Source organism: Gemmata obscuriglobus, from assembly GCF_008065095.1.
In the GTDB taxonomy this organism is placed as follows: domain Bacteria; phylum Planctomycetota; class Planctomycetia; order Gemmatales; family Gemmataceae; genus Gemmata; species Gemmata obscuriglobus.
This window is the reverse complement of record NZ_CP042911.1, coordinates 225,406-283,076: the sequence shown is the minus strand read 5'-3', so window position 1 is coordinate 283,076 and position 57,671 is coordinate 225,406. Positions and strand designations below refer to the sequence as shown.

Genomic DNA, 57,671 nt, shown 5'->3' with positions numbered 1-57,671 from the left:
GAGGATCTCCCGATCGGCGGGCGCGAACCGGGACAGCGGAACCTCGTAGCCGGCCCCGTTGAACCGCTCGGAGCGGCGGCTCGGCAGTGTGACCGGTGCGAGTTTGTAAAGTGCTTCAGGGATAGCGAACATAAATGGTGCAGTGTGAACGGACGGGAGAGCCGGGCTCGCGACCAAATTGTAGTACATCGGCGCGTCACACTTGTACCATATGGATCACTTTTCTGGCGTGGCGGTGCGCGAGAAGAGATTCAGTGGCGGTCGCTTTTGGGGCTTTGGGCCAAAAGTCTTAAAGTCACAAATCCAGTAGTAATAATGGCCCGTAGCTTTACGACTTGCGGACCTGACACTTCTGGCCCAAAGCCCTCAGTTTCGTGACGGAACCGCCTCCGAAGTCGCCCGCAGGCCTCGCGCGATCGCCTCACGAACCATGTCGGAGAGAACCGCTCAGCACGAAATCAATCATGCGACGGGGCGCAAACAAAACGGGAAACCAGAGGCGAAGCCGAGAAAGCTGGAAAAGACACAGCGCGCGACCGAAAGTGCGGATACGTGCCCCTACTGGTTTTTCCTTCCTGCCCCACGTTCCCATTTTGCTCTTCGTTCTTTTGCCTTCTCTGTGTCCCCCTCGTGCTCTGCGTGCCATTGAGGTGAACCGTTCTTTTCCGGCTCGCACCTTTCGGCACCGCGCGCCGCGATCTTGACACAAATTTCTCCCCGGCGTATTGGCCCGTCTCGCGCCACCGATACCGCTCCGCCGCTGTCCGAGGCCCTCAGGGGAATCCGATGCCCGCCTGTCGTCGTCTCCGTCCGTGGCTCGTAGCCGCCGTGTTCGCGCTCGCGCTGCTCGCGGGCTCGCGCGGGTGGCTGACCGCGGCCGACAACCCGCAGGGGAAAACGATTGCCGAGGTCCAAACCGCCGGAAGCCGCCTCCGCTCGTCCGCCCAGATCCTCAACATGGTCCACAGCCGCGCCGGCAAGCCCTACGACCAGGCGCTCGTTCAAGAGGACGTGCGCCGGCTCCAGAGCACGCGCTGGTTCACGGCCGACGGCGTCCGCGTGCTCACCACCAACGAAGCCGACGGCCGGGTGACGGTCACGTTCGTCGTCACCGAACTGGGCAACACGGTCCAGGAGATCGTGTACCACGGGGCGCAGCACCTCAGCGACGGCGACCTGCGCACGCTCACCGGGCTGCGCAAGGGCGACGCCATGAACCCGATGGCCAACGAGGTCGGCCGCGCCGCGATCCTGCGCCGCTACCAGGACGACGGGCGGTACCACGCGACCGTCGAACTGGTCGAGGGGAACAAACCGACCGACAGCCGCGTCGTGTACAACATCGTCGAAGGGCCGGTCGTGAAGGTGGCGGGCGTCGAGTTCGTCGGCAACGTCGGCGCGATCACCGGGCGGCTCAAGACCCAGATCACCACGAAGACGGCGTTCGCGGGCGCGATCGGCGGCAAGTTCAACCCGATGACGATCGAGATGGACCGCAAGGCGCTCACCGAGTACTACCAGGCGCTCGGCTACCTCGCGGTCAAGATCGAGCCCGAGGTGCGCCGCTCGGCCGACCAGAGCCGCGTCACCATCGTGTACCACATCGTCGAGGGCCAGCAGTACCGCGTCTCCGACAAGATCATCACCGGCAACAAGTCGTTCGAGACCGACAAGCTCATGGCGGTCACCGAGCTGAAGCCCGGGGACCGGTACGACCGCCGCATCGCCCAGCGCGACCAAACGCGGCTCCGCGAGTATTACGGCAGCCGCGGGCACAACGTGCCCATCGATGAGCAGTGGTACGAGGTCGAGCCCGGCGTCGTCCAGGTGCAGTACGTCGTGGGCAACGACCGCGGGGTGCCGGACCGGGTCGGGCGCATCAGAATCCAGGGCAACGACATCACCCGCGACCGCGTCATCTTGAACCAGCTCGACCTGCGGCCGGGACAGATCCTCGAGTACCCGAAGCTCGAGGAGGCCCAGATGCGCCTCTCGCGCCTCGGCCTCTTCGATATGGAGGAGCCGCCGACGGTCCGGGACGTGCCGAACGAGCTGGACACCTCGTTCAAGGACATTGACGTGCGGGTGAAGGAGACCCGCACCGGGCAGGTCATCTTCGGCGGCAGCGTGAACTCGGACGCCGGGCTGACGGGTAACATCTCGCTCAACGAGCGCAACTTCGACATCACCCGCATCCCGACGAGCTGGGACGACTTCCGGTACGGCCGGGCGTTCCGCGGGGCCGGCCAGGAGCTGCGCCTCGAGGCCGCGCCGGGCACCACGTTCCAGCGGTACTCGGCGACGTTCCGGGAGCCGTACCTGTTCGACACCCCGTTCGGGCTGACCACCGCGGCGTACTTCTACAACCGCTCGTTCGCGGAGTACAACGAGGACCGGTACGGCGGGCGCGTCACCATCGACCGGCGGCTGGACTCGATCTGGACCGCGTCGGCCAGCACCCGCGTCGAGGGGGTGAACGTGCGCGACGTGCCCGCGTACGCCCCGTGGTCGATCGCCAAGGACGCGGGGAACCACTTCCTGCTCGGGCTGCGGGCCGGGATCACCCGCGACACCCGCGACTCGTACATCTACCCGACGAAGGGGAGCATGTTCGACGCCGGGTTCGAGCAGGTGCTCGGGGACTACACGTTCCCGGTCGGGACGGCCGAGTTCACCCAGTTCTTCTCCACCAAGTACCTGGCCCGCGAGGACGGGAGCCAGCGCCACGTGCTCGGGTTCCGCACCCAGGTGGCGGTCGCGGGCACCAACGCCCCGGTGTTCGAGCGGTTCTACGCCGGCGGCATCCGGAGCTTCCGCGGGTTCAGCTTCCGCGGGGTCGGGCCGTACGAGAACACGCTGGCGGTCGGCGGCACGTTCTCGCTGCTCAACTCGATCGAGTACCAGATCCCGATTCTGCCGAGCGAGAAGATGTTCTGGGTCGCGTTCGTGGACCACGGGACGGTGGAGAGCAAGTTCGACATCAAGGACTACCGGGTGTCGGTGGGTACGGGCATCCGGCTGTCGGTGCCGGCGCTGGGGCCGCTCCCGCTGGCGTTCGACCTCGCGTTCCCGGTGGTGAAGGGGCCGTACGACCACCGCCAACTGTTCAGCTTCTCGATGGGTCTGTTCGGCAGCCAGGGCCGGCAATAAGTTCGGTGGGCGAGTGCCGCCGCGTCGCCGGACCGTCCGGCGGCGCAGTTCGCCTTTGGCACCTCATTCACGGTCCGGTTGCCTGATACACGTACCCGGTAATATTGCCGCGTTCTTGACGAGCCGCGACCGCCCGGGAGCGGTGCCACGTACCCCGCTCCCGGGCGGTCGCGGCTCGTCAAGAACGCGACACCGCAGGCGGGTTCATGTATGAGGTCGGTTTTGGTCTGTGCCACGGAAACAGGCACCACCAGCCGCATGATGAATAAGGGCTTCGAGTCAAAAATCGTCAGACCAGCAAGTCATAAAGCCACAAGCCATTGTTGTTGCTGGATTTGGGACTTTTGGACTTTTGACCTGAAGCCCCAAGAACCCGAATACGCCCCGCCCCACGTCTGCGTGCAGCGGTTCGGAACTCACGTTGCACCGGCTTCGCTTACACAAGCACCCGTTCGGTCCGGCCCGATTAAGGACCGCGGAAACACGCCCTCATACCGCATGCGGTACGAGTTGGCGGCCGTATGCTGTCACGGGACTCGGGTGATGTGGTACAATCGGCGCGAGCGCTGGCACGGAGGAAACGTCATGAACACGACTGCGACACCGGCCACCCCCGAGGCACGCGACGTACTCGACCGGGCGCTGAAGCTCTCCGCGCCCGAGCGCGAGGTGATTGCGCGGCGGCTGATGGACAGCGTCGCCCCGCCGCCGGGCGTGTACGAGTCGGAAGACGCACTGCGGGCGGAGCTTTTGCGCCGCATCGAGGACATCGAGAGCGGGCGAGTCAAACCCATTACGCCCGAGGAAATGTTCGCCAATGTGCGCAAAGCACTGGACGAGGCGAGAAACACATGAGCGCCGTTGTCTCGCCCGCGGCCCAGGCGGATACGATGGCAATCGCGCTGTGGTACGACCAGCAACCGGGCCGGTACGGCACCGCGTTTAACGAAGCGGTGCGTAGCGCGATTCGCGCCATCAGCGACGCACCGCGACAGTTCCCGCCCGCAGAAGACGCTCCGACCGGCCGAGAGTTCCGAGAGTATTTTATCGAGCGGTTCCAGCGGCGCGTCATTTACCAAGTGCGCGGCGAAGACGTGCTCGTGGTCGCGGTGATTCACTCGTCGCGCCGGCCCGGTGCGTGGCACCGCAACTTGCCGGCCGATCCGCCATCGGAGACGACCTGAGATGCTCCCCTTCTCTCCCGCCGAACGACAGCAACTTCTCAACCGCCGGTGGTTCCTGCGCGAGTGCGGCGTCGGGTTGGGCGCGATGGCGCTCGCGGACCTCGCGCGCCACGAGGCGCGGGGGGCCGATGCCCCCCGCGCGCTCAAGACGCACCACGAGCCGAAGGCGAAGCGCGTCATTTACCTGTTCATGGGCGGCGCGCCCAGCCACTTGGAGCTGTTCGACAACAAGCCGCAGCTCGCGAAGTTCGACGGCACCCTCCCGCCCCCGGAGCTGCTCAAGAACTACCGGGCCGCGTTCATCAACCCCAACTCCAAGCTGCTCGGCCCGAAGTTCAAGTTCAAGAAGTTCGGTCAGAGCGGCACCGAACTCGGCGAACTGCTCCCGCACCTCGGCGCCGTTGTGGACGACATCGCCGTCGTGAAGTCGATGCACACGGACGCGTTCAACCACGCCCCGGCGCAGATCCTGGCCCTGACCGGGCACCAGCAGTTCGGCCGCCCGAGCGCCGGCGCGTGGGTCAGCTACGGCCTCGGGAGCGAGTCGAAGGACCTGCCCGGGTTCGTCGTGTTTTCGAGCGGCAGCAAGGGGCCGAGCGGCGGGAACTCGTGCTGGGGCAGCGGGTTCCTGCCGTCCAGCCACGCGGGCACGCTGTTCCGCTCCGCCGGCGACCCCGTGCTGTTCCTCGGCAACCCCGCCGGCATCGACCCGGGGCTCCAGCGGGACTCGCTCGACGCCCTCAACGCGCTCAACAAGCGGCGCCTGGACGTGGTGGGCGATCCCGAGATCGCCGCGCGCATCTCGGCCTACGAGATGGCGGGCCGGATGCAGTCGAGCGCGCCCGAACTCATGGACCTGAGCAAGGAGACGAAGGAGACGCTCGCGATGTACGGCGCCGAGCCCGGAAAGCCGAGCTTCGCCAACAACTGCCTGCTCGCGCGCCGGCTCGTCGAGCGCGGGGTTCGCTTCGTGCAACTGTTCCACGAGGCGTGGGACCACCACGGCGGCCTCACCAACGGTCTGAAAGCGGAATGCGGCAAAACCGATAAGGCGTGCGCGGCGCTCATTAAGGACCTGAAGCAGCGCGGGCTCTTGAAAGACACGCTGGTGGTTTGGGGCGGCGAGTTCGGGCGCACCCCGATGGTTCAGGGCGGCAACGACGGGCGCGACCACCACCCGAACTGCTACTCGGTGTGGCTCGCGGGCGGCGGGGTGAAGCCCGGGTTGGTGCTCGGCGCGTCCGACGACCTCGGGTTCAACGCGACCGACGACCGCGTCCACGTTCACGACCTGAACGCGACGCTCCTGCACCTGCTGGGGCTCGACCACGAGAAGCTGACGTACCGGCTCCAGGGGCGCGACTTCCGGCTCACCGACGTGCACGGCGTGGTGGTCGAAAAGCTCCTGGCGTAGTGGTTCTGATGGCGGGGCGCCGGGCCGCAGTTCAGCCGCCCCCTCGCGTCCACACTCCCGGACCGGCGAACGGCAGCGGCCCGCCGGTTATCCCACGGGGCACCAGATTGATTCCAGTAGTTTCAAGTTCGCGCGGCTTTGGCAATCGGCCGTCCGATCGGAACACGTCGAGGTTACACCCGCCTGCTGACGCAGCGGTTCGACAAGCCACGGTCGAACCGCCGGCGTCGGCGGGCGGGTGGCGCACACACTTGACGAACTTGAAACTACTGGATTCCGTCCGGAACCGTCGCCACTCGGGCCGCACGCGCGCAGCCCGAGCCCGATGTGATTGCGTTGCGACCGGGGCCGCCGGGTCACGCACCGCGTTCTTTCTTGTTTTTGCTTCTGTTCTTTTGCGATTTTGCAACCGATCCGACTTTTGACTTCCGGCTTCGCGGCTGTTCCGCCCTTCGCTTCCCGCTCCGGATTCGTGCCCTAGAATTCGCGACAGGGAGGCCGATCGCATGCGCGTGCTGGTGATCGCGGACATTCACGGGAACCGGGCCGCGCTGGAAGCCGTTCGCGAGCCGTTCGACCTGTGCCTGTGCGTCGGCGATTTGGTCGATTACGGCCCCGAACCGGCGTGGTGCGTGGACTGGGTGCGCCGCCACGCCGCCCACTGCGTCCGCGGGAACCACGACCACGGGGCGGCGCAGAACGTGGAGATCCAGGGCGCCGGCGGGTTCCGGTTCCTCACCGCCGTCACCCGCCCGCTCTCGGTCGCGGCCCTCTCGCCCGTGCAGCGGCGGTACCTGGCCGAGCTGCCCACGTCGCGGATGTTCACATTAAACGGCAAGCGGTTCCTGATGGTCCACGCGACCCCGCGCGACCCGATGGACGAGTACGCGCCGCCCGACGCGGCGTTCTGGAAGCCCCGGCTCGCGGGGCTGAAGGTCGATTACCTGCTCGCGGGCCACACCCACATCCCGTACACCCTTCGGGTGGGCGCGACGCTGGTCGTGAACCCCGGCAGCGTCGGGATCGGGCGCGACGGCAACCCGCTGGCGTCGTACGCGGTGATCGACGGCGACGAGGTGCAACTGAAGCGCGTCGAGTACCCGGTCGAAGAGACGGTCGCCGCGATGGAGGCGACGGTGCGCGACGACACCGCCCGCCAGATGCTGACGGACGTGTTCCGCACCGGCGGCCTGCCCGCCCGCTGGCTCCGGAACGGGACCAACGGCGCGGGGTGAGGCCGTATTCCGATCTCACGGCCGATTACCAGGGCCGCGCGAACTTGAAACAACTGGATTCGGTTTCAGGACTTGGGGTTCGCGGCTTCGGCCCCGCCGGACTCCCCTTCGACCTCAATGTCGTGCTGGATCTCGCGCACCTCGGCCCGCATCCGCAGGAACACGAGGTAGCCGGTGAGCGCGATGAGCCATTCCACGAGCCGGAGCGAGAGCCGGGCGATGATGCCCCGCGTCTCGGGGCGGTCGGACAGCTTGTAGAGCCACGCGAACACGCCCTCGGCCACGCCCACCCCGCCCGGGGTGATCGGGATCGCCTGCGCGATGAACCCGATCGGCGCGATGACCATGTGCTCGGACGCGCTGGCCAGTTCCGCGGCCGGGTCCGCCGGCGGGAACACCCGGGACGCGCAGTGGAAGGCGAACACCAGCCCGAAGTGCGACACCGCCGACAGCAGCACCCCGACCGCCACCACCTTCAACCGCTTCCGGTACTCCCACACCGCGTACCACATCTCCGCCAGCGCGGTCCCGAGTTTCGGAACCCACTTCAGGCGCCCGGCGAACCGGTCCACGCGGCTGGGCGGCAATAAGCCCAGAAGCAGGAACCCGAGCACGCTCCCGGACGCGATCGCGGCCATGAGCTTCACGATCTTCTGGAGGTCGGGGTTCTGGGAGATGCGCGGGTCACCGGTCGCCCAGGCGACGGAGCCCAGCACGGCGACGAACAGGATGAGCCCGAACAGCCCGAGCGCGCGGTCCGCGATGACCGACGCCACGGCCCGCGACTTGCGCTCCGGGTGGGCGTGCGCGATGAAGTACGCCTTCACGAGATCGCCGCCGACCGAGCCGGGGATGAACGTGTTGTAGAAGATGCCCACGAGGCTGAGCCGGTAGGCGTTCCGCACGCTGAAGGGCAGGTCGAGCGCGCGGACCAGCAGGTACCAGCGGTAGATTTGCAGCGCCGCGGCCCCGACCATGAGGAGGGCGGCACCGGCCAGCCACTCGAACGCGATGGTGCCCTGGATCAGTTCCCCGATGCCCGGCGTGACGAGGACGGTTTCCGCCCCGGTCGTGGGATCGACCTTCACGGTCGTCTTCGGCTCCCAGTACCGCGAAATGACATACGCGAGCAGGGCGAACCCGACGCCGTATTTCAGGAACGGAACGACCCACTTCGCCGCGTGCTTCTTCACCACTCGCCTCCGGACCGCGTCGGGAACTGGGATGATTGTGCGGTTGGGAGGTGTTCGCGTCTAGTTCAACGACTCGCGACGGTGAGGGTTGACACCGGCCTATTCCACCACTACTTTAATTTCAGCCGAGGGGGTGTAGCTCAGTTGGTAGAGCGCTTGAATGGCATTCAAGAGGTCAGGAGTTCAACTCTCCTCACCTCCACCTCGCGAAAGCCCTGGGAAACCAGGGCTTTCTTCGTTTTCCGGGCACAGATCCCAGAACGGGCCGCTGGAGTCTGTGACTCCCCGGGCCTTCCGAGCTTCGCGCGTGGGACGGGCCGCGACACAATCGGGGGCATGCCAAACAAGCCCCGCACGCCGACCCACGACGCGAAAACGCTCACCATTAACGAGTGAGTTAAGCTCACCGGCGCCGAGACGACCCGCAGCGTTTCGTCCCAGAGCCACCGCTGTACCGCGACCCATGCATCGGAGAACGTGGTAACCGCCTCGCCTTGCCGGGCCGCTCCCAGAACCGGGCCACGTCGTGCGTTCCGCGCCCCCGCATCTCCGGCGATCCCGGCCGTGCGATCCGGGAACCGGATCAGCAGGAGCCGCGCGCACACGATGTGGGCCGGGGTGCGGTGGGTTCCGCTTGTGATCGTCGCCCGCCGACCGGTACCGGTCGATGAGTACCTGCACCGCCACGTCCCGAGCAGCGATGCGTCCCCGATCAGCGAGCGGTGTCTGGCGCGGTGCCGGGTTCGGCCGACTTATGCCGTTTGCCAGCCAACCACAGGTCGGCCCCGTCGAGCCACTCCGACAGCCACCCCTCAAGAGATTCAGCTTGGGGGTAGAAGTAGTCCGACTCCGGCGCGCCCTCGACGCCGTAGTCGGGGTCGTCGAACCACACCGGGTATGGTGGGGCGGAGCAATCGACCCACGACCGATACAGGCCCCCCCACGAGATGAGTGGGATGAACCGCCGCGGCCACTCGGGCCGGCGGATCGCCTCGACGTGAGCGACTAACGACCACTCCCCTTCGGCCAGCACCTCCAACCCACGGCCGGGGCCGTACCCACCGTCGCCGACCTGCGTGTACAGCGCTTGGAGTAGCGGCGGGAGCGGAAACCCGAGTCGCCCCTCGGCTGCCGCCAGCGCCTCGGGGGTGAGCGGCGGGCGGGGGCGGATCGGCGGCTCCTGCCAGGTGTAATCAACGGTCGGCTCTCGCCGGATGCGCTCACGGAATCGCGCGACGAGAGATTCCGCCATCCGAAGCCCTCGGGCGGCCGAACGATGAGCGCACCTGCACCGCCCTCACCGGATGAGCGGTGCGTCACATTTTAGCCGGCGGTGTCAGGTGCCGCGCCGGGTTCGGCTTCTGCGGCCCATCAGTCAAGCCGGACCGCCGTGCTCCTGGTGCTGCTGGTACATCTCCCGCAGCCGTGGCGCGGGCCACTTGCGGTCGTACTCGTCGAAGTACATGAGCAACTCCCGCTCAGCGTCGGGACGCCAGCGGGTGATCAAGTCCGGCACCTCGTGCAGAGCCTCCCACAGGTCGTACACCTGCTGCCGCGGCCACCCGTCAGCGTACGTCCAGTTGCGGGTCGTATACGCGGCAACGTGGACCACGTACAGGGCGGCCCGCAGGATCGGCTCAGGGGCCAGCGGCGTCATCAATCGAGCGTCCTCCGGTGCCGAACCAGTATTTAGTGTGCGAGGCTCCGCACGCCAACACGGGACCATTTCGCCGGCTCGCAACGCGCGCGCCGGACAGAACGCATATTGCCACGACAGTTATCGCACAAATCCGCCTTCATAGCATGCGCAATAATAAGATTTCATAATCGTGCAAAACACACAATCCGTAGGTATTAATAATTCCACCGCAATGGATCTTGATATTATTTCATCAACGACATAAATGCCTATATCCCCGATATCCGGTTCGGCCAGGTGCCCTGCGGACGCGGTGCCGGCTCCGCGCCCGCCAGTACCCGGTTTGTCCGGCTCTCGTAACGGGAGAGACGCGGCCCGGTGCGCCACGATTGCCGTCACTTCGGCAGTTCGTGAACCGTGTTGTGGATCGTGCCCGTCACGGTGCGGCCGCCCTTGCCCTTCACACGGTAAGTGATCTCCATACCCCAAGTCGGTGCGAGGTCCGGGAGGTCCAGACGCACCGTCTTGCCGTCGGCCGAAACGGTCGCTTTCTGGACCGCGAGCGGACGCTCGTCGATGTGCTTCGACCCGTAGTTCTGGCTCCGCTTCAGCCCCCACACCTTCACCGCGTAGTTCTTCGGGTCGGCCGCGTCGGTCGCGTCCAGCGGGTCGGTGAACGTCACCTCCACGCCCCCCGCCCGCGCCTTCAGGCCCACCGGCAGGTCGACGGGCTGACCCGTGTACCGCACCCGGTAGAACCCGCCCGCGGCGGTCTGGTTCCCGGCCCACGCGAACATGCCGCACACGTACAACTGCCCGTCGACCGGCCCGAACCGCGGGCGCATGATCCCGGTGGGGAACGTCGGCAGCGGCAGCGCGCACATCCCGCCCTGCGCCTGACCGTTCACCACCTCGTGCGGCACCACGTACAGCTTCCCGTGCCCGTATGAGGTGTTCAGCAGCGCGCCCTTGAGCGGCCCCCAATTGTCGCTCGTCACCCACACCAGCTCCGCCGGCGAGCGGTCGAAGCTGTTGGTGACCCAGCACAGCGGCTGCTTCATCGCCGCGTCGCTCGTGTCGGTCTGGTCGGTGTAGCCCCACATGTTCCCGTAGAACCCGCCCCGCGTGACGAGGTTGATGCGGTTCTTCGGCGTCCAGAACCCCTCCTGGTCCGTCACGAAGAACGTACCGTCCGGGTTCAGGCACACCCCGTTCGCGGCCCGGAACCCGGTGGCCAGGACCTCCGTCGTCGAGCCGTCCTTCGCCACCTTCAGCAGCGTGCCGTGGTGCGGCACCAGCGCCGGGAGCGCGTGCCGGCCGCTCTTGGCGTAGTAGAAGTTCCCGTCCGCGTCGGTCTGGAGCCCCATCGCGAACTCGTGGAAGTGTTCCGTCACCTGGTGGTCGCTGTTGAAGCACTCGTAGAAGTCCGCTTCGCCGTCGCCGTTGAGGTCGCGCAGTTTCACGATCTGGTCGCGGCAGCACACGAAGATCGCCCCGTCGCGCACCTTCAGCCCGAGCGGTTGGAACAGCCCGGACGCGATCCGCTGCCACGCCAGCGCGCCGCCGGGGGCGCCGAGGCCGCTCACCAGCCACACGTCGCCGTCCCAGGAGCACACCGCCATCTGTTGGCCGCCCGGGAGGAAATCGAATCCGGTGAGCCGCAGTTGCGCGTTCCACGAGTTGGGCTCCGGCAGCCCGAACGTGTCCACCGCGAACGGGCCGCTGTCTTTGCCAACCGTTACGGTCGTCTTGAGTACCTCCGGCCACCGCCGCGGCCCGCCCGCCGTGAGCGGCGCGAGGGCGACCGGGGCTGGCGAGGTCTTCGCGTATGCCTGGAGCGCTTCGGCCGTGCCCTTCGCCAGCAGCACCTTCACCCGCCGCGGCTCGCGCCGGGCCGGCACCTTCAGCAGCACGAAGCCGTCCGCCCGCGCGAGTTCCGCGCCCGGTTCGCCCACCAGTTCCACCGCGACGCCGTCCGGCGCCAGCCGCGCGAGCAGGTCGTGCGCGGTCGGGCCGAACTCCAGCGTGCGCGTGAAGACCGCGACGCCCGGCTGTTTCGGGTCGCTCTCCGTGCCGAACAGTTCCAGCACGTCCGCCCGGCCGACGCGGTACGACAGAACGGTGCGGTCGCCGTACTGGTAGGCGCCTTTGAACGCGGCCCACGATTTCGGCAGCGGGCCGTAGGGGCGCTTGTCGCGGCCGAGCGGTCGCGGGTCGCTGAAGCCGCCGGTTTCGGGGTCGGCCCAGCCCGGCCCGACCGGGTTCGCGAACGCCACGTCGCCCGCGAGCTTCGGGTGGATCTGGTGCTGGCCGTTGAAGTGGATGCCCTTCCAGTCGATGAAGCCGTCACCGGTCCACGCCGCCGCGAACCGCATCGTGTCGTGGTCGAACAGCGCCCACCGCTTCCCGCGGGACACGCCGCCGGCGCCCGCGTCGAGGCGCACCGCGACGCCCTTGTACGCGATGTTCGGCCCCGGCCCGCCCACCTCGTAGGTGTTCATCAGGCTCGGGCCGTAGTCCGCCGCGGCCCACGGCTCGACGTTCGCCGGGGCCGGGCCGAACTCGCCCTTCTTGCCCGCGGGCAGCTTGGCCAGGTAGGCGCCGTCGGCCTTCGTGTACCGGCCGGGGTTGTGCGGCTTCAGGTACGTTTCGCGGATGTAGTGGATCACGTCGTACTTCTGCCGCGGCACCATCCACGTCTGCGGGGCCATCAGGCCGTACCCGCGGGTGAGCGTCTGGTACAGGCTGTAGGGGTCGCTCCCGTTCTTGAACGCGTGCGCGGCGAACCGCGGCGACGCGGGCAGCGAGCCGGGCTGGTCTTTCGTGCCGTGGCAGTTCGCGCACACCCGCGCGTAGATCGCCTCGCCGCGCTTGAGCGCCTTGTCGTCGAGGGCGCGAACGAGGCCGGCGTGGTCGAGGTCCTTTTCGTACCCGGGGATCACGAGCGCCGTCACCGGCGGGCGCAGCTCCCGCGCCCGCCCCGGCCCGCCCTCGGCAACCTCGATGAGGTACCGGGCGAGGTCGAGGAACTGCTGCCGGTCGGACAGCAGGTCCGCCAGCCCGTCGGGCATGAGCGACTGTGCGGCGGTCGTGCGCTTCGCCACGTCCGCTTTCGGAACGCTGACCCGGCGGCCGTTCGCCGCAGGGTCGACGAGCGCCAGCGCGTCGGCCGTTTCGCCCGCGAGCAGCCCGGTGATCGTGCGGTCGTCGGTGGTGACGACCGTGACCGTTTCGTAGCCCTTTTTTATCTGCTTCGAGGGGGCGAGGACCGATTCGATCAGGTGCTCGGCGGTCGTCCCCTTGTCCGCGCGCGTCAGATCCGGGCCGAGGGGGACGCCCGCCTCCGCGTCGTGGCACTTGGCGCAGCCGAGGAACGGCTGGAAGAACAGCACCGCGCCGCGGGCGGCGTCGCCCCGGGTCCGCGCGTCCTTCGCGAGCGCCGCGGGCGGTTCCGTCGCGAGCCGCCGCGCGAGTGATTCGGGCTGCGCGCCCAGGTGCGGGGACAGGCACGCCGCCGCAACGAGCGCGAGCGGCACCGGGCGCCAGTGGTGTGTCATAACGGCCTCATCAGGTGTGCCGGAGTCCACCCGGGCTTTCGCCCCGGGCTACAGGACCGGCGCCCTTTCAGGGCTCAAATACAAAGGGTGTCTTTGAGCCCTGAAAGGGCGCCGGCCCTGTAGCCCGGGGCGAAAGCCCCGGGTTTGCTCACGGGTGTGCCAAGCAGTTTCCCCGTTCCGCAAGGTGCTGGCAACCAGATTCGGCCGGGCGGGCGCCCGGTGCTCACTTCCCGGGCCGGGCCGGAACGGGCCACACGAGCGCGGTCGTGTCCGTATGCCCGGTGATTAGCTTCGTGCCGTCGGGCGTGAAGCTCAGGGCGCTGATGTTACCGAAACGAAATTTCTCCCACCCCGCAGGCGGGGCGAGGTGGCGGCCGAGCAGCTTCTGAGTCCCGGCGTCGTAGAACTCGACCGCGTCGCCCACCGCAACCGCCAGCGTGCGCCCGTCCGGCGCGACCGCGATGCGGGCGCGATAGTCTGCGGTCAGCGGAATGGTGCTGACCGCGTGCCACGTCGTCGCGGAAACCAGTACCGCGGAATACTTCTGCGCTCCTCCCGCGCGCTCGGTGGTGACCAGCGCGAGCCACCGCCCGTCGGCGGAGAAGCGGCCGGTCTGCGTGAGGGAGCCGGGGAGTTTGGCGTCGGCGAGCAGGTCGCGGTCCGGTGCGGCCACCGCCACGGCCCGGCTGCCGAGCATGCCCCCCGCGAGGTACTCCCCGTCCGGCGACAGTGCGCTGAACTCGTGCCATTTGCTATCCGACAGTGGGCTCGATTTCAGCCGCTCACCGGTGATCGCGTTCCACACGGTGACGACCGACGGGGCGCCGGCCACGTACGGTCCGGTGTGCGCGACCACCGTCTGCCCGTCTTTCGACACGCGCGCGCTGAACACGCCCGCCTGCTTCGGCCCCTTCGGATCGACCGCGAACGTCAGCAACACCTTGCCGGTCGCGGCGTCGTACTTCGTCACCTCGTCCCACTTCGGGCCGCCGACGACCAGGAACGTGCCGTCCGGGCCGAAGTCGATGTCCGCCACTTTCGTCCGCGCGTCCGGCGCGTGCCACAACCGCTTGCCGGTCGCCGCGTCCCACACGCACAACCGGTTGTCCATACCGCGGGTGGCGATCCGCGTGCCGTCCGGCGACAGGCCGACGGCGGTGACGGTCGCGCCGTGGCCGATGTCCTGCTCCGGGAACAGCGGCTTGCCGGTTTCGGCGTTCCAGCGCAGGAGCACATGCCCGTTGTGCGACACCAGCACCTTCCCGTCCGGGGTGAACCGGGCCGGCACCTCTTGGAGCGCGTGGCCGTGCGCGACGCCCTCGTACCTGCGGACCAGTTTGCCCGCGACCGGGTCCCACCAGCGCACGCCGCCGGGGTCGCCGGCGAGCAGCGTCTTGCCGTCGGCCGCGTAAGTCAGCCAGTAGATGTCACCGTCCGGGCCGGTGAGGCCGTCCTTCTTCTTGCCGGTCTCCGGGTCCGTGAAGCGGAACTCGGTCTTCGGACCCGAGTAGTCGGCCGCGGCCCGCGTGTCGCCGGTGTGGTTCAGCGCGAACGCTCTCGACATCCGTCCGATCGCTTGGTACTTCGTCAACTGTTTGCCGGTTGTCGCGTCCCACAGGATGAAACAGCTAGCGTCCGCGAACGCACCGAGCCGCTTGCCGTCGCCGGAGAACGCGAGGCCCTCGAAATAGCGCACGCCGCCCGTGTCGATCGCCGCGGCGGTTTGCGTCTTGAGGTCGCAGAGGAACGCCCCCGCGGGAACCATGTTCCACGCTTCGGTCACGACGGCGAGGGTCCGGCCATCCGGCGCGAACCGGAACAATCGCGCGCGAGCGAGGTCGAATGTGGCCACCGGCTTCGGCTCGGCTTTCGCGTCGGCTGGCGCTTCCCAAACGAACACCTTGTCCCGCGAACACGCCGCGACGAGTTTCCCGTCCGGCGACACTTGCGGCTCGTTGTTCGTGTTCGCCGGCCCGGCCAGCGGCAGCGCGATGGGTTCGTCGGAGCGGTCGTCGGTCGCGTGCCAGCGGCGCACGTCCGCGCCCGGTCCGACGGTGACGACGGTGCCGTCTTTCTCGATGCCGAACCCGGTGATCGGGGCGCGGGTGCGGAGCGTCCCCAGGCGCATGATCGCGCCCGCGGGGAGCGGGTCGCCGTAGCGGTCGGTCTTTACCGGCGGGTTCGCCGCGGGGCGCCCGGCGCCACCTTCGGGCCTCGCGCCCGACGGGGCGAGTGGCATTGTGGATGCTGTTGCGGTTTCAGGAGTATTCTGGGGCGGGCTCCCGCTTCCGACCGCCGCGCCGCCGACCGCGAGCACCACCAGTGCCACGGCCACGGCCTTCCAGGCCGCGCCGGACGGCGCCGCACCCGCCGCCATCTCCGCCACGCGGGGCGGCACGGTTCCGAGCGTGGGGAGTTCGATCACCCGGGCCAGCAACCGCGGCGGAACCGTCGCGTGAGCCTCGCCGGGGAGGAGGCCGCCCAACCCCGCCGCGAGCGCCAGCCCCCGCTGTGCCAGCCGCACCCGCAACCGCTCCCGGCCGCGTTCCAGTCGTCCCCGCACTGAGGCCGCCGACCACCCCAAGCGCCGCGCGGCCTCGTCCTGCGACAGCCCTTCCAGGCAGCACAGGGTGATCGCGGCCCGGAACCGATCCGGTAGCCGGGCCAGTTCCTCGTCGATCGCCGAGACGAGTTCCCGGCCCGTGATCTCCGCGAGCGGGTCGGGGCCACATTGGGCCGGTGACGGAGCCGGGGGCGTGCGATGCGCGCGGGTGGCCGCGCCCCGCGCCTTGAGGGAAATGCGAACGGCAGCCCCGTGAAGCCACGCCGCCACCGACGCGGTTTTGCGCACCCGACCTGCCCCCCGGACCAGCGCGAGGAACGTGGCCTGGAACGCATCTTCGGCGGTGTGGGCGTCCCAGAGCGTGCGGCGGCAGACGCGGAGCACCATCGGCCCGTGTCGCTCGACGAGTGTTGCGAACGCGGCCCCGTCCCGGGACTGGATGAACCGGGAGAGCAGGTCGGCGTCGGGTACGGGGTCCGCGGTGAGCAGGTTCAACAACCGGGGCGGCACGGCACGGTTCGGCACGGTCATCAGTCATTCCTCGAACTGGCCCCGATCCTAACGATTCGCGCGTTCGTTCGCGAGTCCCGGTCGGCGGGCGGTGTGGAGTGCCGGACGCCGCTGAAACCGCACGGACTTTTTCCAGAATCCCGTCGTTCCCGGTTCCAAGTGGGAACCGACTCGGTACACGCGCCGAACCATTCGCGCGCCGTCGGCTTCACGCGGAGCGCGGAACCGGGAACGAGAAACGACTGGGAATCGGTTCAGGCATATTTACCTGAACCGATTTCGCCCGCGCAAGCGCGCGGGCGTCCCGGGCCGGAGCATCGGCTATGCGACGTAGGCACCGTCTGCGCCGCCGGAGAGCGCATCGAACCGCGTCACGTCGTCCGTGAAGCCCGGCGCCCGGATCACACGCACACCCCGGCCGGCGCCGATCACGAGTTCATCAATCCCGTCCTGGTCGACATCGGCCTCTCCGAGCCGCACGCCGCCGCGGAACGCCGGATCGAACGCGAAGAAGCTCGCCAGAAGAGCGTCGTCCGAGATGCGTCCGCGGGGGTCCGTTCGGGTGACCTTGGTCCCGTTGATCACTTTCACGTGCGGCGCGCCGCCCGACCCGGCGCCGACCACGAGTTCGGCTACACCGTTGGCGACGAAATCCGCGCCCGCGGTCACGTCCACCCCGCCGCGAAACGTCGGGTCGAACGCGAAGAAACTCGCCAGGAGCGCGGGGCCGGCGATCTGCCCGTCGGAGCCCACCCGGAGGAGGCTCGTCGCTTCGATAATCTTCACGTGCGGTGCGGCCCCGGGTCCGGCCCCGACAACGACATCTGCCAGCCCGTCGGCATTGAAATCGCCAGCCGCCACGGTCACGCCGCCCAGGAACGCCGCGTCGAAGGAGAAGAAGCTGGCCAGTTGCGCGCCGGTCCGGCCGTCGTACACCTTCACGTGCCCGCCGGGCGCGCCGGCCCCGGCGCCGACAATGATGTCATCGAACCCGTCGGCGTTGATGTCGCCGCCCGTGACGTCTACCCCGCCCGCGAACCCCGCGAACGCGAAAAAGCTGTAGACCAACTCGCCGGTGGCCCCGTCGAACACCTTCACGTGCCCGCCCGCCGCGCCTGCACCGGTCCCGACGACCAGGTCCGCGGCCCCGTCGCCGGTGACATCGGCGGTCGCGACCTTCACCCCGCCCGCGAACCCTGCGAACGCGGTGATGTCCGCGCGGACCGTACCGTCGCCGTTGATGACCCGCACGACCCCGTTCCCGCCCGGCCCCGGACCGACCACCACCACCGGCTTCGCGGCGAGCGAGTCGGCGACGCCCGCGGTCGGAGCGATGTGCCCGGCGGTCACGACCGGTTCCACCCCCGGAGGGACGAGCGGCGTGTTGACCACCGGCGCCGCCCGAACGACCTGTTCCGGGTCCGCGAGCGGCAGCCGCGACGGGATCGGCGGGGGGAGGAGCGGGGTGAGCCCGGTGCCGAGTACCGCGTTACCGAATTCGGACGTGTCGCCGGACGCCAGATCCGTCGCGGTCGCGGTGGCGTACTGGTCCCGCAAGTCGGCCGGGGCATCAAAGAGGAACGCCGCGACACCGGCGCCGTCGGTGGCGACGGTAACGGCTCCGAGGAACGTTTTGCCCTGACCGAACCCGGACGGGTCGCGAGCCGGGTTGCTGAAGAACTCGAGACGGAAGCTCGCGTTCGGGGCGCCGGCCAGGTGCCCGCTGACCCGGCGGCCCACCACCGAGGCGATGAGCGGGTAGTTCTGAAGGCTGTTCACGCCCGTGTCACTGTCCTGCGCGTCGTTGGCCGTGACCCCGTCGCCGCGAAGGTCGATCCCCAGCGCGCCGTTTGAGAAAATCGCGTTCCCGAGGATGCTGGCGCCGGAACTCAACCCCGTTGCCCCAACGGAGTCGTCGAGCGCGACGCCGGCCCCGCCGTTGAAGGCGATCACGTTACCCGCGCCCGCGGACGTACCGCCGATGGTGTTGTTCACCGCCCCGGCGCTGAGCAGCACCCCTAACCCGTTGGCGACGGCGGCGGTGCCGCTGGGATCGGTGCCGATGTAGTTGCCCGCCACGACGATCCCCGTCACGGTGGCGAGTTGGACGCCGAGCGCGGTGTTCCCGGAGATGACGTTGCCAGAGCCGGCGGTTGTGCCGCCGATGGTGTTGTTCGCGGGGCCAAAGGTAACTACGACGCCGGACGCGTTACCGACCGCGGCGGTGCCCGCGGCATTGGTGCCGATAAAGTTCCCCTGAACGACGTTTCCCGTTGTGCCGGGGCTCTGTATGGAGACGCCGTGGCTGGCGTTTCCGGAGATCACGTTCCGCGCCCCCGCGACGGTCCCGCCGACGGTGTTGTTCGCCGCCCCGTTGATCAGTACCCCGGCCGGATTTGGGACGGCAGTGGTACCGCCGGCATCGATGCCGATGTAATTGCCCGCGATCAGGTTGCCGGTCGTGCCGGCGTCCTGGAGAACCACGCCACCGCTGGTGTTGCCGGAGATGACGTTGCGTGCCCCGGTCGCGGTGCCGCCGATGGTGTTATTCGCTGCCCCGGCCAACACGTACACGCCGGTTGCGTTCCCGAGCGGGGCGGTGCCAGCGGCGTTGGTGCCGATGTGGTTACCCGCGACGACGTTTCCCGACGCGCCCGAGCCCTGGATCACGACGCCCTCGCGAACGTTACCGGAGATGACGTTCCGGTCCGCCGGGACGGTACCACCGACCGTGCCGTTCGCGGCCCCGTCGATCAGCACGCCGGACGCCTCATTGGGTGCCGCCGTGGTCCCGTCGGCCCGCACGCCGATGTAGTTGCCGGCGATCACGACCCCCGAGGCCCCGGGTCCCTGGACCGTAATCCCGTTGTTGGCGCTGCGCACGATCGACAGCCCGCGGATGGTCACATGCTGGCCGTTAACAGCGAACGTCGGGTTGCCGTTCCCGTCCACGGTGACAACCGGGGCGCCCGCGTAACCGGCCCCGGTCGTGCCGTTGATGGTGACCGACACGTCGAGTGGGTCAAGCGCGGCGGCGAGTACGATCGTACCGCTCAGCCCGGTGAAGGTGATGGTGTCGTCGGTGCCGTAAGCGGCTCCCGTCGGCACCACGTCCGTGTTGACGTTCGCCGCGCCGTTGATCGACCGGATCGCTTCGCGCAGCGTGACGGTGCTATCCGGAGCAACGGCATCGCCGAGGCCGGTCACGTTGATGGTGGCGGGCACGCAACGGCCTTCAAGAGCTTCGACGACGAGTCGAGGACGGCACTGATTTAGGCCACCCCGTTGCCAGCGCGCCTTGGGCGTGTTAGTGAACATGTTGAATTAAAAGCTCCGGAAGGGGACGAAACAAGGCGCGTCGTAGCGCTCGGCCGCGTGCGTCGCAGGATCGCCGGCAGGCAGAGCGAGGGCCTGCCGGGGCTGCGGTATTGCAGCCAATCTACCCGATATTCTCCGCGCTGGGGCTGTACCAAAACGCCCGAAATGTACGAACTCCGAGCCACCGTAGCGGTGCCCCTTTCCGCCGTCTAAAGGGTCAGGTTTCTGTGACGCCACCCCTCGACTCTACCGATTTTGGAGCCGTCCGTGGTGAGGTATCATGAGGATTGCACAAGCTCTCGTGGCCCTCCCTCACGAACGGCGGCCGTGGTTGTACCACCCGAGGCCCAGGCGCTTGTCCACGTTCTAGCGCCACACTTCACCAACCCGACGTAGCAGCGGTTCTCGACGTGGATGGTCGGGGCACTGGCGACCACCGGCCGGCGCACCGTGGCGAACCTGCGACCCGCTCGTAAACCGCGTTCTGGTGCGGGCACACGTGGGTGGTGTGGGCGGTCCGGGTGACGTTCCCGTTCGCCCCGCGCCCGCGGGGGCGGGGCGAACGGGTGCTGGGTCGCGACTGAGTCGTTTCACGTTTCAAGTGGGCGCCGACTCGGCACCTGCTCAGGACCATTCGTGTGCCGTTTGGCTTTACGTGGAACCTGGAACTGGAAACGACTGGAATTGATGTGAGGGGATGTAGCGAATAGCAACCGTGTGCGCCGCCCCCCGGCACGAGCCGTGCTGTAATCAGCCGAGTACCGGTCCACCGGGCCGGAACTCTCCTTTACATGCGAGGACAATCATGGCTAAGGCCGCCACCTGCAACACGACCGTCGGCGTCTTCTCCACCCGTGATGCCGCCGAGCGCGCGATCGACGAACTCAAGAACGCGGGCTATCGCGACGACCAGATCGGCCTGGTCGCCAAGGACGCGAACGGCAAAACGGTGCGGCGCGACGGCTCCGGCGCCCAGGACACGAACGCCGCCGAGGGCGCGGCGATCGGCGCGGTGGCCGGTGGCGGAGCGCTCGCGCTGGGCTCGCTGGCGGTTTCGTTCGGCATGATTCCGGTGATCGGCCCGGTCCTGGCCGTCGGACCCCTGGCCGCGGCCCTTATTAGCGCGGCGGGCGGGGCGGCCGCCGCGAGCATCGCCGGCGCGCTCATCGGCTGGGGCATTCCGGAAGAGGACGCCCGCTACTACGAAGACGCGGTGCAGTCCGGCCGGTACTTGGTGACGGTCGAATGCGGCCAGGGCGACGATGCCCGGAACCTGCTGAGCCGCTCCGGCGGGTACGACCGCGCGTCCGCGCCGATGATCTAAGCGCCGTTACAGACCGGGCGGTCGTCCGCACGGTCTGTAACGGGGGTTACAGGGCCACGCGAGTTGGGTGACCAACCGAACAACGGCCCCCGATCCGCTACTCCTCGCCGCCCGCCGGCTGGTACGCCACCACCCACGAACCGGGCGCGTGCGACGCGCTGTAACCTCTTGTGAGCGCGGCCCCTGGGCTGCGCAGGGCGGTCCTCGTTCGGGCCGCCCTCACTCGTTGCTGAACACGAACACCGGCTCAGCGTTTGGCCCCGTAAGCACGCACGCCGTCAGCGGCTCGGTCACCCCGCCGCTCGTATCGATGCGGATGCGAACCGCGTTCGCGTCCGGTGCGGGAACGTGGACGTGGCCGCTCACCTGCACCTTTCCGGGCAGCGGCAGCGGGTTCGCCGACAGCCGCTTATCGGCCCCGAGCCACACCGGGTACTCGGGGTGAAACAGTCGGTCCGTTTCGGTGCCGAACCGCGGGCTCACGACGGCCCGGTCCCACAGCTTGCGGTGCAGGCACTCGAGCTGCACCGCCGCCGGGCAGTCGAGTTCCGGCGACAGCCCGTTATGGAGGAACACGTGCCCTTCGGCCTCGGCCACCCACGGCAACCCGGCCAGAAACGCCCGGTGCTCGGCGGGCATCGCGGCCTTCAGCTCTTGCAACTCCTGTTCCCACTTCCCGGGCGGCAGAAAGTCCGGCGTGCGGCCGAGATAGCTGCGGAACGTCCACTGGTGGTCGTAGTTCCGCCCGTACCGCTGCGCCCATTCGACCGACGGCGGGCCGTCCAGCCCGGCCGCGCGAACAAGGGCGAGATCGTGGTTACCGGCCACACACGTGCTGCCGGGCTTTTCGGCGATCAGTTCCAGTACACGCGACACGAGCGCCCGAACCTCGAAGTGCCGGTCCACGAGGTCGCCCAGGAACACGAGCTTCGCGTGCGGCCACTCGGGCCGCCGGCGCAGCTTCGCGACGAGCTTGTCGAGCCACTCGACGCGGCCGTGGAGGTCTCCGATTGCGACAACCGGGTAACCGATGTGGGCGGGCAATTGCGGCTGCACTCACCTTCTCCGCAGAAGAGCAGTGAACTAGATTGCATCTAGGAATGTTACACGAGGGTACGCGGAGAGGGGCCATGCGGGTCGAGCTGTTCGGGCTGGTGATGGAGTCGCCGAGCGTCACCTTCTACCTGTGGTCCCCGTGGCGGTGCTCGGCGCTGGAGCACAAGCTGTTCGACGCGCTCAAGAGCCTGCCCAACTCGTCAATCGAGACGGTGGGGGACGAGATCCGCCTGCACATCGTGGAGGCGAAGGGCTGGCGGGCGGCGGTGCAGAACCTGTCGCGGGTGCTGAAGGGGTGGCAGGAGGAGGCGTCCGACGCGGGCAAGGACGAGCGCCGGGGCTGGCGCTGGCTGCTCGAAGCCGACACCGACGCGAGCGGGTACGACATGCAGGGCGAGAAAACGAGCTTCTGGGCGTACATACGGTTGTCGATCGACCGCGGCGGCCCGGGCGAGGCCGAGAAGGGCGAGGACATCGACCTCAACGGCTTCGGCGTGCAGGTGTCGGGCGAGAAAGAATGAGGAGCGCGTTACGGAGACGAGGGGCGTGACAACAGCAGAGCGGCGGGTGTGATCCGCCGCATTTGAATGCACCCAGCTCCGTCGCTCACGCGGTTCTGGTTATCCGAGCTGAAACCAACGGCAACAGAAGCGATGGACGCTCCGAACACACGGCCGGTCGAGGGCATCGACTACTACGTCGAAAACGGGAAGTGGGTCTTCACCGCCGCGTACCACCGGAAGCGTGGCCACTGTTGCAAGAGCGGTTGCCGGCACTGCCCGTTCGGAAACGCACCCTCAGACCGCACGGCCGAAGAAGCACAGCGCCCGGCTCAACCGAAATCGTAACCCCGAACCTGGCTTCATTCCGGGGCGTTTCCGATCGCGACCCACAGCCGGAACTGGGCCGCGTTGAACGCGACCGTGGCCCGGAGCAGTTCCTGGCGCGATTCGAGCAACTGGCGGAAGCTGTCGATCAGCTCCAGCGGGCGCCCCGGCACCTGCTTGATGCGGTCCGATTCGAGCTTGAACCCCTCCTCCGCGACCGCGAGCGCCGCCTCCGCGGTGCGGATCTGGGTCGCGGCGGCGCGGGCGTCCGCGAGCGCCTCGCCTACCTCGCGCCGGACCGCGTTCACCGCCAGGTCGTAGCCGGCCAGCGCAGCCCCCATCCCGGCGTCGGCCGCGCGGACCAGCGCGCGGTTCCCGAACCCCAGGCCCTGCACGCTCCACACCGCGACCGCGTCGAACTCCGACCGCCCCCGGACCGCGCCGAACCCGCCGCCGGTGAGCCCGCCGCCGAACCCGCCGGCGCTGTACCCCACGGACAGCGTCGGCACCCACGGGCGGACCCGCTCCTGCCGCGTGCGGACCCGCGCTTCGGTCACGGCCGCGGCCCGCGCCGTGATCTCCGGGCGCGCCCGGAGTGCGGTCGCGATCAGCCCCTCGGGGTCGGTGTCCTCGGGCACCAGCCGGATCGGCTGCGGCGGGGCGCCGGGGGTGCGGAGCCGGACCGACGGGTCCAGGCTCAGCAGCCGGCACAGCCGCGCGGACGCGGTGGCGGTTTCTTCCTCGGCCCGCTTCGAGTCGCGGCGGAGCAGTTCGAGGTTGGCGGCGGCGCGGTCGGCGTCGGCCTTGCGCCCCTGTCCCGCTTTCGCGTACGCGGCGGTGAGCCGGGCGATCTCGGCCAGGTCGGTTTCGCCCTGCCGCAGGATATCGAGACGGGCCTCGGCGCCGACCAGCTCCAGGTACCCGACCGCCACCGCGAGCAGCGTGTCGTTCTGGACCGCGTGGGCGGTGGCCCGCCGCACGGTGACGCGCTGGCGCGCGGCGAGCGGCTCGTAGGCGGCGTCGCCCAGGTGCGCGAACAGCCGCACCCCCGGCGCCGCGGCGGTGCCCGCGCCGGTCACCCCGGCGCCCGCGCCGAGGTACAGGCTCTCGAAGCTCACGTCGCGCTGGAAACCGGTGGCCGCCTGGAGCGCGCCGCGGTGGTACCGGTAGTTGGCCCCGACGTTCGCGCTCGGCAGCAGCAGCGCCCGCGCCGCGAGCTGGTCGGCCAGGGCCTCGTTGACCGCCTCACGCGCGAGATTGATGGTCGGGTTGTTGACGCCCGCGAGCCGCAGCGCCACTCCCAGGTCGAGCGCGTTCTCGGGCACCGGCCCGACGACCGTGCCGCCGGTCGCGGTCGCGAACGCAGAGGCCGGTTCGACCTCACCCCCGGGAGCCGCGGCGCTTGCGGTGCCCGTTGCCGCTGCCGGTCGAAGCGCGGCGGCCGTCGTGCCCTTAGGCGCGAGCAGAGAGGGCGGTGCGATACCCAGTTGCTCCGGTGTCCGGGGCTCCGCAGCCGCCCCCGGCGGGGTGCGCACGGACTGACAGCCCGACGCGAGCGCCGCGCCGATTCCGACCGCCGTGAGTCGCTTTCCCCAGTGCGCCCAGCGCATCGCGAGACTCCGTGACACGTGAACCCGGTTGAAGGGCGAGACCGCTCGGCGCATTACGGCTTCGCCGGCAGCGGAACCGTCCGGGGCACCGGGAACGGGCGCGGGCCGGGCTGCACCTCGACCACCGGCGGCGGCACGAGGCCCGCCGGCACCGGGCGGGCGAGGGCGTCCGCCGGCGGCTGCCCCACCGCCACCCAGAGCTGAACCTGCGCCCGGTTGTAGTCGATGATCGCGTCCAGGTACTCGAACCGCGAGCGCCCCAACAGCCGCAGGCTGTCGATCACTTCGAGCGGGAACCCGGCCCCCGCCTTGATGCGGGTCAGGTCCTCGTCAAAGGCGTCGGAGCTGGACTTCACCGCCTTCTCGGCGGCGTCGATCTGAAGGAACCGCGCGGCCGTCCGGGCGTGCCCCTCCGCCACCTGTGCCCGCACCAGGTTGAGCGTCTCCAGCTCGCGCAACTGCGACTGCTTCACCCGGCTGTTCGCCGCGCGGACCTGGGCCACGTTGCCGACGCCCAGGTTGCGGAACGTGAGGAACACCGCGGCGTCGAAGTCGGAGCGGCCGTCGAGGTTCCCGAACCGCGACGCGGTGCCGCGGTCGCCGCTCGGCAGCACAATCCCGGGGGGCGTGTTGACGAGGTCGCTGCCGCCGCCGAACCCGCCGGCGCTGAACCCCAGGATCACGTTCGGCGAGAACGGCAGCACCTTCGCCAGCGACAACTGGTACAGCGTCTCGCGCACCTCGGACCGCCGCGCCGTCAGCTCCGGCCGCTGCATCATCGCGACCGCGAGCAGGTCAGGCAGGGGGGTCGGGTCCGGGACCAGTGGGGCCGGCACCACCCACCCGTCGATCGGCTTCAGCCGGGTGGACGGGTCGAGGTTGAGCAACTGGCACAGCCGGGCGGACGCGGCGAGTGTGTCGGCCTCGGACTGGGTCAGGTCGGCGTCGCGGCGGCGCAGCTCGACGGCGGCGCGGTCGGCGTCGGCCTTGCGGCCCTGCCCGGCTCGGGCGTAGGCGGCGGTGAGCCGCGCCAGTTCGGCGCCCTCGTCGCGGTTCCTGGCCGCGATGGCCCGGCGCCCGTCGGCGCGCAGCAGGTCCAGGTATGCGAGGTACGTCCGCAGCAGCACGTCGTTGCGAACCGCGTCCGCGGCGGCGGCAGCGGTGGTGACGCGCTGCCGGGCGGTGAGCAGCCCGTACCAGCCGGCGCCGATGTTGAGGTTGTAGTTCAGCCCGGGGATGCTCACCGTGCCCGCGCCGACCGTGCCGGCCCCAAGGCCCACGTACAGCGAGTCACGGTCCACCTTGAGGACGTTGCCGCTGGACTGCTGGAGCACCCCGCGGTGCGAGGCGAAGTTGGTGCCGACGTTGAGGTTCGGGAGCGCCTGGGCGGCGGCGAGTTGTCGGCCCGCCACGGCCTCAGTAACACGCTGGCGGGCGAGCAGCAGTTCGGGGTTCTCGGCGCCGGCGAGCTTGAGCGCGGTGGCAAGGTCGATCGGGTACTCGCCCGGCCGGAGGATGGTGCCCGGCGGCGGTTCGGGGGCGGACACCGGCTCCGGCGCCTTCTTGGCGGGAGCGTCCTTCTTCCCCTCAGGGGGCTGTGCGTTGGCGACCAGCGCGGTGAGCAGCGCGGTGAGCAGCGCGGTGAGCAGCGCGCCCACACCGACCCGGACCCAGACCCGACACGCGCGGCTCATAACGCCCCCTCTGCCCGAAGAACGCCCCGGCCGCACCCGATGGATGGGCGACGGTAAGCGAACCGGAGTACGGAGATGATCGGAGCGCGGGGCGTGTGAAGATGATCCGATTCGGGCCGCGGGCGCAGGTATTATCGACTGTGCGAGCGGGGCGGGTGAGTTTCCCGGCGCAAGATGGCGAACTTTTCACCGCCGCGGGCACCGATTCACCACGGCCGGGTGCGAAATGCAGAACGCCCCGACGCGAGCCGGGGCGTTCCGTGTTGTGTGGAGCGCGGTCTACTTCTCGACCTGTGTCGTGGAAGGCTCACGGCACCGCCGCCCCCCCGGGGTCCCTGGGGGAGAATTAAAACACGACTCGCGGGTTTGCTCCAGCAATTTTCCCCCAGGGACCCCGGGGGGGCGAAAGCGGTGCTGGAACAGCCTTCCCCGAGCCGGATGCGAAGCGAAACGCTCGGCCGACGCAACATCGGCCTGCCGCAAAGCAGCGAGCTAAACCGCCCTCCACATGATAAGGAAGGTTACCCGCCCGCGCGAGCGCCGGCAAGCGCCGTTGCCGGGTGAGGAACCTTTCCTCTGCCTCAATTGACATCTCTGCGTTACTCAATTCACTCAGCGATGCTGCCCGGCGGTGTGGCTGGGTGAGAGGAGTAGAAGTGCTTCGGACGCGCCTCGAACCACGGATGAAAACGACTCGCCGACACACGCAGCGGCAGGTGAATTTACGGGACCTTACTCGCCGTCGTCTTTCGCTCAGAGGCGCTGCGCTCCCGACACCCGACCGTGCCATCGGTATTGTGGGGACGCGCGCGGACCGCCGAGCGTTTCGGCGCTTCCGGGGCACAGCGGTACCGGACATGAGACGTGAGGTGCTCACGCACTGGCGCGGTGTCAGGCTGGGGTCGGGGCGGGTGTAACGAGGGTCACAGCGTGGACGACGGGACGCCGACTGGGCGCCGACAGGACAGTTGCGGGTGGAGAACTGGCTATTCGCTACCCATTCGCAGGCGAGTCGCTACCCACGAATCGCCTGCACAATCGGCAGATTCGGACCACACGAGTGTCCGGGGCGATCCTGGCAGCACCTGATTCGGACAGCGTAACATCATGATTATAAACAGCTTGCATCAAAACAAACTTGTGGGCAGCCACCTTCGATGGTCCGCTTACCGAGTTCGAGGTGCCGACCGTGCGTCACCGATGGGCTACCAAGGGAAGCGATGGAGTGACGTGCGGTACTCGGATCTTGGAAGAGTATGAGCTTTCTGTGACGGACCGCATCGAAGTCACACACACCTGCGAACGGGAGATCCGTGTTTATGCGTGCCGGTTGGTTGTCTGCTTTCCTCCACCGCCGCCTCGACTGGTTCCTGGTCGGCATGGCCGCCGCCGTCGGGCTCGCGTGGCTGTTCCCTGACCCCGGCGCCGACGGCGGCTGGATGCACCCCGAGGTGCTCACCAAAGCCGGGGTGGCGGTCGTGTTCTTCCTGCACGGCGTCGGGCTGCCGTTCGCGGCCCTCAAGGCCGGCACCCTCCGCTGGCCCCTCCACCTGACCGTCCAGGCGTGCACGTTCCTGCTGTTCCCGCTCATGGGGATCGGGCTGCTGGCGCTCGCCGGCGATCACCTCCCGGCGGGCCTGCGGCTCGGCTTCTTCTACCTGTGCGCGCTGCCGTCCACCGTGTCCTCGTCGGTCGCGCTAACCGCCGCGGCGCGGGGCAACGTGCCGGCCGCGGTGTTCAACGCCACCCTGTCCGCACTGCTCGGCGTGCTGCTCACCCCGCTGTGGCTGGCGGCCAGCGTCGCCCCTGGCGGAGCCGGCGTCCCGCTGGGTCCGGTCGTCCTGGACCTGGTGATCTGGCTCGTCCTGCCGCTGGCGGCGGGGCAGTTGCTGCGGCCGTGGCTCGGCGGGTGGGCGGCGCGGAACAAGCGGTTCACCCAGAAGGTGGACCGCGGGACGGTCCTGCTGCTCGTGTACACCTCGTTCTGCGACTCGGTGAAGCGCGGCGTCTGGACCGACCAGGGGTGGGAGACGCTCGCGGTCGCGGTGGCCGGGTCGGCGCTGCTCCTGGTGGCGGCGCTGCTCGCCACCTCCGCGGCGTGCCGGCTGCTCGGGTTCCCGGAAGAGGACCGGATCGCGGCGGTGTTCTGCGGGTCGAAGAAGACGCTGGCCTCGGGCGTGCCGATGGCCGCCCTGATCTTCGGGGCGAGCGCCGACACCGGCCTGATCCTGGTGCCGATCATGATCTACCACCCGCTCCAGCTCGTCGTCTGCGGGGCGCTCGCCGGCAGGTGGGCGCGGCGTGAGCCGGAACCCGATACGCGAGAGCGAAGTGCGCCTCCCCAACCCATCCCCTGAGAAGGGATTCGAACCGACTGCACTACCGGAGGCGATGACGGCTGCATTGAACTCCTCACACTTGAACACGGCCTCGTGGTCCAACGGCTCGCGACGCACGGGTCACACCCGCGAGACGAAGGTTCGACGGCCTGATTCTTCCGCCGGGGCTAAAGAATGCGATCCGCGCCGACGTGGCTGCGTTCTTCGACGCGCGCGACCGATATCGCCAGTTCAACGTGCCGTGGAAGCGCGGGCTCATCCTGATCGGCCCGCGGGGGCAACGGCAAGACCCACATGATTCAGTCCCTCATCAACGACCTGAAGAAGCCGTGCCTGGACGTGAAGAGCCTGAAGTCCCGCTACCAGAACGAGGACCTCAGCATCCGCGAGGTGTTCGAGCCGGCCCGGGAGCCGGCCCCGGGAGCCCTCGAAGACATCGGCGCGCTGATCGACGGGGAGAACCGGTCGTTCTTCCTGAACGAACTGGACGGGTTCCGGAAGAACGACGGCTTGCTCACGGTCGCCACCACCAACCACCCGGAGCGGCTCGCCCCCGCGATCGTGGACCGGCCCAGCCGGTTCGACCGCAAGTGCCACTTCGACCTGCCCGCGGCGCCCGAGCGGGCCGCGTACCTCCGATGGTGGGACCGGCAATTTGATGGGGCGCTGCGGCTCACAGGCGCGGGGTTGGACGCGGTCGCCGGGGCGACCGCCGGGTTCTCGTTCGCCTACCTCAAGGAGCTGGCGCTCGCGGCGGCAATGGCCTGGGTGAACCGACCGGAGGTGCCGATGGACGAACTGATGGCGGCTCACGTCGTGCTGTTGCGGGCGCAGATGGCAAGCGCGGGGCCGCAGCCCGATGCCCCGGCCGCGACCGCCCCGCGAGCGAGCCGCGGCTCACTTCGCGACATCGCACACGAGCGTGGCGTAGGTGCGGACCTCGTCGTACTTCTTGCCCGCGTGCTCGCCGGCCTTCGCTTCGACGTGCTTCGCGTACACGCCGTAGCGCCCCGTCGCGTCGAACGCGGGCGTGTAGCCGTCCTTGTCGGTCGTCACGGCCTTCTTGCCGCCGGACGGCAGCATCACGGTGACCTCCGACCCGGCCAGCGGCTTGCCCGCCGCGAGGACCTGGAACCGCAGCGCCCCGGCCTTGCCGTCCGCCGCCACCTCCAGGGCCAGCTTCGCGCCGACCGGCTTCGCCGTCGCGGTGCCGATCGCGGCCTTCGGGAGGTAGACGAGCTTGAACGGCTTGGCGTCGCCCTTCTGCAGCACCCCGTAGTCCGTAACGCCGTACACGACGCGGTCGCCCGAGCCGGGGACGTTGACCGCGTAGAACCCGTCGTCCTTCTTCCACTCCAGCGCCGACTCCTTGCCGCCCGCGTCGCGGAGCGTGAGCTTGGTGTTCGCGATCTTCTCGATGTTCACCGCGGGGTCCGGTTCCAGGGCGTCGCTGAACACCACCTTCGCGGAGTCCCCCTTTGCGTCCGGAACGACGAACGGGAAGTGCGCCTGCGACAGCCCCGCGGCGGACAGGGCGACCGCAACGGCTCCGAGCATCCGGTACATGCTGCTTCTCCTCGTGTGAAGGCGATCCGAGTGACGGCAAGAAACGTTGTAGTGCGCGGTGCGGCGCAAAGGCGCGGGCCGGCTCACGCCGGGTCGCCCGCGGGGCGGACCAGCAGGTCGGGAACGTCGTGCGCGGCCCCGCGGACGGTGACCCGCTTGAACGGCCACTCCGAGGGGGGCGTGACCGGTTCGTAACCCGTTTCGGTCACGATCACGGTGTCGGCGCACGCGGCGGGGCCGACCCGCGGCTGCCACACCACCGCCTGCCCCGCCACGAGCGGCTCGTCGGCGCCGGCGCGCCGCAGCTCCTCGGCCGCGAACCGGCCGGCCCCGTACCCGGGCTGGCTCAGCCGGGCGTCAAACTCGAACGGCGTGTTCGCGAGGAGCGCGCCGGCCGCGTCCGCGACCGGCGCGATCGCGATCCCGGGCTGCGTAAAGGAGCGGTACACCGCGGCCAGCTTCAGCGCGAGGTCGAACCCGGTGCGGAACTCGTCCGGCGGGGGGCCGAAGGTCACCGTTCGCGACGCGGTGGCGTACAACCCGTCGCGCTGGCCGGTGGCCTGGATGGTGCAGGTGTGCCGGACCGGCGCGGCCGTGGCCCCGGCCCGCCGGAACCGCGCGCCCCGGGCGTCGGCGACCACGCTCAGCACGGCCGGCTCGATGCCCCGGTGCAGGAGCCGGTGCCCGAGCTGGCCCGCGACCTCCTCCTCGCTCTCGTGCCGGTGGACCCCACGGGCCGTGGCCTCCACCGCGTGCGCCACCCCGGCCCCCAGTTCGCGGTACTGCTCCTGCTCGAACGGCGACAGGGCGCGGAGCAGCGGCCGGAGCCGGTCGTTGGCCATCGGCACGTTCGGGAACGGCCGGTCCGCCGCCACCGTCCGGCCCGTCGTGACGTTGAACAGCAGCTCGGAGCGGCCGCCGTCCCACGCCCACTCCTTCAACTGGAACCCGAGCCGGTCGAGTTCCTCGTCGAAGAGCCGGTGCGTGTCCACGTTCGAGCACAGCAGCCACCGCTGCCGGCCGTTGGTGAAGACGCCCGGGCGCTCGGAGTCGGCGATCAGCCCGCGGGCGCTGAGCCCCGCGGTGAACCACGCCACGTGCGCGGGCATCAGCAGCACCGCCGCCTCGCACCCCATCGCCGCGAGCACCCCGGCGACCAGCCGCTGCTTCGCCTCGACGTCCGCCCGGCGGTGCGCGAGCCGCGCGGTCACTTGATCTTCTGGAGCCATGTGGTGATGACCTTCGACACCTCGGCCAGTTGGGCGCCGGAAACCTTGTCGGCCGTGTCCGACAGTTTGTGCCAGTGGGGGTAGTCGAAGTCGATCACGTCCACGGTCGGGATGCCCACCCGGTTGAGCGCGAGGTGGTCGTCCTGCACCTCGTACCCCCGCTCGTACTTGAACGACCGCGCCCCGACCGCCTTCGCCGTCCCCCAAATCTGTTCCACCAGGGGCTTGGCGGACTCGTAGGAGTACACCTCCACCTTGAGGTCCGCGTCCTTGCCGGCGAACAGGTCGAACAGCACGCCGGCTTCGTACTTGAACTTGCGCTTGTCCTTCGACTTCAGGTACTCGTCGGCGAAGTGGTCGGAGCCGATGAAGTACCGGTCCCCGCCGCCCATGCGGTTGGTCTCGAACACGTACTCCTCGCCGTCGAACAGGACGAAGTCGACCCCGTACTCGCACTTCAGGTCCTTCATGTGGTGCCCCAGCTCCATCAGGAACGCGACCCCGCTGGTGCCGTCGTTGGCGCTCACGAACGGCTTGGTCCAGTTCTTCGGGTTGGCCTCCTGGTCGGCGATCGGGCGGGTGTCGTAGTGGGTGCAGAGCAGCACCCGCTTCGCCTTATCGGGGTTCCACGAGACGACCAGGTTCACGAAGTCGGTGTCGTCCTTCCGGCTCTTCTGGCGCGCTTTAAACTCCTGCCGGGTCACGGTCGCGCCGAGGTCCTTGAAGTGCTTCTCGACCAGCGCCTGCTGCTTCTTCATCCCGTCGGTGGCGCTGATCCGCGGGCCGATGTCGCAGAGCTGCTTGAGGTACTTGAGCGCCCGGTCCGGGTCGAACTTGACGCCGGCACCCTTCTCGTCGGCCCCGCCACCGGTGCCGAATTCGGTTTTCTTCTGCGGGTCGGCCCCGTCGTCGAGTGTGGGGAGCTGGGCCTTTTGCGGCTCTGGGCCGCTGCACCCGGTGAGCCACCAGAGCGGGCCGACGCCGCCGACCGCCACCAGCATCAACCCGAGTGCCCAGCCGAACGCCTGGCTCATGACTCCCTCCGTGTGGGAAAGCTACCCCGACCGCTCCCTGACTAAGGGAGCACAAGTGGCCCGCCGCGACCGCCCTCGTGCGGCGCCGCGCCGACCCTTCCCTCGTCATTTACCTGGGAAGGGCGGTGGACCCCTTCGCCCCGCTTTGCACATCTTACCGGCGGCGCCTGCGGGCCGCGAGCGGGCGTGTAAAGAGTGCGGTGAATTGTAAATCTTCCCCTTCACATCGCTCCCTCGCCCGGGCATACCGCACCTCTACTTCAGCAGCCCACACCGTGAGTAACGGGTGACGACGGAAGCGGCCTGTGCGCCATGCTCCCGCTGCTCCGGGCGTTCCGCCCGCGCGGCCGGGACCGGTGCCGTCGGTTCCGCCGGCTGGGCAAGGCGAGGGGTTCGGGTCGATCACGGGTTTCGGTGGTTTTGTTCGATCACCGGACACGCCGCGGTCGATAGTGCATTTAAGCGCCGGAGCGTACCCGCTCGGCGCTTCGGGGGACGGGCAAGCCGGTGGTCAGTGCAACGGTTCGGGGGGCGCGTTTCGGGAACATTCGGCACGACACGTGCGCTGCGGTAGGGGAAGCCGCAGCCGTCGGTCGCCGAACTGAACCCGGCGTGAAACGCACCCATCTGACCGTGTGCCCGCAGGGGGGCGCAGTTCCCGGGCCGGCGCGGCGACGCGCGGCCCGTGTCCGGCGTGCGGGCTTAAGCGACCCATCGCCTTGCCGCTCATCAGGGAGGATTTGATCGTGACCCAAACCGAGACGGACATCCAGGCCGTTTGGCTGGAGTACCGCGAGCGCCCGACCGTCGAGCTGCGCAACCGGCTCGTCGAACGGTACCTGTCGCTCGTGAAGTACAACGCCGAGCGCATCTGGTCCCGCCTGCCGGACGGCGTCGAACTCGACGACCTGATCAGTGCCGGCGTCTTCGGGTTGCTGGACGCGATCGACGCGTTCGACCTGACCCGCGGCGTCAAGTTCGAAACGTACTGCGTGCCCCGCATCCGCGGCGCCATGCTGGACGAGCTGCGCACCATGGACTGGGTGCCGCGCCTGGTCCGCAGCAAGGCGTCCAAGATGGAGGCGGCGCGCAAACAGCTCGAGGCCGCCCTCGGCCGCCCGCCGAAGCCCGAGGAGCTCTCGGAGAAGCTGGGCATCCCGCTGGAGCAGCTCGAGTCGTACGTCGGCGACGCGACCGCGGTGAACCTGGTCAGCCTGAACAAGAAGTGGTACGAGACGGACAGCTACAAGGACGTCCGCGAGATCGACATTCTCGAGGACAAGAAGGCCGAGAGCCCGACCGGGCGGCTCCAGAACCGCGACCTGATGAAGCTCGTGACGCGGGGGCTGAACCGCAACGAGCGGCTCATCGTCATCCTCTACTACTACGAGGAGATGACGATGAAGGAGATCGGGGCGACGCTCAACCTGAGCGAGTCCCGCGTCTCGCAGATGCACTCCAGCATCGTGGCCCGGTTGCAGTCGCACCTCGCGAAGCGCAAGGGCGAGTTCAATGACAACTGAGATGGGCACAGGCGCGGGGCGGAACCGGGCTGACGCCCGCTGATTCCGACCCGCGCCCGTGACCGTTCGCCCCGTCTTCTTCATTCCGCCACGATCCGGCACCCTTCGCGAACAACCTTTCCGGCGTCGACCGCGCCGCGTTTCGTCACCTTCGACCCGCGCACGTACAGGAACCGCAGCCGCGCCCCGTGTGCCGCGGCCTTGAGCCCGGCGTCGGTCAACTGCGTTCCTCGGAACGACACCACTTCCAGTTCCGCGAGCGTGCCGGCCACCTCGGCCGCGCCGTCACCGGCCTTCGTGCCGGTGAGATCGAGGTTGGCCAGCTTCTTCAAATCGGCGAGCCGCGCCAGCCCGGCGTCGGTCACGTCGCAGCCGCTCAGCGACAGGTTGGTGAGGGCCGGGAGCCGCGCCAGATGCGAGCCGCTCGCGTCGGTGAACCTCGTCTCGGCCAGGTTCAGCTTGCGCAGTTCCGCTGGCACCGGGAACGTCGCGAACGCCGCGCCCGTTACTCCGGTGCGCTCCAGATTCAGCACGCGGAGCGTCTGGACACCCGCCAGGGCCGCGACGCCGGTGTCGGCGACGGGCGTGTCCGCGAGGCTCAGCTCCTGGAGCGCCCGCGCGCGGGCGAGGTGTTTGAGGCCAGAGTCCGTGACCGCGGTGGCGTCGAGCGTCAGCGTCCCCAGAACCGGCAGCGCGGACACCGCTTCGAGACCGGCGGCGTTGAAAGCGGTTTGTGTCGCGTCGATCTCGCGGAGCCGCGACCACCCCGGCTCCGCGAACGCGGTCCCGGTCACCGGCGTCGCCGTGACATTCACCGAGCCGAGGGCGGGGAGCGCGGCGAGTTCCTTGAGCCCCGCGTCCGTGAACTTCGTTCGGTACAGCACGACCGTTTCGAGCGTCTTGATTCGCCCGAGGTGCGGCCCGGCCTCATCGGTAACCGGCCCGACGAGACTGACCCACTTCAGCCGCGGGAGCTGCGCGAGTACGCCGAACCCCGCGCCGGTCACCCGCCCGCAGTCACGCAGCCCGAACGACCGCAGGTGCTCGAAACCGGCGATACACGCCAGATCCGTGTCGGTGAGCCGGTCGCTCGCGAACGTCACTTCGGTGACGCATTTCAACCCCTTGAGGGTCGCCAGGGCCGGCGCGAGATCGGCCGTGCGTTCGACCCGTACGACGCACCCGCCGTCGGCCCCGGGGCCGTGGACCGTCACGCCGGCGTGTTCGAGGGCTTGCAGCTTCTCGCGGTCGGTCTCGGTCAGAGGTGGGAGGCGGTTCTGTTCTTCCGGCTTCTCCCGAGACGCAACGGCTCGCGGCCTTTCGGGAGACGGGTTCGTATCTGTGACCGGCGCGGGCGGTGCTGGTTTTGGGCCGCACCCGAGCAGGAGCAGCGCGAGGAACCCGGCGGCCCGTGCCCCCACGGCAACAGCTCTCACGGCGCGGCCCTCACGCGTCCACGTCCCACACGACCACCTTGCCGTCGGCCCCGGCAGCGGCTCCGAGCAACCCGTCGGCGCTGAACGCGGCCGCCCGGATCTCACCGATGCCCCAGGCGAACGACTTCCGCTCGTCCCCGGAGGTCGGGTCCCAGAGCCGCGCGGTGCCGTCCGCGGACGCGGTCAGGAGCGTGCGCCCGTCGCTCGACCAGCACGCCGCCCACACCGCGTTCGTGTGCCCCTGGCAGTGGACCGGAGGGCCGTCTTCGGCCACCGGATAGACCGACAACGTGTTGCGGTAGCCGACCGCGAGCCGGGTGCCGTCGGGCGAGAACTTCACCGGGCCGTGGTGACGGGAGTGCGTGTGCGCGAAACTGCGGACCGCGTTTCCCGTGACCGGGTCGCACAGTTCCACCTTCGCGAGTTCGTTGGTCGCCAACCGCGTACCGTCCGGAGCGAAGTCGAGGCAGGCGGTGTGGTCGGTGCTGATGACCGGGTTCGCCTGGCGCGGGCCGGGACCGCTCACGGCATCGGCCCAAACGCACACGCCGGTGGACCCGGCGCCGCCCGCTCCCGGACTCGGGCCGTGCCCGAGCGCGACCTCGTAGTACGGGCCGCTCCAGCGCCGCTGCCCGACGAGCGTTGCCACCGGGGACCAGTCCGCGGTGTTCCAGACGCACACGGACGCGGACAGCCCGGCGGCGAACAGCGGCGCGCCGGACGCGAACGTCACCGACCACGCCGCCCGATCGGTCCCGGGCGGCGTGAGCTTGCGCACCAGCTCGCCGGTGCTCGGGTTCCAGAGCGAAACGAGCCGCCCGGTGCCGGTCGCGGTGGCGAGCAAGCCCCCGTCGGGGCTGAACGCGAGCGACCGGATCTTACCCCTGTGCGCCTGCCACACGAACATGGTGCGCTCCGTGCGTTCGGTCAGCGGGTCCGAAAACGAACGTTGAGCATTGTACTGTGCCGCGAGGGCGCTGTGGGGTGTCGCGACGCGCAGGGCGGCGGCCGATCGGCGTTTTGTCGATTGGTGTGAGCAAACGGGACAAGTACGGTGCGATCGGTCACATCGGTGGCGCCCACGGCTCGGCACCGGGAAACGGTAGCTGGGCCGCGGTGTGCCGGGCGGCCCCGAACGGCCCGACAACGGTCACGCACCGGAGCGGCCCACAAGGTTTCTCTCGCCGGCACCCGCGCCAAGACGCCGCGCACCCCAGGCGGCGAGCGGCGTTGCAGAACTGCTACTTATGCGTGCCGTCCCGCTCCAGCCGGCGCCGGGCCTGCATCATGGCGCTGAGCATGAACCGCCCGATGTCGTCGCGGCGCTCGGCATACTTCGCGGACTCGAAGGGGGCGCCGTCGAACGACTTCGGGTCGAGGTACGGGAGCGGGATGCGGACCGCGGCGCCGGTGACCTTCGGGCAGGCCGTGTCGGCCTCGCTGCAAACGAGAAGAGCGGCGAACCCGCTCTGCGGGTTCAGCGGATCGGAATAGACCTTGGAGAACTCGCGCGTCGCGAGTCCCTTGCCCCACGTCACGCTGTAGACGGGGTTCGCGCCCCCCTTCTTTCCGCGGGTCGCTTCTTTCCCCGTCGGCTCGATCTCGAGGCCGATCTCCTTGAGCGTGGCGACCGTCCGCGGGTTGATGGCGTCGGGGTCCGTGCCGCCGCTGTAAAAGCAGACGTCCGGGAGGCCGTAGTAGGCGGCGGCGACGTTACCCATCGTCGCGCTGAGCATGCTGCGGCGCGTGTTCCCCGTGCAGACGGCAATGACGCCCAGCGGCTTGCCGGCGCGGTAGTGCTCGACCACCCAGGCGACGAGTTCCTCCGCGCGCTTCTGGTGGGCGTCCTCGATCATGTCGAACTGCGTGGTCAGCAGGTCGGCGTGTAACCGCGCCTTGACGAACATGTCTTTTCGAGACTGCGGGCACTTCTCCCGGAGCAGGTGCCCCATCTTTTCCACCGAGATCGGCGCGCCACCGTCACCGAGAGCCTTCAGCACGCCCTTGTCGAAGAACTCGTTCGCGACCTCCCAGGGCAGCTCCGGAGATTTGTTGAGTGCGGCCGTCAGCTTGAGCTTGAGCTGCCGATCGTTCCCGGCGGTCAGGGCGCCGGGGGCCGCGAAGTGGTGCGCGAACCACAAGGCGGTCGTAAATGGGCTCGGCGATTCGGACAACCGTTTGGGTTCGGCGGTCAGTCGGGGCGGGAGCGCGGCAAGGCCGAAGAGTCCCATCAGGCTGCGACGGGTAAGGGCCATACGATTGACCTCCGGGAGCAGCGGATCGTCGGTCGTGGTGCGGGCGGTCTACGGTGTGGAGCAACGACAACCAGACGACCGAGGCCGGGCAACACCAACTCCGATCGGTAACATGCGCCCCGCCGCAGCGCGATGCCGGCCGCAAGATGCGGCACACTCTGGCGGAGGCTTCCCGCTGCGGCGCACGGAGCGGAAGCCGGAAGATTCGGTATCCGAGACACTTAGGAAGAGTCAATACCATGACTCTTGCCTTCTAATCAAGCAATTATCTCGGCGACGCTCGCGCGTCTCGCCCTACAGTCGCCCAAGTAATTGTACCCGATGGTAGCCCTCGCGGTTAGCTTCGGATACCTTATTCGTCACCTCCACGCTAAGAATTGCCGACCGAGTTGCTGTCCCCACTCCCGGAGTTCGAGTATGAGGTTCTTCCGCCTGAGCGCCGCCGCGGCGGCGCTGGTCGCCGGGTTCGCGGTCGCCGATGAGAAGCCCGCCGCGCGCCCGGCCGTGCCCGTCCTGCCCGTGGCACCGCCCAACCCGGCGGAGAAGTTCGAGACCACGCACAAGGTGGTCGCCTCCGTCGACGTGAAGGGCGAGAAGGGGCTCACGCTCCAGACCATTTGCCTCGACGGCAAGGGGCACGTGGTCGCCCTGGTCGCCCCGCCCAAGCCGTACGGCCCGCCGGCCAAAGGCGCGACCGCCGAGATCCACGTGTTCGGCGCCGACGGCAAGCCGGTGGCGAACTGGAAGGTCCCGTTCCACGCGACCGCGGTCAACTGCGGGCCGGACGACGCGATCTACGTGGCCGGGGACGCCAAGATCGCCAAGTTCGACGCCGCCGGGAAGCAACTCGGCGAAACGGCCGAGCTGCCGCACGTGGCCGCCGCGATGAAGGACAAGGACGCGCTGAAGACGCGGGCGGAAGCGCAGTTGAAAAAAGAAAAGGAGCAGATGGCGCAATCCTACGGCAACGCCCGTAAGAGCATCGCCGAGCAGCTCAAGCGGATCGAGGACAAGAAGGCGGAGGAGCGGTCCAAGACCGAGGAGCGGCAGATCGAGCAGTTCAAGAACCTCATCCAGCAGTACGAGAAGATCGAGGCGGACTACAAGAGCCGCACCGTCGAGCAGGTGATCGAGGCCATGACCGGGCGGCTGCGGGTGGCCAACGGCATGTCCGTGTCCGAGAAGGACGTGTTCGTGGCGTGCGGCGACATGGGGTACGGGTACGCGGTGTGGCGGTTCACCAAGGACCTCACGGCCCCCAAGCAGATCCTGAGCGAGATCGGCGGGTGCTGCGGGCAGATGGACATCCAGTGCCACGGCCCGGACGTGCTGGTGGCCGAGAACACGAAGCACCAGTTCGCCCGGTACGACCGCGAGGGCAAAAAGGTCGGCTCGTTCGGCAAGCGCGGCGAGGACACGGACCCGAAGTGCTTCGGCGGGTGCTGCAACCCGATGAACATCCGGGCGGTCGGCGTCGGCGACATCTACACGGCCGAGAGCGAGGGCGTCATCAAGCGGTTCAGCCCGTCGGGCGAGTTCCTCGAGACCGCCGGCGTGGTGAAGCTCACCGGCGGGTGCAAGAACGTCGCGGTGGCCGTGTCCCCGGACGCGCAGAAGATCTACTTCTGCGACCAGCCCGGCTCCAAGTTCCACATCCTGGAAAAGAAGGCGAAGTAAGTCGTGCCGGCCCGCGCGCCCGAACGGGCGCGCGGCTTTTTTGTTCCCGACCACTCTTCCGGGGGGCGACCGATGGCCGCCGATCTGAGCCGCCGCGAGGCGCTTGCAACCGCACTCGCTCTGACCGTCCTGCCCGCCGCGCTCGGCGACGAGAAGCCCAAGCCGGCCGAGAAGCCGGTGGTGATACCCGAAAACGCCCTCGTCGTGCTGGTCATGGACCCGCTGTCCAAGGACCTGTCGTGCCCGTGCGTCAGCGGCTACGGCCAGCGCGACTACGACAAATTCGGCAAGTACCTGGAGGGGAAGGTCGGCCGCCCGGTCGCGGTGGTGTACGGCGAGAGCCTGCCCGGGGCGCTGAAAAAGTCCGAGGGCAAGGCCCACCTGATTATCGGCAAGGATTCGGTGATCCGCGCGACGGCGCCGGGCGCCAAGGTGGAGGTGACGCAGCTCGCGGCGCTCACCGGCAAGGACGGTAAGACCACGCAGACCGGCCTCGTTTGCGTCGCCGCCGCCGACAAGGCGACCACCCCGGCGGACCTCAAGGGGTACACGGTTTACTTCGGGAACGCCGCCGCCGAAGAGAAGAGCGCCGCCGCCGTGCAGATCCTCAAGGAGTTCGGTTTGGAGGTGCCTGCGCGGCTCGACACCTGCGCCACGTGTTCGGAGGGCGCGACCAAAGTGGTCGAGGAGTCGCAGACCGGCAAAAAGGTTGCGGCCGTCATCTCGTCCTATGCGCAACCGCTGCTCGAGGGGTGCGGGACGATCAAGAAAGGCGCCCTGCGCGTCATCGCCGAAACGGACCCGGTGCCGTTCATCGCGGCGTTCGCCACCGGCAGCCTCACCGCCGCCGAGCGCGACACGGTGCGGGCCGCTCTGCTCGCGGTCGGCAAGGACAAGGACCTCAGCGCCGCCATCGAAACGAAGGCGGGGTTCATCGAGCCGGCTAAAAAAAAGTAGCCGGCAACCCCGACTGGACACAGTGGCGCGGGCCGAACCGTGATGGCCGGCTCGTGTGGCTGCCTGACAAACTCCCCGCCAAAGCCGATCCCGTTTGGGAAACGGCTCTCACCGCTCCCGGTCTTGGTGGTGTTGCGGCTACATCCGAGTTCGTTCTCGTCTCCGACCGCGAACTGAACGACACGGTCGACGTGTTCCGCTGCCTCAAGGCCACGGACGGGAAAGAGGTGTGGGCGCACCGCGTGCCCGCCATCGGACGGCTCGACTACGGCAACTCCCCACGCGCCACACCCCTCATTCACAACGACTTGGTGTACTGCCAGGGTGCGTTCGGCGACCTCGCGTGCCTGGAACAGCAAACCGGTAAGGCGAAGTGGTCGCTGAACGTGCGGGACGAGTTCGACGCGACGGACGAGCGGAAGTGGGGCGTGTGCGACTCGCCGCTGATCGCGGGCGGTAACCTCATCGTGGCCCCCGGCGGGAAAGACGCGGCTCTGGCGGCGCTCGACCCGAAAACCGGGAAGCCCGTCTGGAAAGTCACCGGCGCCCTGGCCGGGTACGGGTCGTTCGTCGCGGCGAAGTTGGGCGGCGTGTTTCAGATCGTCGGGCACGACGCCGAAACGCTGGGGGGATGGGACGCGAAAAGCGGGAAACGGTTGTGGACCGTGAAGCCCGAACGGCGCGGCGACTTCAACGTGCCCACGCCGCTGGTCGTTGGCGACAAACTGCTGGTAACAACCGAGAACAACGGGACGCGGCTGTTCGGGTTTAAAGGCGACGGGATCATCGACCCGAAGCCGGTTGCGGTGAACAAGAAGCTGGCTCCGGACACACACACGCCGGTGGTCGCGGGGGCGCACGTGTTCGGAGTGTGGAACCGGCTCCACTGCTTGAGTCTGACGGACGGTTTGAAGGGCGTGTACGACGAGGACGGGACCGCGTTCTCGGGCTACTGCGCGGCCGTCGCAACCGACGCACGTGTTCTGATCGTCTCACGATCCGGTGACCTGATCCTCTTCGACGCCGCTGCGCGAGAGTACACGGAACTGGGCCGGCTCTCGACCTTCGGCGGGACGGACAAGGGCGTCTACGCCCATCCCGCGTTTGTCGGTACTCGCATGTACCTTCGGGGGAGCGGGGCGGTAATCTGTCTCGAATTGGCCCCGTAGCCGAGCGCCGTAACGGTGCTCCGTCGTTACCCGCGTATCGAAATGCGTGCTACGGTATCGCTGGTCTGCTGGGCCGCTTGAAGTTGAACCCCCGTGCTGTCGGTAGCCGGGGGGGCGAATGACTCGCCCCGGCAAGTTGCTTCTCACTTCGCGCGAGCGGCGTTGCGTTTTCGTGTGGCCGCGGCCTTCTTGGCGCTTTCTGATCGCTGTGCGGCGCTGCGCCCGGCCGATGCTGCTCCGCCCTTCACTCCCCCCCGGCGGGCCGCGGCGTTCGTGTCGGGCACCCCACGCCCGCTGCCCGATTTGTTCCCGCCACCCGAGTCCGCGTTTACAGTTGCCCAGGCACGGCGCTTCGCCTCGTCTTCCGGCACCCCGCGTTCCTCATAGGTGTCCGCGATGTGTTCGGCTTTTCGCTTCTGTTTGTCCGTGTATTTGTCCTTGCTGCCGCGTGGCATGACGCTCTCCTCAAAAGTCCGTAGGGCGCGGGTGGAAATAAGAGGCAAGCCGCGGGCCAAGATGCGATCGTGGGCCGCATTTCACGATGCAACCAGCCGCGGTGAAAACCATCCGATCGCAGCGCCCGCAAGTCGCGTATGTACGACAGCGGGGTTTCATGGACTTCAATTTCGCGAGATCTGCACTAACGGCACATGATTTGCTTATAAATGAAGCTAAAATCTTATTGGTCCAACTCGGACTTGTGTTCCGTGCGGAAGCCGGAACCGGAGCTGCCCGGTTCGCCCAGAACGAGGAACCGCCAGATGGACAACATCCGCGTGCTGCTGGCCGACGACCACGCGGTCGTGCGCGAGGGGCTGAAGGCGCTCATCAGCGCCGAGCCCGGTATGGAACTCGTGGGCGAGGCGAGCGACGGCCGTGCGGCCGTTACGCTCACCACAGAACTGGACCCGGATGTGGTGGTGGTGGACGTGTCGATGCCCGAGCTGAACGGGGCCGAGGTAACCGCACACCTGCGGGCCGAGCGGCCGGACCGCAAGGTGCTCGCACTGACGGTACACGAGGACCGCGGGTACATGCGGCGGTTGCTCGAGGCCGGGGCCGCCGGGTACGTGCTCAAGCGGGCCGCCCCGTCCGAACTGGTGCAGGCGATTCGAGCGGTCGCCGGCGGCGGCACCTACCTGGACCCGGCGCTGGCGACCGGGGAATTGAGCGAGGTCAACGATCCGGCACGCGATGCCGGCGGCACAGGGGCCGACCTGAGCGAGCGCGAGACCGAAGTGGTGCGGCTCATTGCCTTGGGGTACAGTAACAAGGAGATCGCGGGCCGGCTCAAGCTGTCGGTGAAGACCGTCGAGACGTACAAGACGCGGTCGATGGAAAAGCTCGGGGTGCGCACCCGGGTGGACATCGTCCAGTACGCCGCCCGCCGCGGGTGGCTCGTCACCACATGAGCCGCTGAGCGTTCGCTTTCCGCCGGTTGATGCCTGGAAGACAGAAGCCGTTCCGTGTGGTGCCAACCCTTATTTGCGCGGCATGCGCACGCCCCGCTCTGCAAGGAGCGCGCGCACGGACCGGGCGGCCGTCTGGTGCTTTGCGGCCCGCAACTCGTGCCACTCTAACACCCCGCGTAGTTCCTCTGCGGCTGCGAGAAACTGTCGGATGAGCTGCTCTTCGTTCGGTGCTCCGTCGACTGTTCCGCAGCCGCGCGGGGACGGTTCCGGGGCGGGAGCCGGTGAATTTTCCTCTTTCTTGATCACACTCACGCACCCTTCCGATTCGACGAATGCAGACTTCACCTGCGTCACATCATCGACGCCGTTCTCACGGAGTTGGGCACTCAGCTCGTCACCGGTGATCCCTTCCGCGTCGAGGTTTTCGCGAACGGGCTTGCCGTCCTTCACGATCTGGACCGGTTCGGGTTCGAGCAGCCGTCGGAGGCGCGGCCATCGTCCCGCCAAGCGGTCAAGGACGTAGTTCCAAAACAGCAACGCGCTTGCGGTCACTAACCCGTTCGGGACCGAGTTCGCGTTGGCTGACAGGACGTTAGAAACGCACTCGGACACTAGCACCACGAGCATCACGTCGGGGAGCCCAATCGATCCGCCCTGGCGTTTGAGCGCGACCCGAAACAGTACGATCAGCGAGAGGTAAATCACCGAGCCGCGGAGGAACGACTCCGCGAGTGCGGCATCAGGGATCAGCACTTGTGCCCAGTCCGGGGAGTTAAAAGCGGGCATTGCGACCTCCTCCTGCCGAGCGCCGGGCAACCCGCGTGCCGGGGTGATGTGTTCCCGTATCCGCGCACGCCGGTGCTCGCCGAGTAACAGGCCATGGCACCAAGTGTCGGGAATGGCCGACAATCAGGCACGGTAGAGAAGAAGCGGCGGGTCCACGGCGAGGAAATTGCCACGGCAGTGACGCGTAAAGCAAAACCGATCGCCCGCGCAGGGCGGCGCTATTCAACCGGAGTCACTACATGGCGAAGACACTTACCGACTTGTTTCACGATCAGCTCCAAGACGCTTACAGCGCCGAAACGCAAATCACGGCGGCACTACCGAAGATGGCAAAAGCTGCGACCTCGCCCGAACTCAAAGCCGGGTTCGAGCACCACCTGACGGAGACCAAGCAGCAACTCGCCCGGCTCGAGCGCGTGTGCGCGATGGTGGGGTGCAAGACCGGCTCGAACACGTGCGAGGCGACCGAGGGACTGATCGAAGAAGGCGAGGAGATTATGGGCCTGGGTCTCGAGGCCCAGACCCAAGACGCGGGCCTGATCGCCGCGGCGCAGAAGGTCGAGCATTACGAGATCGCGCTGTACGGGACGCTGTGCACGTTCGCTAAACAACTCGGCCATACTGACGCCGCTGCGCTGCTGCACGAGACGCTCGAAGAGGAAAAGCGCATCGACCAAAAGTTGACCGCGCTCGCGGAGCGCGGGATCAACCAGAAGGCCAACAAGTAATTGTCCGTCGGCCAGCGGTTCACGTCGCGCCCGCCGGGTGCTGTTTCGCCTTCGGCAGCAACAGCACTCCGACGAGCACCAGCGTGACCACCGCGACCGCATAGGGCAGCGTGCGCGACGGCTCCGTCTGGAACAGAATCGACCCGAAGAACGGCCCCAAGATGCGCCCCAGGGACGCGAACGCTTGGTTCACCCCCAGCACCTCGCCCTGCCGCGTCGGATCGGATCGCTTCGACACCAGCGCCGAAACCGACGGGTTCACGAACGCGAACCCGATCACGGCGAGCGAGATCGACAGATAGAACCCGACCGTTAGCTGGGCGGCCGAGACGGTGCCGTCGGCCTTCCACTGGTATGCCGCGAACGCGACCAGCCCGACCGCGCCCAACCCCGCGACCATCAGCACCAGTCCGAACCGGAGCAGCGCCTCCTCGGACCGCTTTTTCACCATAGGGCGGTACGCGCCGCCCGCGAACGTGAGCACCGCGCCCACCGCCGCAAACACCAAAAGGTTCTCGCGGATGTTGGTCATCCCGAGGGCGTCGCGGGTCAGCAGCGCGAGCGTGGCTTCGAAATTCGCGAACGCAAATATGGCCATGAAGTAGATCAGCACCAGCGCGCCCACGGTCGGCATCTTCAGCACCTCAACGGACCGCGCCACGCTGAAAAAGTCTTTGCCGGCTTTATGCTCCGGGTTCCGCGTCTCCTTGAACGCGAGTACCGCGACCAGAAGCGCGACGAGTGACAGCCCGGACGCGAGCACCCCGACGCCCCACGGCTGCTCGTCGAACAGCTCCAGCCCGAAAAAGCCGACCAGCGGTCCGAACGTGAACCCCGCTCCAAACGCGATCCCGATCAGCGCCATCCCCTTCGCGCGCTTCTCGGGCGGCGTGCAGTCCGCGATCACAGCCGCGGCGGTGCCGACGCTCGCGCCGGCGATCCCGGCCCCGACCCGCGACAGCAGCATGAGCCCGAGCGCCAGTTCCGCGCGGGCCGAGTCGAGCGTCACCGCGAACCCGTACAGGGCGTAAAAAACTACCGATCCGAGGAGGCTGAGGAGCAGCACCGGGCGCCGGCCGATCCGGTCCGAGACGCGCCCCCACACCGGGCTGAACACGAACTGCATCAGTGAGAAGACAGCGAACAGCACCCCGATCACCGCACCGCGGGCGGCCGCGGCCAGTTCGAGGTGAGCCAGGTACGGCTCCACTTGGCGCGGCATAACGGGCAGGACGATGCCGAACCCGAGCAAGTCAATGAACACGACCAGCCAGACGATGCCGAGCGCGCCCCGGTTGGGGACAGGGCGGGCCGGGGCGCCGGGGGCGGGGGCCGCGGGGGGAGTGTCGTTCATGCGGAGAAGATACGGCTTAACGCCGCGCCCGGATAGCGCCGGCGACGGACCGGGATGGCAGGGGCGAAATGGCTTGCGGCCGCTGTGACCGGTCCTTAGGTTAAATTGGGCGCCGTTGCCTCAACCGCCATCCGGACCACCATGGCCGAATCTTACTGCCGGCCCCGCCGCCGCGCCCTGATGCTCGGTGCCGTGCTGGCTGTGTTGGCGATCGGCGGGCCGGCCCGTGCCGAACCGCTCCCCGAAGCGGAGCGGTTGGCCGGGTTGCGGTACGACTGGCACCGGCAGCACGCCCGGCGGGAGGCCGCCGGGTGGGAGGCCGACCTCATTTCGCCCCCGCGCCCGGTCGACCGATCGGTCGGGCAGACGCAAGACCCGTCGGTGCTGGTCAACGAACTGGTCCCCATACTCGGCAGAGACTACGACGCACTCCGCGACGCCGCGCTGAGGATGTCGGAGTCGGCGCGGGCGCGGGCGGACGCCGCGCGGCGCGAGTGGGAAGAGGTGTACAAGCAAAAGGTCGCGTTCCACCGGTACGCGGACCAGCAGCAGACGGCCTACGGGTTCGACCTCGAGGCCGGTACGCACCGCTCATTTCAGCTCACCCCCGCCGATGTCGGGCTGCTGGTGTGCGCGGCGGTCGTGTTCGCGGTGGCGCGCGGGTTGGGCGCGCGGGCGCAGCGGGTGTCGCTTCGCCGCTTGCGGCGTGCCGCGGGCGTGGCACTGGTGCTGGTGCTCCCCGCTGTCTCAGGGTGCTCGCCCTCCTTCGACCCGGGCTTCGCCGTCTGGGCCGTGCGTGAAGAAGGCGAACTGACCGCCAGCACGAAGGAAGCGACCGCACGGGCCGAGGCGGCGGAAGCCGAGGCGGACAAAAAGTGGGCGGCCGCGGCCGACTCGTGGGCGAAATTGGTCGCCGCACCCGGGACATCCGCCGAAAAGGTGGTGCGTGAGGGCGAATCCCTCGTTTGGGAGCGGCTCCGATCCGCGGCGCGCGACGCGCGGCTTGCCGTCCGGTTCACGCAGGAAGCGGAAACCGATCAGGCCCAGCTCGCGATCGACCGAGCCAAACTCGATGAACTCCGGGGCGGCGCCCGGTGGCGGGCGATCGGGTTCGCGGCGGTTCGGTGCGGCGCGGCCGCGCTGCTGTTCGGGCTGGCGGTTCTGCCCTATCGGCACGCAGTGCGCACAGAGGCCGCCCGGATCAAAGCGGACGCGAAGAAGTGCCCCCGGTGCTTCAGCGAAAAGCTCGTGGTCGAGAAAACGGGCACGATTTCCGCACCCGAGGGGTTCGCCGCAGAAGACGAGGCCGCGACACGCCCGCGCTACCGGGCCGCGAACCGAAAGCCGCCGCAGCCGAAACGCAAACCCGGGCCGGCCACGGCGGAGCCCACCGAATCGGGATACGTCGAGTGCAAGACTTGCGGATTCAGGTTCTTGCGCAGCTACCAGCGCGTCCGCCGGCTCTGCTTCCCGGTGGTGGGCGTGCGGAACAGCGGCAAAACGCACCTGCTCGCGACCGCCTACGACAAGGTCCGTAAGCAGGTGGCCCCGACGGCCGCGACCATCATTGCGGCCCCCTCGCTCGGGGACGAGCGGTTCGACCTCTACATCGACCTCATCCTGAACCTGAAGCGCGACGCGGGCAACACCCTGCACGACGTGAACACCCCGCCGGACCCGGTTATGATGCACGTCCGGGATATCGATCCGGCGGGCGCCAACACCGCGCTAGTGAACCTGTTCGACTACTCGGGCGAGCTGGTGAACCAGAAGATCGACGTGGACCGCCTGAAGAAGCAGGCGGTTAAAATGGACGGGTTCATGCTGTTCCTCGACCCGACCCAGCTCGACGGGCGCAAGGGCGGGGTGACGCTCGACCGGCAACTGGCGGCACTGAACGAGTTTATGGCCGACATGCGGGAGGCGCGCCGGGTGGCGCCCGGGGACGTGATCCCGGTCCCGGTGGCGGTGGTGATCCCGAAGTTCGACCTGCTGGTGACCCGCAACCCGATCGCGGGCCAGTCGGTGCAGTTCGTCCGCAAGTTGTTGGGCGACCTGACGCCGGCGCAGCCGAAGCGCACCACCCTGGACCTTGTGCGGGAGCGCAGCGATCTGGTCGAGGACATGTTAGAGTTGATATTCCGCGGCGTGGACGTGCGGGCCGTCGTGGAGAGCTACTTCGGGAGGCAGGTGCTGTTCTTCCCAGTGTCGTCGGTGAGCCTGTTCGAGAACGAACTGGGGGTTGAGGACCTGTCGAAACGCACGATCGCGCCGTTTGGGGTAGCGGAGCCTTTCTTGTGGCTGCTCCACATGCACGGGTACGAGGTTTTCGCCGGTGAGCGGAGAGAGTGAGCCCTACAGGTCGAACGAATGCCAGTGGTTTCAAGGAGGTAAGGTGCTGATGAGATCGGTCGCGGGATCGAGACGCGCCGAGGTTACACCCGCCCGCTGACGCAGGCGGTTCGACGAACTGCGGTCGAACCGCCTGCGTCAGCGGGCGGGTGGCACGCATAACGAACTTGAAACGACTGAACGCCCGGTGGCTGGTTGCATTCGCGTGACGTTGGGGCGTGAGCCCCCGCTCGCCAGGCCAAAGGAACGTAGCAGGACAATGGCGAGCTGGCCCACACAGTCCGACTACAAGGACTCGCTCCAGAACCCGGACACCGCGTTCCGCGACCCGGATTTGCGGCAGAGCCAGGCGGAGCGCAGCCCGATGGGCGTGCCCCGCGCCCGCAGCGGCGCGTTCGCCAGCGTGTACAAGATGACCGGCCCTAAAGGGGTCGTCGCGCTCAAACTGTTCAACTTCCCCAACGAGGACCGGGCCCGGCGGTATAAGGCGGTGTCCGACTACCTCGAGCGGACGCTCGGGCCGAAGAAGCCGCCGTGCGTGGTCAAGTTCCAGTACCACACCGAGGGCATCCGCGTCGGGAAGGCGTGGTACCCGACCCTCACGATGGCCTGGGTGAAGGGGGTCGCGCTCGGCGAGTGGGTGCGCCAAACGACGGAACGGAAGGTGCCCGACGTCGCAGCCCTGAAGCGGATGGCCGAGAGCTGGGTCGGGCTGGTGCAGCAGCTCCAGGCGACGCAGATTGCGCACGGTGACCTCCAGCACGACAACGTGCTGGTGGTCAACGACGCCCCGGTGCTGGTCGACTACGACGGCATGTGCGTCCCGGCGCTGGCCCCCGCCGACCCGAAGCAGCGGCTCGACCAGTTGGAGTTCGGCAAGCCCGCGTACCAGCACCCGGCGCGGGCCGCGGAGCGGCTCGGCGCTGACCTCGACCACTTCTCGGCCTGGGTCGTCCTGGTCGCACTCCGCGCGATCGCCGCGGACCCGCAACTGTACGTGAAGTACGTCCTCAAGACGGACAACGAGAATCTGCTGTTCACCCCCGCGGACATGGAGCGGCCCGCGAAGTCGCAGCTCTGGCCGGACCTGATGCGGTCGAAGGACCCCGAGGTCGCGGAGTGGGCGCGGAACCTCCGCGCGTCGCTCAACAAGCCGTTCGCCCAGATCCCGCCATTCACCCTTGACCCGTTCGCCCGGCTCCGGGCGCTGCTCACGGTGTCCGCGCGCGACTGGGCGCAGATCGAGACGGAGACGGTCCGGCTCCAGCGCGCCGGGAAGGACCTGCCCGCGGACCTCAGGGGCGGCGCCGATCCCGTCGCCGCGCTGAAGGAGCTGTGCGACGCGCGAGTCAAGGACTGGCCCCGCATCGCGGCCGAGTGCGAACGGCTGCCGGCCGCCGGGCGTGCCCTTCCGCCCGACGTGCGCGTCACCTGCGACGCCGCGCGCCAGCGGGTCGCCGCCCGCGACGCGCTCAAGCGGGCGCTCGACGAGCGGAACCCGCGAGCGGCCGCCGCCGCGTACCAGCCCGCGCTGCTCGACGACTGGCTGGAGCCCCAAGTCCTGACCGCCGCGCGGGCCGCGGCCGGACAGGTCGCGCTGCTCGACGCGCTGAAGGCCGCGACCGTGAACCCGGGCGACGGGCGCACGCTCGTGAAGCTCTGGAGCGACTCGGCCCCAAAACTGTCGGGCGCCGCGGAGGCCCGCGCCTACGAGGCCGCCGCGAACGGCTGGCGCATCCGCATCCGCGCCGCCGACGCGTTCCTGGCGGCGTGCGCCAAGAACCCGCAAGTCGAGCGCGAGCTGGCCGACGCGTGGCAGGGGGTGCTCACGGCCGGCCCGCCGCACCCGTCTCTCACCCCCATACACCGCGCCCGCGGCGAGAACGCGGCCCGCTGGTGGCCGGCGCTGGAGAAGCTGCGCCGCGTCCCCGCCGTCGCGTCCCACGAGAACGACGCCAAGCTGGTCGCCGCCTGGGGGGACGGGGCGGGGCTCGGCGGGTGCGGCGAGGCGGCGCCGTTCGCCGCACGCGTGACCGAGGCCCGCGCCCGGCTCGCCCTCGTCGAGGCGCTGGACCGGGCGATCCGGAGCGCCGAACAGGGCGGCCCGGAGGAGGCGGTGCTCGCCGCGGCGGGCAAGCTGCCGCCGAACTACCCGCACCCGCACACCGTCCGGGTGCTCGAGGGCTCCGAGTCGGTGCAACTGCTGGCCGAGCTGCGCCGCGAGGCGGACCGGCCGCAGCCGTCGGACCGGGCCATCGCGACCGCCTACGACCGCCTCAAGGCGCGGAACCTCCGGTTCGCGGCCCGCCTCGACAAGGTGAACCCCGGGCTGTTCCGGCGGGCCGAGGAGGCGGTGGTGCGGCGCAAGCTGCTCGACCGGTTCGCGAGCATCGATCGCGAAGAGCGGCGCAAGGACCGGCAGGACCAGAAGTGGCTGGCGCTGTGGGGCGAACACGGGAAGCTGCTCACCGGGTGCGTGGACCGCGAGGAGCTGCGCGAGCGGCTCACGCTGGCCCGCGACCGGCTCGAGAAGTGGGCCAAGGTGTCCGAGGCGCTCAAGGCGCGCGACATGTTTACGCTGCTCGCGCGGCTCGGCGCGCCGGGGCCGGACCTCACGGACTACCCGCCGCTGGTGGCGCGGGCGGCCGAGGTGGGGGACCTGCTGGCGCGCGCGGAGCGGGTGGTCGCCATCCGGCAGCGGATCACGACCGGCAGCCCGCTCGCCCCCGAAGACATGGCCCTCTTGCGCGAGCACCACGACGCGTTCGACGCCGGGACGAGGGCCGCCATCGAAGCGCAGGTGCGCGCCCGGCTCGCGGGCGACGCGCGCCTGGTCCCGGCGTACCCCGCGTACACGATCACGGGCAAGCGCGGCGGGCTGGTGAAGGCGTGCTGGTCGTGGGGCGGGCACGGGCTGATCGCGCACTGCGTCGTCGCGGTGGACGCCCGGCGGTTCCTCACCGACCCGGCGGAAGCGGACCCGTACTCGCGCCTCAACTGCCTGGCCGAGAACCACCAGCGCGAGGGCGGCGGCGTCACGCTGGTGCCGCCCGCCGGCGCCACGCACGCCTACGTCACCGTGTGGCCGGTGGTGGAGCTGGGCTGGAAGACGATCTACGGACCCGCGCTCAACATCGGACCGGTCCCGGTCGGTTCCGGCACCGCGAGCCCGACCGGCACCCGCTGGTGACCGGCTCCGGTCCGGTGTGCGGCCCGCGAGTCGGTGCGAAAGCACCCAGGCTTGCTGATCCACGATCCGGTTAGTTGCGTCTGTTTCTTGTGGCACAGACATTCCTGTCTGTGCGGTGCGAAATGGCTGCACAGGCAGGAATGCCTGTGCCACAAAGACATGGGCCATAAACAGACATCCGCAACCGGACCATGAATGAGAGCAGTGGTCCTGAAGCTCAACGCACTGTTCGCGCCGCGAGCGGGCCGCGCACCGGACCAGAACGACATCAGCGGCTGTAATCACCGAACGCTCCCCATCGGATTCGGAACCTGGCACTTGAACACAGGGGACAGCACATGGGGCGCGTGCCGGAAGCGGGCGGTGACCAGTTCTACGTCACCCACTGCGCCGTCGCGGACAGCGTCCGGAACGACCCCGGGTACACCGTCCGCGCCGCGTCCGTCACCGACCCGGCCGCGCTCGACGCCGCGTTCCAGTACCCGCCCTACGAACTGCCCCTCGAACTGTGGCGCGACCCGCCGGCGCCCGAGTTCGCGCCACGTCGGCTGGCCCGCACCAAAGTCCCGAGGGGCGGTCGCGTGTGGGCCGTTCACTCGGCGTACCTCGCAAAAGACACCGTCGGCCGCGACCGCTCGTACTTCTCGCACCTGCTCCTGCTCCCCGCTGCCGAGCCCGCTGAGGTGCTGCGCTCCTGGGGGAGCGAGGAGTGGGTGACAAGTTACCCGCCCGCAGAATCGAAGGCACTGCCGCGCAACGCCGGGCTGCCCCCTGGCGAACTGGTGAACGACGACGCCCTCGCCGCGTTCCTGAACGACGGTGCCTCCGGCCCGACCGAACTGAGCCGGACCGTGTGCCCCTCGCGCCTCCGCGCCTCTGCGCCCGAGCGCCGCGCGCTGTTCGCCCGTATGCTCCGCGCGATGCTCCTACTTGCCGAGGAGGAGGACGCCGCACGCCGCCGGCTGTTCGTTCACGCCGAGCCCGGTCTGGTGGCCCTGCTCCTCTACGGTGCGGTGCGGCTGCTCCCGCCAGCCGTCACCGACGACCTGACGTTCAGCACGTTCGAGCCGCACCAGCGGAACCTGCGGGATTACAAGCTCGCGGAGGTGGTCGGCACGTACACCGGTAGCCCCGAGCGCGGGCTCGAACCGGACCTCGGCACCACCCGCGGCATCGCCCTCGACACCTTCGCGCCCGCCCGTTCGTCGCCCGAGCTGCGCGCACCGGACGGGGGCGATGCCGGCACTGGCCTCGCCGCGCTGGTCGAACTGGCGGCGGCCGGCGAGTGGGGCCTGTTACCCGCGGTGCGGCAAGCGGTCGGGCCGGACCCGAGCGGGCTGCCCCGCGCCGGCGCCGCGCTCGCCCGCACCCGCCGGTTGGCCCGCACCGACGCCGGAACCGCCAGCGTCGGCGACCTGCTCGCGCTCCAGGCCGACCCGCTCGCGCGGGAGGAGCTGGCCGCGCGAGTGACGCGCGTGTGGGCCGTGGTGAAGGAACCCGCGCTGGCGCGTCCCGACGTGAGGGCCGCGTTCCGCGAACTGATCGCCCGGCCCGAGCACGCCCGCGAGCTCTGGGAAGACGCGATCGCCGCGCTTTTGCGGGACGACCTCCGCCGCTGGGGCGCGTGCTGGTCGGCGCTGCGCGAGTCGGTCGGCGCGGACGAGGCGCGACGGCTGCTCGACAAGCTGGTGGGCCGCGAGAAGAACGAAGCGAAGCTGTCCCGGTTGCCCGTCGCCGCGCGGTCCGAGTTGCGGACCGCCTGCGCGGACGTGAACCAGTTCCCGCCCCGCGCGCTGCTGGTGCCCGTTACGGCGGGGGAACTGGAGCCGCTGCTCCACACGCAACCGGACTGGGCCGGGTACGTTGCGTTCGTGGTACTCGCGGACGATCGGTTCGACTGGCTCGCGCATGTACCGCCGCCCGATCGCGACACAATGCGGACCCACGCCCGCGAGTACCTCTTGGCCGCCCCTCCGGCCGCGGCCGCGGCGTACGTGCGCGCCGCGGGGCCGTTCCTCGATACCGAGCCCGCCCTGCTCACGACGCTGTTCGCGCCGTACACACCCGCAGCCGCCGGACTGATGGACCGGCTGCTCGCGGCCGGCGCTCTCGAACCGGGCGACTGGTTGAAGCTGTGCCACATCGTCGAAATGCTCCAGGGCGCGTGGGGCGATTTCCTTCTGGAGAACAACCGGCTCGCGCACCTGCTGGTCGGGTTCGGCGGTGACGGCGCCGGTCGCGACGTGTGGGCCGGGTACCTGGAACTGCTCAGCCCGGCGCTGCTGTCGCCGGACCTGCTCGGAGCTGCGAGTGGGGACGAAACGGTGGTCATCCACCGCTGGGAACGAAAGGTCCAGGCCCACCTGCGTCTCGCCGCCGAACGGCTGACCGCCAGCGGCGCGCGGCTGGTGCAGGCGCTGCCCCCGGGTGGCGTTGCGCGACTGTTCGCGGCGAACGCGCTGGTGAGGTGGGTGAATGACCCGACTGCGATTCCGCTCGATACCCCGGACGAAGTCCCGCAGGCCTGCGACACGTTCGGGGTGGAACGCATCGACCTTGTGCGGGTCGTGTACAAGCAACTCGGCGGCGCCGACCTCGCCCTGCCCGACGGGGCCGACGAACTGGCGCCGGTCGTCGAACTGTTCCGGGTGTGCTTCCCGACGGACGGGACGTTTAACGCCGCTCGACGGGTCGCGAGTGAGGCGGTGCGCCTTTCCGACGACGGCCCCACCCGCGCACGCGGCGCGCTGCAAGCGCACCTGATTCTCGCATGCGTGCCGGACATGAACCTCGCGGCGCTGATCGAGAGCGCGTCGCAGTCGACGGCGCTGGACCCGCTTGCGGTAGAGCGGCTGCGCCGGCAAATCTCGCGACCTCAAAAGAATGCCTCCCGATCGGCTTTTGTGCCCGACCGCGAAGAGCAATCGTCTGATGACGACGAGGACGACCGGCACTCGAAGGGCCGAAAAAAGCGGCACAAGAAGGCGAAGAAGAGCGGGTGCCTGGGGTTGGTGCTGTTCACGGTTGTGTTCATCGTGTTCCTGTTCGCCGTTTCTGGTCCATAGCAGTGAATTCGCCATGTCGCCCTCGCAATCAACCGCTCGGTCTCTGTTCGCTCGTGGGTACACCGCAGTGGCGCCCGGAGCAGTGTGCCTTCTCGCCGCCTGGGGCGTCGGCCAACTTGCTCGCGATACCACCTGGATCACCGGCGTCTGCTTCTACATCCCGTCGGTCGTCGTGGCCGCCGTTTTGGTCGCCATCGCGTTCATGTACGCCGCGACTGGAAGACGACGGGCGGCGCTCCTGGCTGCCGGCGGCGCGCTTCCGGTGGTCGCGTTCGTCGGCCTGATCGAGAACCGCGCCGAGTACATTCCGGCCGATGGCACGGGCCGATTTCGAGTCGTTCACTGGAACACGGCCGGGCGCCCGGCCCGATCGGGTGTCGGTGAACACCTCCTGGCAGAACGTGCGGATCTGTACGTGCTTACGGACGCGGTCAACGCCGCCCACGTCGGGGTGTTGCGTGATCAACTCGGAGCCGAATACCGAGCGGCCACTTTTGCGAACCTGGCCGTGGTCGGACGGGGCAACTTGCGCGCAGACGGATGGCTGGTTGACCGGGACGGATTCGAAGTCCAGGCCGTGACCTGGGCGCCGGACGGGTGCCCGATCACTCTGTTCGTACTCGATCTGCCGTCTAGCGTGTGGGTCGCTCGTAACCCGTTGCTGCGCGAGGTGAATGCGCTGATCGAGCGACACCGACCGGACCTGATCGTCGGCGACTTCAATGCCCCGCGCCGGTCCCGTGCCCTGACGGAGCTACCGGCCGGTTACGCTCACGCCTATTACACTGCCGGTGGCGGTTGGGGTGCAACTTGGCCCGTTCCGGTGCCGATCTACGACCTCGATCACTGTCTGCACGGCCCGCGGATAACTCCCGTCCGGTACCGACTTGGCGGGCTAAACAGTAGCAGTGACCACCGCTACCAGGTGTTCGATTTTTCGCTCGCTGCCGATTGAGTAAACCCCGATTGCCGCTACATCCGTTAGTTCTCGACCGATACCGAGGGTACGAAACGGGTCGCTCGTGTGGTAGCGATGCACCAGCGAACTACCAGCCGACCGCCAGCGACGAGCCCGCTGGCGCCCTCCGCTGCCCGGAGTACAAACCCACCCACCGAGGCTGATGGGATCAGGAACGCGTTCATACAACTCGGGGCGACGGCGACCAAAGTGTAGCTTCCTTCTGCATCCCCAGCGCTTTGCTCTCTGTGGCCGAACGACTGTCTCATCGGCCCCGGTTGCTCGTGTCGGGAAGTCACGAACCGCTACGGAGCGTCATCATCTGCGGCGCCCGGTTCGGCGCCGAGCGTTTTCAGCCGCGACCGCAGTTCCGCGATCTCGGCGGCAATGTTCTCGTCGCCCTCGTAGTCCTCCAACCGGCTGATGGCATCCAGCTTTTCGATGGCCAACCGCAGGTGGCGGTCGAGGTCCTCGACCGGCCAGATGTAGACCCGGCCGAGGGCGACGAGCATGTACGCCGCCGCCCGAATCTTGCCGGCGTATTCCTCGACGTCTTTGGTCTTGAGCGCCTTTTCGACCCGCTGCGCGAGTTTGGTGGCCGCGAAGAGATCGCCGAACCAGTCGGCCGCATCGTCGTTGTCCCAGGCCGCCCCGCCCCACGCGCCCATCTAAACCTCCGTGCCTCGGAAGGCTTCCGCCGAATTACGAACCCATCGGCAGGGTACGTCGCGGCTCGTCGTCCACCGCGCCGTGTTCGGCGTCTACGGCCTGCCCGGCGCGACTACCAGTCCCCGAGCACCTCGCCACCGGCCGGCGTCACCAACCCCCAGAACACCTCGGCCCGGATGCCCGCGCCGGCCGTGCGTACCGAACCGTCGCCCAGGCCAACTAGCATCCCGCCCATGTGCGGCGTCTGCGGTACGGACGGGTCGCAGTTCTCTGAAGTTGGTCGCACTTGAAAGGTCGCTCCCGGCCGGCTGGGGCTCACGCCGGGCGGGGCGCTGACGGGGTACACGTGCCCGAGGTTGTCACCGCCGAGAACTGGTCCCCCGTCAGCAAACGTTGCCCGGCCAAATATGGTGTTGGTGTAGTCCGATGCCGAACCACGACATTGGGCGTACCTCTCCGCAAACCATATCGTCTGGGAGAGCCCGTCTGGAAAGCCGGTATTGAGGGTCGGGCGGTTGGTGAACACGAAAGCGTTGGAACAGTAACTTGTAGCCGGGTCGTCCGACCGGTCCAGCACCAACGGCGCGCCACTCGTTGGATCAGAACCGTCGAGCGGCGCGCGGCGGGCCGCGAGCGTCGGGTCTGCTGGGCTGACGAGCATTCGAAAGTACCCGGTTGGGTAACCTATGCTCGGGTGCAGCACGGCGCCGTCCATACCTTTCGCCGCGGCCATGTGCGGGGTTGGACCGAATCGACGATGGCTGAGCCCACCATCGATCTCAGGCAATCGCCCAGATCGGGCTTCCGCGCGGGTGTGCAGTGCGAGCCCGATCTGCTTGAGGTTGTTCTGGCTCTGCAACCGGGCTGCCGCCTCCCGCACCTTCTGAACCGCGGGCAACAACAACCCGATCAAAACCCCAACGATGGCAACCACGACCAGCAGTTCCAGCAGCGACAGGCCCGGACGCAACGCGTCGCGCATGTGACGGACTCCTTCTCGTACCTGCTCCTTAACGTGGAGCGCCTTCCGACACATCACTTAGACGTAGACTTGATGTTCCTTGTACTTGATCGCACGCCGTCCGAGCAACCCTGATCGGCGCCTGGGATCGGCCACAACATACACCGGATGATCTGTCACACTCGAACGGCGGTGAGCCGCAAGGGTGGCTCGGTGGGAAGTCGCGGCGAGAAGGGGAACGCTAACAGTTTGAAGAACGAGTGGCAAGTCGTGCCGCGATTGAAAACGATCCAGAATAAGACAATACATTCACCTTTTTGGCGGTACCTCACAAACGAGTGCGATTTCTTCGGCATCCGTCATAACTTTGGTGTCGTGCGGCCGGCCCGGTTCATATCTCCTTCTGTGTGCTTCCCCAAGACATCTGTGGAGTTCACAGCGTGCGCACCCTCATCACCGGCGGGGCCGGGTTCATCGGTTCACACTTGTGCGAGCGGTTCCTGGCCGAGGGGCACGAAGTCATCGCAGTGGACAACCTGATCACCGGCGACCTGGCGAACCTGGACCACCTCCGTGTGAACCCGAAGTTTCGGTTCATCGGGCACGACATCTCGAACCCGCTGAAGGTGCGCGAGAAGCTGGACAACGTGCTGCACTTCGCCAGCCCGGCCAGCCCGGTCGATTACCTGGAGCACCCGATCCCCACGCTCAAGGTCGGGTCGCTGGGCACGCACAAC

General features: G+C 68.6%; 41 protein-coding genes, 1 tRNA gene and 1 pseudogene (2 of these 43 only partly in view). 22 read left to right on the top strand and 21 right to left on the bottom strand.

What is annotated here, in order from left to right; genetic code table 11:
- On the bottom strand, positions 1 to 132 hold the 5' portion of the coding sequence (locus GobsT_RS01240; protein WP_010051049.1) for a HAMP domain-containing histidine kinase. It extends 891 nt beyond the left edge of the window; the window shows 132 of its 1,023 coding nt (coding positions 1–132); the start codon lies at positions 130 to 132; the stop codon falls past the left edge of the window.
- 654 nt (positions 133 to 786) lie between these two features.
- Here GobsT_RS01240 and bamA point away from each other — a divergent pair.
- The 5 genes from bamA to GobsT_RS01215 all read left to right on the top strand — a co-directional run bounded on the left by bamA (position 787) and on the right by GobsT_RS01215 (position 6,983).
- Positions 787 to 3,150, top strand: a complete 2,364-nt coding sequence (gene bamA / locus GobsT_RS01235) for an outer membrane protein assembly factor BamA (protein ID WP_081472014.1) — start codon at positions 787 to 789, stop codon at positions 3,148 to 3,150.
- A 585-nt stretch (positions 3,151 to 3,735) separates the two neighbouring features.
- The gene (locus GobsT_RS37390) at positions 3,736 to 4,005 is read left to right on the top strand and encodes an addiction module protein (protein WP_010047881.1); all 270 of its coding nucleotides are present in this window, start codon (positions 3,736 to 3,738) and stop codon (positions 4,003 to 4,005) included.
- Positions 4,002 to 4,334 carry a type II toxin-antitoxin system RelE/ParE family toxin gene (locus GobsT_RS01225; protein ID WP_010047882.1) on the top strand — a complete coding sequence of 111 codons (333 nt, stop codon included), beginning with the start codon at positions 4,002 to 4,004 and terminating at the stop codon, positions 4,332 to 4,334. Before GobsT_RS37390 ends, GobsT_RS01225 begins: the two co-directional genes overlap by 4 nt.
- Before the next feature lies 1 nt (position 4,335).
- A complete protein-coding gene (locus GobsT_RS01220; RefSeq protein WP_010047884.1) occupies positions 4,336 to 5,748 on the top strand; it encodes a DUF1501 domain-containing protein in 1,413 nt (470 codons plus the stop codon).
- 506 nt (positions 5,749 to 6,254) lie between these two features.
- The gene (locus GobsT_RS01215; protein ID WP_010047886.1) at positions 6,255 to 6,983 is read left to right on the top strand and encodes a metallophosphoesterase family protein; all 729 of its coding nucleotides are present in this window, start codon (positions 6,255 to 6,257) and stop codon (positions 6,981 to 6,983) included.
- Positions 6,984 to 7,048: 65 nt separating this feature from the next.
- On the opposite strand, the gene GobsT_RS01210 is transcribed toward GobsT_RS01215, so the two are convergent.
- A complete protein-coding gene (locus tag GobsT_RS01210; protein ID WP_010047893.1) occupies positions 7,049 to 8,176 on the bottom strand; it encodes a lysylphosphatidylglycerol synthase transmembrane domain-containing protein in 1,128 nt (375 codons plus the stop codon).
- Between the two features lie 129 nt (positions 8,177 to 8,305).
- On the opposite strand from GobsT_RS01210, the gene GobsT_RS01205 reads away from it, so the two are divergent.
- Positions 8,306 to 8,378, top strand: a tRNA-Ala gene (locus tag GobsT_RS01205).
- Between the two features lie 510 nt (positions 8,379 to 8,888).
- Here GobsT_RS01205 and GobsT_RS01200 read toward each other — a convergent pair.
- The 5 genes from GobsT_RS01200 to GobsT_RS01180 form a co-directional block, all read right to left on the bottom strand.
- Complete coding sequence (locus GobsT_RS01200) at positions 8,889 to 9,428, bottom strand: SMI1/KNR4 family protein (RefSeq protein WP_010047895.1); 540 nt, start codon at positions 9,426 to 9,428, stop codon at positions 8,889 to 8,891.
- A 123-nt stretch (positions 9,429 to 9,551) separates the two neighbouring features.
- A complete protein-coding gene (locus GobsT_RS01195; protein WP_010047897.1) occupies positions 9,552 to 9,833 on the bottom strand; it encodes a hypothetical protein in 282 nt (93 codons plus the stop codon).
- 377 nt (positions 9,834 to 10,210) lie between these two features.
- On the bottom strand, positions 10,211 to 13,372 hold the full coding sequence (locus GobsT_RS01190; protein WP_109571356.1) for a DUF6797 domain-containing protein: 3,162 nt from the start codon (positions 13,370 to 13,372) through the stop codon (positions 10,211 to 10,213).
- A 223-nt stretch (positions 13,373 to 13,595) separates the two neighbouring features.
- The gene (locus GobsT_RS01185; RefSeq protein WP_010051572.1) at positions 13,596 to 16,466 is read right to left on the bottom strand and encodes a sigma-70 family RNA polymerase sigma factor; all 2,871 of its coding nucleotides are present in this window, start codon (positions 16,464 to 16,466) and stop codon (positions 13,596 to 13,598) included.
- Positions 16,467 to 16,766: 300 nt separating this feature from the next.
- Positions 16,767 to 19,670: a beta strand repeat-containing protein gene (locus GobsT_RS01180; RefSeq protein ID WP_010039621.1), complete on the bottom strand. Its 2,904-nt coding sequence runs from the start codon at positions 19,668 to 19,670 to the stop codon at positions 16,767 to 16,769.
- 898 nt (positions 19,671 to 20,568) lie between these two features.
- Here GobsT_RS01180 and GobsT_RS01175 point away from each other — a divergent pair.
- Entirely contained in the window at positions 20,569 to 21,087 is a 519-nt protein-coding gene (locus tag GobsT_RS01175; protein WP_010039623.1) for a general stress protein, read from the top strand.
- 219 nt (positions 21,088 to 21,306) lie between these two features.
- Here GobsT_RS01175 and GobsT_RS01170 read toward each other — a convergent pair whose 3' ends face one another.
- Positions 21,307 to 22,143 (bottom strand): metallophosphoesterase, encoded by an 837-nt coding sequence (locus GobsT_RS01170; RefSeq protein WP_010039625.1) that lies wholly within the window; start codon positions 22,141 to 22,143, stop codon positions 21,307 to 21,309.
- A gap of 74 nt (positions 22,144 to 22,217) precedes the next feature.
- Between GobsT_RS01170 and GobsT_RS01165 the strand changes: the two genes are divergently transcribed.
- On the top strand, positions 22,218 to 22,664 hold the full coding sequence (locus GobsT_RS01165) for a hypothetical protein (RefSeq protein WP_010039629.1): 447 nt from the start codon (positions 22,218 to 22,220) through the stop codon (positions 22,662 to 22,664).
- A 66-nt stretch (positions 22,665 to 22,730) separates the two neighbouring features.
- On the top strand, positions 22,731 to 22,991 hold the full coding sequence (locus GobsT_RS40905; RefSeq protein ID WP_417936320.1) for a C1orf53 family protein: 261 nt from the start codon (positions 22,731 to 22,733) through the stop codon (positions 22,989 to 22,991).
- Positions 22,992 to 23,005: 14 nt separating this feature from the next.
- Here the strand turns inward: GobsT_RS40905 and GobsT_RS01155 are convergent, their stop codons facing one another.
- Both GobsT_RS01155 and GobsT_RS01150 read right to left on the bottom strand, forming a co-directional pair.
- Positions 23,006 to 24,580, bottom strand: a complete 1,575-nt coding sequence (locus tag GobsT_RS01155) for a TolC family protein (RefSeq protein ID WP_010039634.1) — start codon at positions 24,578 to 24,580, stop codon at positions 23,006 to 23,008.
- Positions 24,581 to 24,633: 53 nt separating this feature from the next.
- Positions 24,634 to 26,274 (bottom strand): TolC family protein, encoded by a 1,641-nt coding sequence (locus GobsT_RS01150; RefSeq protein ID WP_010039637.1) that lies wholly within the window; start codon positions 26,272 to 26,274, stop codon positions 24,634 to 24,636.
- 1,319 nt (positions 26,275 to 27,593) lie between these two features.
- Here GobsT_RS01150 and GobsT_RS01145 point away from each other — a divergent pair.
- Positions 27,594 to 28,631 (top strand): bile acid:sodium symporter family protein, encoded by a 1,038-nt coding sequence (locus tag GobsT_RS01145; protein ID WP_010039639.1) that lies wholly within the window; start codon positions 27,594 to 27,596, stop codon positions 28,629 to 28,631.
- Positions 28,632 to 28,907: 276 nt separating this feature from the next.
- Positions 28,908 to 29,156 (top strand): annotated as a pseudogene (locus tag GobsT_RS40900) (ATP-binding protein); the annotation flags it as partial.
- Positions 29,157 to 29,510: 354 nt separating this feature from the next.
- Here GobsT_RS40900 and GobsT_RS01135 read toward each other — a convergent pair.
- From GobsT_RS01135 to GobsT_RS01125, 3 genes are all read right to left on the bottom strand, one after another.
- Positions 29,511 to 30,179, bottom strand: coding sequence for a DUF4198 domain-containing protein (locus tag GobsT_RS01135; protein ID WP_010039643.1), 669 nt, complete (start codon positions 30,177 to 30,179; stop codon positions 29,511 to 29,513).
- A gap of 83 nt (positions 30,180 to 30,262) precedes the next feature.
- Positions 30,263 to 31,408, bottom strand: coding sequence for a M24 family metallopeptidase (locus GobsT_RS01130; RefSeq protein ID WP_148087568.1), 1,146 nt, complete (start codon positions 31,406 to 31,408; stop codon positions 30,263 to 30,265).
- Positions 31,387 to 32,442 carry a M28 family peptidase gene (locus GobsT_RS01125; RefSeq protein WP_010039647.1) on the bottom strand — a complete coding sequence of 352 codons (1,056 nt, stop codon included), beginning with the start codon at positions 32,440 to 32,442 and terminating at the stop codon, positions 31,387 to 31,389. Before GobsT_RS01125 ends, GobsT_RS01130 begins: the two co-directional genes overlap by 22 nt.
- Before the next feature lie 740 nt (positions 32,443 to 33,182).
- On the opposite strand from GobsT_RS01125, the gene GobsT_RS01120 reads away from it, so the two are divergent.
- Positions 33,183 to 33,965, top strand: a complete 783-nt coding sequence (locus GobsT_RS01120; RefSeq protein ID WP_010039651.1) for a FliA/WhiG family RNA polymerase sigma factor — start codon at positions 33,183 to 33,185, stop codon at positions 33,963 to 33,965.
- 80 nt (positions 33,966 to 34,045) lie between these two features.
- Here the strand turns inward: GobsT_RS01120 and GobsT_RS01115 are convergent, their stop codons facing one another.
- The 3 genes from GobsT_RS01115 to GobsT_RS01105 all read right to left on the bottom strand — a co-directional run bounded on the left by GobsT_RS01115 (position 34,046) and on the right by GobsT_RS01105 (position 37,656).
- Positions 34,046 to 35,401: a leucine-rich repeat domain-containing protein gene (locus GobsT_RS01115; protein ID WP_157506698.1), complete on the bottom strand. Its 1,356-nt coding sequence runs from the start codon at positions 35,399 to 35,401 to the stop codon at positions 34,046 to 34,048.
- A 10-nt stretch (positions 35,402 to 35,411) separates the two neighbouring features.
- A complete protein-coding gene (locus GobsT_RS01110; protein WP_010039655.1) occupies positions 35,412 to 36,308 on the bottom strand; it encodes a WD40 repeat domain-containing protein in 897 nt (298 codons plus the stop codon).
- Positions 36,309 to 36,642: 334 nt separating this feature from the next.
- Positions 36,643 to 37,656, bottom strand: coding sequence for a low molecular weight phosphatase family protein (locus GobsT_RS01105; RefSeq protein ID WP_010039658.1), 1,014 nt, complete (start codon positions 37,654 to 37,656; stop codon positions 36,643 to 36,645).
- Between the two features lie 417 nt (positions 37,657 to 38,073).
- On the opposite strand from GobsT_RS01105, the gene GobsT_RS01100 reads away from it, so the two are divergent.
- From GobsT_RS01100 to GobsT_RS01090, 3 genes are all read left to right on the top strand, one after another.
- The gene (locus GobsT_RS01100) at positions 38,074 to 39,333 is read left to right on the top strand and encodes a hypothetical protein (protein ID WP_010039659.1); all 1,260 of its coding nucleotides are present in this window, start codon (positions 38,074 to 38,076) and stop codon (positions 39,331 to 39,333) included.
- A 72-nt stretch (positions 39,334 to 39,405) separates the two neighbouring features.
- A complete protein-coding gene (locus GobsT_RS01095) occupies positions 39,406 to 40,290 on the top strand; it encodes a PhnD/SsuA/transferrin family substrate-binding protein (protein ID WP_010039661.1) in 885 nt (294 codons plus the stop codon).
- A gap of 53 nt (positions 40,291 to 40,343) precedes the next feature.
- A complete protein-coding gene (locus GobsT_RS01090; RefSeq protein ID WP_010039663.1) occupies positions 40,344 to 41,459 on the top strand; it encodes an outer membrane protein assembly factor BamB family protein in 1,116 nt (371 codons plus the stop codon).
- A gap of 143 nt (positions 41,460 to 41,602) precedes the next feature.
- On the opposite strand, the gene GobsT_RS01085 is transcribed toward GobsT_RS01090, so the two are convergent.
- The gene (locus GobsT_RS01085; protein ID WP_010039665.1) at positions 41,603 to 41,914 is read right to left on the bottom strand and encodes a hypothetical protein; all 312 of its coding nucleotides are present in this window, start codon (positions 41,912 to 41,914) and stop codon (positions 41,603 to 41,605) included.
- A gap of 306 nt (positions 41,915 to 42,220) precedes the next feature.
- On the opposite strand from GobsT_RS01085, the gene GobsT_RS01080 reads away from it, so the two are divergent.
- A complete protein-coding gene (locus tag GobsT_RS01080) occupies positions 42,221 to 42,871 on the top strand; it encodes a response regulator (RefSeq protein ID WP_010039667.1) in 651 nt (216 codons plus the stop codon).
- A 69-nt stretch (positions 42,872 to 42,940) separates the two neighbouring features.
- Here GobsT_RS01080 and GobsT_RS01075 read toward each other — a convergent pair whose 3' ends face one another.
- Positions 42,941 to 43,657 (bottom strand): DUF421 domain-containing protein, encoded by a 717-nt coding sequence (locus GobsT_RS01075; protein WP_010039670.1) that lies wholly within the window; start codon positions 43,655 to 43,657, stop codon positions 42,941 to 42,943.
- A gap of 239 nt (positions 43,658 to 43,896) precedes the next feature.
- Between GobsT_RS01075 and GobsT_RS01070 the strand changes: the two genes are divergently transcribed.
- Complete coding sequence (locus tag GobsT_RS01070; protein WP_010039673.1) at positions 43,897 to 44,385, top strand: YciE/YciF ferroxidase family protein; 489 nt, start codon at positions 43,897 to 43,899, stop codon at positions 44,383 to 44,385.
- A gap of 19 nt (positions 44,386 to 44,404) precedes the next feature.
- On the opposite strand, the gene GobsT_RS01065 is transcribed toward GobsT_RS01070, so the two are convergent.
- Entirely contained in the window at positions 44,405 to 45,739 is a 1,335-nt protein-coding gene (locus GobsT_RS01065) for an MFS transporter (RefSeq protein ID WP_010039674.1), read from the bottom strand.
- Between the two features lie 141 nt (positions 45,740 to 45,880).
- Here GobsT_RS01065 and GobsT_RS01060 point away from each other — a divergent pair, with 141 nt between their 5' ends.
- The 4 genes from GobsT_RS01060 (at position 45,881) to GobsT_RS01045 (ending at position 55,301) form a co-directional block, all read left to right on the top strand.
- Complete coding sequence (locus tag GobsT_RS01060; RefSeq protein WP_010039678.1) at positions 45,881 to 48,091, top strand: TRAFAC clade GTPase domain-containing protein; 2,211 nt, start codon at positions 45,881 to 45,883, stop codon at positions 48,089 to 48,091.
- Between the two features lie 259 nt (positions 48,092 to 48,350).
- Entirely contained in the window at positions 48,351 to 51,281 is a 2,931-nt protein-coding gene (locus tag GobsT_RS01055) for a protein kinase family protein (RefSeq protein ID WP_010047929.1), read from the top strand.
- Positions 51,282 to 51,619: 338 nt separating this feature from the next.
- Positions 51,620 to 54,346 carry a GAP1-N2 domain-containing protein gene (locus GobsT_RS01050; protein WP_010047932.1) on the top strand — a complete coding sequence of 909 codons (2,727 nt, stop codon included), beginning with the start codon at positions 51,620 to 51,622 and terminating at the stop codon, positions 54,344 to 54,346.
- Positions 54,347 to 54,428: 82 nt separating this feature from the next.
- Complete coding sequence (locus tag GobsT_RS01045; protein ID WP_010047934.1) at positions 54,429 to 55,301, top strand: endonuclease/exonuclease/phosphatase family protein; 873 nt, start codon at positions 54,429 to 54,431, stop codon at positions 55,299 to 55,301.
- 308 nt (positions 55,302 to 55,609) lie between these two features.
- Here GobsT_RS01045 and GobsT_RS01040 read toward each other — a convergent pair whose 3' ends face one another.
- Both GobsT_RS01040 and GobsT_RS01035 read right to left on the bottom strand, forming a co-directional pair.
- Positions 55,610 to 55,972 (bottom strand): DUF4259 domain-containing protein, encoded by a 363-nt coding sequence (locus GobsT_RS01040; RefSeq protein ID WP_010047937.1) that lies wholly within the window; start codon positions 55,970 to 55,972, stop codon positions 55,610 to 55,612.
- A 113-nt stretch (positions 55,973 to 56,085) separates the two neighbouring features.
- Complete coding sequence (locus GobsT_RS01035) at positions 56,086 to 56,955, bottom strand: DUF1559 family PulG-like putative transporter (RefSeq protein WP_010047939.1); 870 nt, start codon at positions 56,953 to 56,955, stop codon at positions 56,086 to 56,088.
- Between the two features lie 419 nt (positions 56,956 to 57,374).
- On the opposite strand from GobsT_RS01035, the gene GobsT_RS01030 reads away from it, so the two are divergent.
- Positions 57,375 to 57,671, top strand: partial view of a UDP-glucuronic acid decarboxylase family protein gene (locus GobsT_RS01030; RefSeq protein ID WP_010047942.1) — the beginning only. Its footprint extends 639 nt past the window's final position; 297 of the gene's 936 nt are visible here — the first part of the coding sequence; it begins with the start codon at positions 57,375 to 57,377; its stop codon lies off the right edge, out of view.

Bases quoted from the DNA above. Each gene is read 5' to 3' on its own strand.
- bamA (WP_081472014.1), top strand. From the start codon at position 787: ATGCCCGCCTGTCGTCGTCTCCGTCCGTGGCTCGTAGCCGCCGTGTTC.
- GobsT_RS37390 (WP_010047881.1), top strand. From the start codon at position 3,736: ATGAACACGACTGCGACACCGGCCACCCCCGAGGCACGCGACGTACTC.
- GobsT_RS01225 (WP_010047882.1), top strand. From the start codon at position 4,002: ATGAGCGCCGTTGTCTCGCCCGCGGCCCAGGCGGATACGATGGCAATC.
- GobsT_RS01220 (WP_010047884.1), top strand. From the start codon at position 4,336: ATGCTCCCCTTCTCTCCCGCCGAACGACAGCAACTTCTCAACCGCCGG.
- GobsT_RS01215 (WP_010047886.1), top strand. From the start codon at position 6,255: ATGCGCGTGCTGGTGATCGCGGACATTCACGGGAACCGGGCCGCGCTG.
- GobsT_RS01200 (WP_010047895.1), bottom strand. From the start codon at position 9,428: ATGGCGGAATCTCTCGTCGCGCGATTCCGTGAGCGCATCCGGCGAGAG.
- GobsT_RS01195 (WP_010047897.1), bottom strand. From the start codon at position 9,833: ATGACGCCGCTGGCCCCTGAGCCGATCCTGCGGGCCGCCCTGTACGTG.
- GobsT_RS01190 (WP_109571356.1), bottom strand. From the start codon at position 13,372: ATGACACACCACTGGCGCCCGGTGCCGCTCGCGCTCGTTGCGGCGGCG.
- GobsT_RS01185 (WP_010051572.1), bottom strand. From the start codon at position 16,466: ATGACCGTGCCGAACCGTGCCGTGCCGCCCCGGTTGTTGAACCTGCTC.
- GobsT_RS01175 (WP_010039623.1), top strand. From the start codon at position 20,569: ATGGCTAAGGCCGCCACCTGCAACACGACCGTCGGCGTCTTCTCCACC.
- GobsT_RS01165 (WP_010039629.1), top strand. From the start codon at position 22,218: ATGCGGGTCGAGCTGTTCGGGCTGGTGATGGAGTCGCCGAGCGTCACC.
- GobsT_RS40905 (WP_417936320.1), top strand. From the start codon at position 22,731: ATGCACCCAGCTCCGTCGCTCACGCGGTTCTGGTTATCCGAGCTGAAA.
- GobsT_RS01155 (WP_010039634.1), bottom strand. From the start codon at position 24,580: ATGCGCTGGGCGCACTGGGGAAAGCGACTCACGGCGGTCGGAATCGGC.
- GobsT_RS01150 (WP_010039637.1), bottom strand. From the start codon at position 26,274: ATGAGCCGCGCGTGTCGGGTCTGGGTCCGGGTCGGTGTGGGCGCGCTG.
- GobsT_RS01145 (WP_010039639.1), top strand. From the start codon at position 27,594: ATGCGTGCCGGTTGGTTGTCTGCTTTCCTCCACCGCCGCCTCGACTGG.
- GobsT_RS01135 (WP_010039643.1), bottom strand. From the start codon at position 30,179: ATGTACCGGATGCTCGGAGCCGTTGCGGTCGCCCTGTCCGCCGCGGGG.
- GobsT_RS01130 (WP_148087568.1), bottom strand. From the start codon at position 31,408: ATGGCTCCAGAAGATCAAGTGACCGCGCGGCTCGCGCACCGCCGGGCG.
- GobsT_RS01125 (WP_010039647.1), bottom strand. From the start codon at position 32,442: ATGAGCCAGGCGTTCGGCTGGGCACTCGGGTTGATGCTGGTGGCGGTC.
- GobsT_RS01110 (WP_010039655.1), bottom strand. From the start codon at position 36,308: ATGTTCGTGTGGCAGGCGCACAGGGGTAAGATCCGGTCGCTCGCGTTC.
- GobsT_RS01105 (WP_010039658.1), bottom strand. From the start codon at position 37,656: ATGGCCCTTACCCGTCGCAGCCTGATGGGACTCTTCGGCCTTGCCGCG.
- GobsT_RS01100 (WP_010039659.1), top strand. From the start codon at position 38,074: ATGAGGTTCTTCCGCCTGAGCGCCGCCGCGGCGGCGCTGGTCGCCGGG.
- GobsT_RS01095 (WP_010039661.1), top strand. From the start codon at position 39,406: ATGGCCGCCGATCTGAGCCGCCGCGAGGCGCTTGCAACCGCACTCGCT.
- GobsT_RS01085 (WP_010039665.1), bottom strand. From the start codon at position 41,914: ATGCCACGCGGCAGCAAGGACAAATACACGGACAAACAGAAGCGAAAA.
- GobsT_RS01080 (WP_010039667.1), top strand. From the start codon at position 42,221: ATGGACAACATCCGCGTGCTGCTGGCCGACGACCACGCGGTCGTGCGC.
- GobsT_RS01075 (WP_010039670.1), bottom strand. From the start codon at position 43,657: ATGCCCGCTTTTAACTCCCCGGACTGGGCACAAGTGCTGATCCCTGAT.
- GobsT_RS01070 (WP_010039673.1), top strand. From the start codon at position 43,897: ATGGCGAAGACACTTACCGACTTGTTTCACGATCAGCTCCAAGACGCT.
- GobsT_RS01065 (WP_010039674.1), bottom strand. From the start codon at position 45,739: ATGAACGACACTCCCCCCGCGGCCCCCGCCCCCGGCGCCCCGGCCCGC.
- GobsT_RS01060 (WP_010039678.1), top strand. From the start codon at position 45,881: ATGGCCGAATCTTACTGCCGGCCCCGCCGCCGCGCCCTGATGCTCGGT.
- GobsT_RS01055 (WP_010047929.1), top strand. From the start codon at position 48,351: ATGGCGAGCTGGCCCACACAGTCCGACTACAAGGACTCGCTCCAGAAC.
- GobsT_RS01050 (WP_010047932.1), top strand. From the start codon at position 51,620: ATGGGGCGCGTGCCGGAAGCGGGCGGTGACCAGTTCTACGTCACCCAC.
- GobsT_RS01040 (WP_010047937.1), bottom strand. From the start codon at position 55,972: ATGGGCGCGTGGGGCGGGGCGGCCTGGGACAACGACGATGCGGCCGAC.
- GobsT_RS01035 (WP_010047939.1), bottom strand. From the start codon at position 56,955: ATGCGCGACGCGTTGCGTCCGGGCCTGTCGCTGCTGGAACTGCTGGTC.